Source organism: Pseudomonas sp. RL_15y_Pfl2_60 (assembly GCF_963970595.1).
In the GTDB taxonomy this organism is placed as follows: domain Bacteria; phylum Pseudomonadota; class Gammaproteobacteria; order Pseudomonadales; family Pseudomonadaceae; genus Aquipseudomonas.
The window spans coordinates 110,278-165,804 of the sequence record NZ_CAXAOE010000004.1 but is presented as its reverse complement, the minus strand read 5'-3'; the positions used below and the strand labels follow the sequence as shown (position 1 = coordinate 165,804).

Annotated in this window: 56 protein-coding genes, 3 tRNA genes and 2 pseudogenes (1 of these 61 only partly in view); 32 read left to right on the top strand and 29 right to left on the bottom strand. The window is 53.4% G+C overall.

Annotated features, from left to right (window positions below):
* The 3 genes from AACY26_RS12420 to AACY26_RS12410 all read left to right on the top strand — a co-directional run.
* On the top strand, positions 1-428 hold the 3' portion of the coding sequence (locus tag AACY26_RS12420) for a DUF2971 domain-containing protein (RefSeq protein WP_339514431.1). 337 nt of this gene lie to the left of the window's left edge; only the last 428 of its 765 coding nucleotides appear in the window; its start codon lies beyond the left edge, outside the window; the stop codon is at positions 426-428.
* A 62-nt stretch (positions 429-490) separates the two neighbouring features.
* A complete protein-coding gene (locus AACY26_RS12415) occupies positions 491-1,042 on the top strand; it encodes a glycoside hydrolase family 19 protein (RefSeq protein WP_339514429.1) in 552 nt (183 codons plus the stop codon).
* Positions 1,039-1,539: a DUF2514 family protein gene (locus AACY26_RS12410; protein WP_339514427.1), complete on the top strand. Its 501-nt coding sequence runs from the start codon at positions 1,039-1,041 to the stop codon at positions 1,537-1,539. The genes AACY26_RS12415 and AACY26_RS12410 overlap by 4 nt, the downstream gene beginning before the upstream one ends.
* On the opposite strand, the gene AACY26_RS12405 is transcribed toward AACY26_RS12410, so the two are convergent.
* Positions 1,533-1,907 (bottom strand): SLOG family protein, encoded by a 375-nt coding sequence (locus AACY26_RS12405; protein ID WP_339514425.1) that lies wholly within the window; start codon positions 1,905-1,907, stop codon positions 1,533-1,535. The two genes, AACY26_RS12410 and AACY26_RS12405, sit on opposite strands and share 7 nt — an antisense overlap.
* Positions 1,908-2,088: 181 nt before the next feature.
* Here AACY26_RS12405 and AACY26_RS12400 point away from each other — a divergent pair, with 181 nt between their 5' ends.
* Positions 2,089-2,892: a DNA adenine methylase gene (locus tag AACY26_RS12400; protein WP_339514423.1), complete on the top strand. Its 804-nt coding sequence runs from the start codon at positions 2,089-2,091 to the stop codon at positions 2,890-2,892.
* A gap of 66 nt (positions 2,893-2,958) precedes the next feature.
* Complete coding sequence (locus AACY26_RS12395) at positions 2,959-3,135, top strand: hypothetical protein (RefSeq protein WP_339514421.1); 177 nt, start codon at positions 2,959-2,961, stop codon at positions 3,133-3,135.
* A 109-nt stretch (positions 3,136-3,244) separates the two neighbouring features.
* Here the strand turns inward: AACY26_RS12395 and AACY26_RS12390 are convergent, their stop codons facing one another.
* On the bottom strand, positions 3,245-4,054 hold the full coding sequence (locus AACY26_RS12390; protein WP_339514419.1) for an RES domain-containing protein: 810 nt from the start codon (positions 4,052-4,054) through the stop codon (positions 3,245-3,247).
* 278 nt (positions 4,055-4,332) lie between these two features.
* Between AACY26_RS12390 and AACY26_RS12385 the strand changes: the two genes are divergently transcribed.
* Complete coding sequence (locus tag AACY26_RS12385; protein ID WP_339514417.1) at positions 4,333-5,661, top strand: hypothetical protein; 1,329 nt, start codon at positions 4,333-4,335, stop codon at positions 5,659-5,661.
* Positions 5,662-5,769: 108 nt separating this feature from the next.
* Positions 5,770-5,844 (top strand): annotated as a pseudogene (locus AACY26_RS21380) (transcriptional regulator); the annotation flags it as partial.
* A 22-nt stretch (positions 5,845-5,866) separates the two neighbouring features.
* On the opposite strand, the gene AACY26_RS12380 reads toward AACY26_RS21380, so the two are convergent.
* The 5 genes from AACY26_RS12380 to wrbA (AACY26_RS12360) all read right to left on the bottom strand — a co-directional run bounded on the left by AACY26_RS12380 (position 5,867) and on the right by wrbA (AACY26_RS12360) (position 12,153).
* The gene (locus AACY26_RS12380) at positions 5,867-7,096 is read right to left on the bottom strand and encodes a hypothetical protein (protein ID WP_339514415.1); all 1,230 of its coding nucleotides are present in this window, start codon (positions 7,094-7,096) and stop codon (positions 5,867-5,869) included.
* A gap of 12 nt (positions 7,097-7,108) precedes the next feature.
* Positions 7,109-8,080 carry a DNA-processing protein DprA gene (locus tag AACY26_RS12375; RefSeq protein WP_339514413.1) on the bottom strand — a complete coding sequence of 324 codons (972 nt, stop codon included), beginning with the start codon at positions 8,078-8,080 and terminating at the stop codon, positions 7,109-7,111.
* Between the two features lie 302 nt (positions 8,081-8,382).
* Positions 8,383-9,423 carry a S1 family peptidase gene (locus tag AACY26_RS12370; RefSeq protein ID WP_339514411.1) on the bottom strand — a complete coding sequence of 347 codons (1,041 nt, stop codon included), beginning with the start codon at positions 9,421-9,423 and terminating at the stop codon, positions 8,383-8,385.
* 931 nt (positions 9,424-10,354) lie between these two features.
* Positions 10,355-11,527 carry an MFS transporter gene (locus AACY26_RS12365; RefSeq protein WP_339514409.1) on the bottom strand — a complete coding sequence of 391 codons (1,173 nt, stop codon included), beginning with the start codon at positions 11,525-11,527 and terminating at the stop codon, positions 10,355-10,357.
* Positions 11,527-12,153 (bottom strand): NAD(P)H:quinone oxidoreductase, encoded by a 627-nt coding sequence (wrbA, locus tag AACY26_RS12360; protein WP_339514407.1) that lies wholly within the window; start codon positions 12,151-12,153, stop codon positions 11,527-11,529. Before wrbA (AACY26_RS12360) ends, AACY26_RS12365 begins: the two co-directional genes overlap by 1 nt.
* 101 nt (positions 12,154-12,254) lie before the next feature.
* Between wrbA (AACY26_RS12360) and AACY26_RS12355 the strand changes: the two genes are divergently transcribed.
* Together AACY26_RS12355 and AACY26_RS12350 are read left to right on the top strand one after the other, a co-directional pair.
* Positions 12,255-13,184, top strand: a complete 930-nt coding sequence (locus AACY26_RS12355) for a LysR family transcriptional regulator (RefSeq protein WP_339514405.1) — start codon at positions 12,255-12,257, stop codon at positions 13,182-13,184.
* A gap of 256 nt (positions 13,185-13,440) precedes the next feature.
* Positions 13,441-13,923 (top strand): VOC family protein, encoded by a 483-nt coding sequence (locus AACY26_RS12350; RefSeq protein ID WP_339514403.1) that lies wholly within the window; start codon positions 13,441-13,443, stop codon positions 13,921-13,923.
* 66 nt (positions 13,924-13,989) lie between these two features.
* Here AACY26_RS12350 and AACY26_RS12345 read toward each other — a convergent pair whose 3' ends face one another.
* Positions 13,990-14,544, bottom strand: coding sequence for a cytochrome b (locus AACY26_RS12345; protein WP_339514401.1), 555 nt, complete (start codon positions 14,542-14,544; stop codon positions 13,990-13,992).
* Between the two features lie 394 nt (positions 14,545-14,938).
* Here AACY26_RS12345 and moaA point away from each other — a divergent pair, with 394 nt between their 5' ends.
* Positions 14,939-15,931 (top strand): GTP 3',8-cyclase MoaA, encoded by a 993-nt coding sequence (gene moaA, locus AACY26_RS12340; protein WP_339514399.1) that lies wholly within the window; start codon positions 14,939-14,941, stop codon positions 15,929-15,931.
* 171 nt (positions 15,932-16,102) lie between these two features.
* Here the strand turns inward: moaA and AACY26_RS12335 are convergent.
* The 4 genes from AACY26_RS12335 to AACY26_RS12320 all read right to left on the bottom strand — a co-directional run bounded on the left by AACY26_RS12335 (position 16,103) and on the right by AACY26_RS12320 (position 17,887).
* A tRNA-Met gene (locus AACY26_RS12335) sits at positions 16,103-16,179 on the bottom strand.
* Between the two features lie 225 nt (positions 16,180-16,404).
* Positions 16,405-16,481: transfer RNA gene (locus AACY26_RS12330), tRNA-Met, on the bottom strand.
* A gap of 120 nt (positions 16,482-16,601) precedes the next feature.
* Positions 16,602-16,678: transfer RNA gene (locus AACY26_RS12325), tRNA-Met, on the bottom strand.
* 471 nt (positions 16,679-17,149) lie between these two features.
* Positions 17,150-17,887, bottom strand: a complete 738-nt coding sequence (locus AACY26_RS12320; RefSeq protein WP_339514397.1) for a GntR family transcriptional regulator — start codon at positions 17,885-17,887, stop codon at positions 17,150-17,152.
* A 177-nt stretch (positions 17,888-18,064) separates the two neighbouring features.
* Between AACY26_RS12320 and AACY26_RS12315 the strand changes: the two genes are divergently transcribed.
* The 4 genes from AACY26_RS12315 (at position 18,065) to dinB (ending at position 21,986) form a co-directional block, all read left to right on the top strand.
* Positions 18,065-18,889 carry an amidohydrolase family protein gene (locus AACY26_RS12315; protein WP_339514395.1) on the top strand — a complete coding sequence of 275 codons (825 nt, stop codon included), beginning with the start codon at positions 18,065-18,067 and terminating at the stop codon, positions 18,887-18,889.
* A gap of 31 nt (positions 18,890-18,920) precedes the next feature.
* Complete coding sequence (locus AACY26_RS12310; RefSeq protein ID WP_339514393.1) at positions 18,921-20,222, top strand: SLC13 family permease; 1,302 nt, start codon at positions 18,921-18,923, stop codon at positions 20,220-20,222.
* A gap of 78 nt (positions 20,223-20,300) precedes the next feature.
* Positions 20,301-20,864, top strand: coding sequence for a DUF3087 domain-containing protein (locus AACY26_RS12305; RefSeq protein ID WP_339514391.1), 564 nt, complete (start codon positions 20,301-20,303; stop codon positions 20,862-20,864).
* Between the two features lie 57 nt (positions 20,865-20,921).
* Positions 20,922-21,986: a DNA polymerase IV gene (gene dinB / locus AACY26_RS12300; RefSeq protein WP_339514389.1), complete on the top strand. Its 1,065-nt coding sequence runs from the start codon at positions 20,922-20,924 to the stop codon at positions 21,984-21,986.
* 31 nt (positions 21,987-22,017) lie between these two features.
* Here dinB and AACY26_RS12295 read toward each other — a convergent pair whose 3' ends face one another.
* From AACY26_RS12295 to AACY26_RS12285, 3 genes are all read right to left on the bottom strand, one after another.
* Entirely contained in the window at positions 22,018-22,422 is a 405-nt protein-coding gene (locus tag AACY26_RS12295) for an META domain-containing protein (protein ID WP_339514387.1), read from the bottom strand.
* Positions 22,423-22,424: 2 nt separating this feature from the next.
* Complete coding sequence (locus tag AACY26_RS12290) at positions 22,425-22,856, bottom strand: hypothetical protein (RefSeq protein ID WP_339514386.1); 432 nt, start codon at positions 22,854-22,856, stop codon at positions 22,425-22,427.
* Positions 22,857-22,993: 137 nt separating this feature from the next.
* Positions 22,994-25,765 carry an ATP-binding protein gene (locus AACY26_RS12285; RefSeq protein WP_339514385.1) on the bottom strand — a complete coding sequence of 924 codons (2,772 nt, stop codon included), beginning with the start codon at positions 25,763-25,765 and terminating at the stop codon, positions 22,994-22,996.
* A 267-nt stretch (positions 25,766-26,032) separates the two neighbouring features.
* Here AACY26_RS12285 and cysM point away from each other — a divergent pair, with 267 nt between their 5' ends.
* The 5 genes from cysM to AACY26_RS12260 all read left to right on the top strand — a co-directional run bounded on the left by cysM (position 26,033) and on the right by AACY26_RS12260 (position 32,335).
* Entirely contained in the window at positions 26,033-26,938 is a 906-nt protein-coding gene (cysM, locus tag AACY26_RS12280) for a cysteine synthase CysM (RefSeq protein ID WP_339514384.1), read from the top strand.
* Positions 26,938-28,296 carry a 23S rRNA (uracil(1939)-C(5))-methyltransferase RlmD gene (gene rlmD / locus AACY26_RS12275; protein WP_339514383.1) on the top strand — a complete coding sequence of 453 codons (1,359 nt, stop codon included), beginning with the start codon at positions 26,938-26,940 and terminating at the stop codon, positions 28,294-28,296. Before cysM ends, rlmD begins: the two co-directional genes overlap by 1 nt.
* A gap of 231 nt (positions 28,297-28,527) precedes the next feature.
* The gene (gene relA, locus AACY26_RS12270; RefSeq protein ID WP_339514381.1) at positions 28,528-30,774 is read left to right on the top strand and encodes a GTP diphosphokinase; all 2,247 of its coding nucleotides are present in this window, start codon (positions 28,528-28,530) and stop codon (positions 30,772-30,774) included.
* Between the two features lie 6 nt (positions 30,775-30,780).
* Entirely contained in the window at positions 30,781-31,611 is an 831-nt protein-coding gene (gene mazG, locus AACY26_RS12265) for a nucleoside triphosphate pyrophosphohydrolase (RefSeq protein WP_339514379.1), read from the top strand.
* Between the two features lie 184 nt (positions 31,612-31,795).
* Complete coding sequence (locus AACY26_RS12260; protein WP_339514377.1) at positions 31,796-32,335, top strand: DUF2058 domain-containing protein; 540 nt, start codon at positions 31,796-31,798, stop codon at positions 32,333-32,335.
* A gap of 70 nt (positions 32,336-32,405) precedes the next feature.
* On the opposite strand, the gene AACY26_RS12255 is transcribed toward AACY26_RS12260, so the two are convergent.
* The gene (locus AACY26_RS12255; RefSeq protein WP_339514375.1) at positions 32,406-32,690 is read right to left on the bottom strand and encodes a Rho-binding antiterminator; all 285 of its coding nucleotides are present in this window, start codon (positions 32,688-32,690) and stop codon (positions 32,406-32,408) included.
* Between the two features lie 196 nt (positions 32,691-32,886).
* On the opposite strand from AACY26_RS12255, the gene AACY26_RS12250 reads away from it, so the two are divergent.
* Positions 32,887-34,221, top strand: coding sequence for a Wzz/FepE/Etk N-terminal domain-containing protein (locus AACY26_RS12250; RefSeq protein WP_339514373.1), 1,335 nt, complete (start codon positions 32,887-32,889; stop codon positions 34,219-34,221).
* 64 nt (positions 34,222-34,285) lie between these two features.
* Here AACY26_RS12250 and AACY26_RS12245 read toward each other — a convergent pair whose 3' ends face one another.
* Genes AACY26_RS12245 through purM form a run of 3 tightly spaced genes read right to left on the bottom strand, consistent with a single transcriptional unit; the run spans position 34,286 to position 36,707 of the window.
* Positions 34,286-34,996 (bottom strand): DUF3108 domain-containing protein, encoded by a 711-nt coding sequence (locus AACY26_RS12245; RefSeq protein ID WP_339514371.1) that lies wholly within the window; start codon positions 34,994-34,996, stop codon positions 34,286-34,288.
* 8 nt (positions 34,997-35,004) lie between these two features.
* Positions 35,005-35,649, bottom strand: a complete 645-nt coding sequence (gene purN / locus AACY26_RS12240) for a phosphoribosylglycinamide formyltransferase (protein ID WP_339514369.1) — start codon at positions 35,647-35,649, stop codon at positions 35,005-35,007.
* Complete coding sequence (gene purM, locus AACY26_RS12235; RefSeq protein WP_339514367.1) at positions 35,649-36,707, bottom strand: phosphoribosylformylglycinamidine cyclo-ligase; 1,059 nt, start codon at positions 36,705-36,707, stop codon at positions 35,649-35,651. Before purM ends, purN begins: the two co-directional genes overlap by 1 nt.
* A gap of 199 nt (positions 36,708-36,906) precedes the next feature.
* Between purM and AACY26_RS12230 the strand changes: the two genes are divergently transcribed.
* The 6 genes from AACY26_RS12230 to hda all read left to right on the top strand — a co-directional run bounded on the left by AACY26_RS12230 (position 36,907) and on the right by hda (position 42,399).
* Complete coding sequence (locus tag AACY26_RS12230) at positions 36,907-38,007, top strand: DUF2066 domain-containing protein (RefSeq protein WP_339514365.1); 1,101 nt, start codon at positions 36,907-36,909, stop codon at positions 38,005-38,007.
* A 338-nt stretch (positions 38,008-38,345) separates the two neighbouring features.
* Positions 38,346-39,416, top strand: a complete 1,071-nt coding sequence (locus AACY26_RS12225) for an AI-2E family transporter (protein ID WP_339514363.1) — start codon at positions 38,346-38,348, stop codon at positions 39,414-39,416.
* A 474-nt stretch (positions 39,417-39,890) separates the two neighbouring features.
* Positions 39,891-40,292, top strand: a complete 402-nt coding sequence (locus AACY26_RS12220; protein WP_339514361.1) for a hypothetical protein — start codon at positions 39,891-39,893, stop codon at positions 40,290-40,292.
* The gene (locus AACY26_RS12215; protein ID WP_339514360.1) at positions 40,292-40,864 is read left to right on the top strand and encodes a type VI secretion system amidase effector protein Tae4; all 573 of its coding nucleotides are present in this window, start codon (positions 40,292-40,294) and stop codon (positions 40,862-40,864) included. The genes AACY26_RS12220 and AACY26_RS12215 overlap by 1 nt, the downstream gene beginning before the upstream one ends.
* A complete protein-coding gene (locus AACY26_RS12210) occupies positions 40,861-41,286 on the top strand; it encodes a hypothetical protein (protein ID WP_339514359.1) in 426 nt (141 codons plus the stop codon). The genes AACY26_RS12215 and AACY26_RS12210 overlap by 4 nt, the downstream gene beginning before the upstream one ends.
* 408 nt (positions 41,287-41,694) lie before the next feature.
* Positions 41,695-42,399 carry a DnaA regulatory inactivator Hda gene (gene hda, locus AACY26_RS12205; protein ID WP_339514358.1) on the top strand — a complete coding sequence of 235 codons (705 nt, stop codon included), beginning with the start codon at positions 41,695-41,697 and terminating at the stop codon, positions 42,397-42,399.
* Positions 42,400-42,692: 293 nt separating this feature from the next.
* On the opposite strand, the gene AACY26_RS12200 is transcribed toward hda, so the two are convergent.
* The 3 genes from AACY26_RS12200 to arsC are packed head-to-tail and all read right to left on the bottom strand — an operon-like array spanning position 42,693 to position 44,051.
* Positions 42,693-43,103, bottom strand: coding sequence for a DUF2069 domain-containing protein (locus AACY26_RS12200; RefSeq protein ID WP_339514356.1), 411 nt, complete (start codon positions 43,101-43,103; stop codon positions 42,693-42,695).
* Positions 43,096-43,701 (bottom strand): NAD(P)H:quinone oxidoreductase, encoded by a 606-nt coding sequence (gene wrbA / locus AACY26_RS12195; protein ID WP_339514354.1) that lies wholly within the window; start codon positions 43,699-43,701, stop codon positions 43,096-43,098. The genes AACY26_RS12200 and wrbA (AACY26_RS12195) overlap by 8 nt, the downstream gene beginning before the upstream one ends.
* Positions 43,698-44,051: an arsenate reductase (glutaredoxin) gene (gene arsC / locus AACY26_RS12190; protein WP_339514352.1), complete on the bottom strand. Its 354-nt coding sequence runs from the start codon at positions 44,049-44,051 to the stop codon at positions 43,698-43,700. The genes wrbA (AACY26_RS12195) and arsC overlap by 4 nt, the downstream gene beginning before the upstream one ends.
* A gap of 168 nt (positions 44,052-44,219) precedes the next feature.
* Here arsC and AACY26_RS12185 point away from each other — a divergent pair, with 168 nt between their 5' ends.
* Complete coding sequence (locus tag AACY26_RS12185; protein WP_339514350.1) at positions 44,220-45,446, top strand: virulence factor BrkB family protein; 1,227 nt, start codon at positions 44,220-44,222, stop codon at positions 45,444-45,446.
* Positions 45,447-45,869: 423 nt separating this feature from the next.
* Here the strand turns inward: AACY26_RS12185 and AACY26_RS12180 are convergent, their stop codons facing one another.
* Positions 45,870-46,262, bottom strand: a complete 393-nt coding sequence (locus AACY26_RS12180) for a hypothetical protein (RefSeq protein WP_339514348.1) — start codon at positions 46,260-46,262, stop codon at positions 45,870-45,872.
* A 180-nt stretch (positions 46,263-46,442) separates the two neighbouring features.
* Positions 46,443-47,852 carry a PilZ domain-containing protein gene (locus AACY26_RS12175; protein ID WP_339514346.1) on the bottom strand — a complete coding sequence of 470 codons (1,410 nt, stop codon included), beginning with the start codon at positions 47,850-47,852 and terminating at the stop codon, positions 46,443-46,445.
* 30 nt (positions 47,853-47,882) lie between these two features.
* Here AACY26_RS12175 and AACY26_RS12170 point away from each other — a divergent pair, with 30 nt between their 5' ends.
* Complete coding sequence (locus AACY26_RS12170) at positions 47,883-48,362, top strand: TlpA disulfide reductase family protein (protein ID WP_339514344.1); 480 nt, start codon at positions 47,883-47,885, stop codon at positions 48,360-48,362.
* A 6-nt stretch (positions 48,363-48,368) separates the two neighbouring features.
* Positions 48,369-48,656 carry an acylphosphatase gene (locus AACY26_RS12165; RefSeq protein WP_339514342.1) on the top strand — a complete coding sequence of 96 codons (288 nt, stop codon included), beginning with the start codon at positions 48,369-48,371 and terminating at the stop codon, positions 48,654-48,656.
* A gap of 60 nt (positions 48,657-48,716) precedes the next feature.
* Here the strand turns inward: AACY26_RS12165 and AACY26_RS12160 are convergent, their stop codons facing one another.
* Both AACY26_RS12160 and AACY26_RS12155 read right to left on the bottom strand, forming a co-directional pair.
* Entirely contained in the window at positions 48,717-49,670 is a 954-nt protein-coding gene (locus tag AACY26_RS12160; protein ID WP_339514340.1) for a hypothetical protein, read from the bottom strand.
* A gap of 24 nt (positions 49,671-49,694) precedes the next feature.
* Complete coding sequence (locus AACY26_RS12155; protein ID WP_339514338.1) at positions 49,695-51,410, bottom strand: proline--tRNA ligase; 1,716 nt, start codon at positions 51,408-51,410, stop codon at positions 49,695-49,697.
* A 104-nt stretch (positions 51,411-51,514) separates the two neighbouring features.
* Here AACY26_RS12155 and AACY26_RS12150 point away from each other — a divergent pair, with 104 nt between their 5' ends.
* A complete protein-coding gene (locus AACY26_RS12150; RefSeq protein WP_339514336.1) occupies positions 51,515-51,931 on the top strand; it encodes a PaaI family thioesterase in 417 nt (138 codons plus the stop codon).
* Between the two features lie 100 nt (positions 51,932-52,031).
* On the opposite strand, the gene AACY26_RS12145 is transcribed toward AACY26_RS12150, so the two are convergent.
* Positions 52,032-53,300, bottom strand: coding sequence for an OprD family porin (locus tag AACY26_RS12145; protein WP_339514334.1), 1,269 nt, complete (start codon positions 53,298-53,300; stop codon positions 52,032-52,034).
* Between the two features lie 730 nt (positions 53,301-54,030).
* Between AACY26_RS12145 and AACY26_RS12140 the strand changes: the two genes are divergently transcribed.
* Both AACY26_RS12140 and AACY26_RS12135 read left to right on the top strand, forming a co-directional pair.
* Positions 54,031-54,456 carry an HIT family protein gene (locus tag AACY26_RS12140; RefSeq protein WP_339514332.1) on the top strand — a complete coding sequence of 142 codons (426 nt, stop codon included), beginning with the start codon at positions 54,031-54,033 and terminating at the stop codon, positions 54,454-54,456.
* Positions 54,457-54,458: 2 nt separating this feature from the next.
* A complete protein-coding gene (locus tag AACY26_RS12135) occupies positions 54,459-54,665 on the top strand; it encodes a SlyX family protein (protein WP_339514330.1) in 207 nt (68 codons plus the stop codon).
* Between the two features lie 58 nt (positions 54,666-54,723).
* On the opposite strand, the gene AACY26_RS12130 is transcribed toward AACY26_RS12135, so the two are convergent.
* Together AACY26_RS12130 and AACY26_RS12125 are read right to left on the bottom strand one after the other, a co-directional pair.
* Complete coding sequence (locus AACY26_RS12130) at positions 54,724-54,963, bottom strand: cold-shock protein (RefSeq protein ID WP_339515138.1); 240 nt, start codon at positions 54,961-54,963, stop codon at positions 54,724-54,726.
* A gap of 45 nt (positions 54,964-55,008) precedes the next feature.
* Positions 55,009-55,329: pseudogene (locus AACY26_RS12125) on the bottom strand (cold shock domain-containing protein membrane protein); the annotation flags it as partial.
* Positions 55,330-55,527 lie beyond the last annotated feature (198 nt).

Below are 55,527 nucleotides of genomic sequence, written 5' to 3'. Positions count from 1 at the left end.
CTCACTATGCGGATCATCACCGAGGATTTGTGGTAGAACTGAGGTTGTCCCTAGATGCTCCGAGTGAGTTGCTTGACCCAATGTTGCCGTTTCCTGTTGATTATGCTGAAAAAAGACCTTCAGTGCCATGGGGGGAAAAGGCTGATTCGAAACAGTACCTACTGACGAAATCTGTAGAATGGAAGTATGAAGAAGAAGAGCGGGTTCTTGTAAGTGGTGCTGGAATATACGATTACTCAAGAGAGCATTTTTTATCTAGTGTCATAGCCGGTTCGCGCATGTCAGACTCTGATTTTAGTGAGCTAAGTAAAATTGTTGAGCAGGTTTCAAACGCTATAGGTAAGACAGTGCCAATTTACAGGGCCTCTGTCTCGAGTAAGGATTTTGCAGTAAATATATTGGGTCACCCGAACAGTCGACTTAATTAATATTAGGTATTTAATATTCTAAAGACCCGCAATATGCGGGTTTTTTTACGCCTGGAGGAAACATGGAAATAACCGAGCAGCAACTGCTGCACATCATGCCAAACGCCCGCAAACACGCGGGCGTTTTTGTTCCTGCCATCAACGCTGCCGCCAAGCGTTGGCAGTTCGACCGACCCAAGCGCATGGCCATGTTTCTGGCTCAGGTTGGTCATGAGTCTGGCCAGCTGCAATTTACCCGTGAGCTGGGCGGTAATGCGTACCTGGCCAAGTACGACACGGGCCGATTGGCTGAGCGGCTGGGCAATACGCCCGAAGCTGATGGTGATGGCCAGCTCTACCGGGGGCGCGGGCTGATCCAGATCACGGGCCGTTTCAATTACCTCAAGTGCAGCGCCGCGCTGTTCGGTGATGACCGCCTGCTGCGCACACCTGAATTGCTCGAGCAACCAGAATGGGCCGTCCAGTCTGCAGGCTGGTACTGGTGGACGAAAGAGCTGAACACCTTGGCCGACCAAGGGCTATTCACCAAGGTCACTCGCAAGATCAACGGCGGCGTGAATGGCTTAAAAGATCGTCTGCAGCTTTGGGCGCGGGCGCGGGAGGTGCTGCAGTGAGCGGCTTATCAGTTGAACGCCTAATCGTTTATGCCGTGATAGCCCTGGCGCTGGTTAGCGTCGGGGTCTGGGTGTCATGGGCCATCACAGATAACAGCTGGCAGGCCAAGCACAGCGAATACGTCGCCCAGGTTGAAAAGGCAGCAAGGGCAGCAGGTGATCAGGCGCGTAGTGAAGAGCAACGCCGCCAAGCGGCAATAGAGGGGATTCGCCAAGATGCACAATCAAAGATCGATGCTGCAGCGGTTGACGCTACTGTTGCCGGTGCTACTGCTGACAGCTTGCGCGCAGAACTTGCCCGGCTCAAGCGCAGCCCCGCCAGCTGTCCCGGTGTTACCAACCGAGGCGAGGCAGGGGCCGATTCAACCACTGTGCTTGCCGACCTGCTTGAAGAAGTGGAACGAGCAGGCCGAGCAATGGCTGAAGAAGCTCAAAGGCGCGGGGATGCAGGGAGCGCCTGTGAAAAGTCTTACGACTCACTCTGGCCCGATCAATAACCAGCCGTATCAGTTCCAAACTGGTCAACCCAGTGAATAGGCACGCCAGCCACCTCTGCTGCTTTTCTCAGAGTGTAGGTATCGTGGGTGCTGGGAAAGGCAACCATGCCATCAGGCTGTAGGTCGAGCATGGCCTTGTTGCGAACATCATCAGCTTTATCACCCAAGGCTGCGCGCTGAGCTTCGACAACAGTGCAGGGGACGCCCCGGCTCTTTGCCCACGCCGCCGTAAATTGATCCGTGCCACGGTCGTTGCTGCGAATTATCTCAGCGATGACCCGCGTGCGGTGGATGTAATCGAGCAACTCGTAGACGAATGCACCATCTTTGTACTTGTGGCCACCGCAGACAATGATTTTTACAGGCATCACTACCTCCAGCGACTAATTAAACCATCAAAAAGAAGCGACCGGCCCAGGTGTTCGAGCACCCAAACCGGCCACTTAACCTGCAGCCATACCTGCAAGCCAAGCCAAGGCTTCTCACTCCGTGCACGAAGCGGGGGAGATCCTAGCACCTGTTTATTTATACAGTAAAGGTTTGCTATCTATGACTAATCCCATCGTTCCATGGCTGGGCGGCAAACGCCGTCTGGCAGACCGCCTGATCCCGCTGTTTCCACCGCATGAATGCTACGTCGAGGTCTTTGCTGGTGGCGCTGCGTTGTTCTTCCTGCGGCCACAGCCAGCTAAAACTGAGGTGCTGAATGATCTCAATGGCGACCTGGTGTGTTTGTACCGCGTGGTGCAGAACCATCTGGAGGAGTTCGTGCGCCAGTTTAAGTGGGCGCTATCGAGTCGGCAGATTTTCGAGTGGCAGAAAATCACCCGGCCAGAGACGCTGACCGATATCCAGCGAGCCGCCCGGTTCTTTTATCTGCAGCAGCATGCGTTCGGCGGCAAGGTCAGCGGGCAGACATTCGGTACCGCCACCACTGGCCCTTCGATCAACTTGCTGCGCATAGAGGAAAACCTCTCAGCTGCCTGGCAGCGTCTGGCCGGAACCTACGTTGAGAACCTATCGTGGCTGGATTGCGCTGAGCGATACGACCGCCCGCATACTTTCCATTACATGGACCCGCCGTACTGGGAAACCGAAGGCTATGGCGTGGACTTCCCCTACGACCAGTACCTGCAGATGGCTGACTTCATGCGGCGCTGCAAAGGCAAGGTGATGGTCAGCATTAACGATCACCCGGACATCCGCAAAGCGTTTGAAGGCTTCCACATGGAAAGCCTGGATATCCGTTACAGCTGCACAAACCAGCGTCAAGGCGCGGCCGAAACCACGGGTGAGCTAGTGATCACGAACTGGAAACCGGCTGAGCTGGGCGGGCTATTCGATGGCATCTGATTCGCTTGCTATGTGTTCGCGCCAGAGCGTTACTGATGTCAGCCAAATCAAACAAGGACAAGCCCCATGAGCCTCAATGAACATTTACAACCGCTACCAACTGAATTGCTACTAGCCATGGCAAAAGGCGAAGTTGATGCCCAAGCCATCGCCGCAAAACTTGTTGCTGAGCGGGGGCTGAATGCTGAGGGGAAGTGGGTAGGATTTGAGAAGGCTGCTGATGTTTGGTCGGTGAAAAATTAATTGTTTTATTGATCATGGGCCATGGTCCGCTATGGCTCAGGTGGTAATGAATAACATCGGCTCTGAGTCGCCCCTAGTTTCGCAGGCACTTCAACACCAGCACTTGGCATTACCAGATGATGCGGCCGTCGGATTCAACCCCTGAAGCATTGCGGATCACTTCAAAATCGTACATTCCAAACTTGTATTTTTGAATGATTTTGATAACGAAGCTCGCCGAGATCTGCAACGTTCTCTCAGCCGCCCTCGGCTTGATCGCAAAGTTCCTTGATGCTTCGGAGGCCACGCCGCTGTAGACAATTGCATCAATTCCCGGATTACGCTCGAAGAGAAGCCGGGCAAGCGTTCTTGAATGAAGATACTGAGTGTGCTGGGCTGAGATGTCCTTGAGGATTGAGGAAAGAAATGCGTCAGTGAAGACGAAGCTCTTTCCGAAATCATGGGGCATCTGATTCAGATGCTTGTTAATTAATTGTCCGATTATCTCTGAGGTCAAGCCTGAGCCCCAGCGGTGAACATGAGTGATTTCGCCGATCATTGCACATCTCAGCATTTCGTTAGGATCTTGCTTAAACGCTGCCACATGCAAGAAGTCACCCTTCGAAGCGCCTATTTCTTCGAAGGTAGACATCAGGTTCGCTGACAAATAGAGGACTGGGGCATTTTCTTCATTCAACCGTCCAGCGACAGTGTGTTCCGAAGGAGGATGGTTCAGTTCACCGACGCACTGAAAGCCGGAGTCGGTCGGGCATTTTCGTGCCCGCCAAAATTCTCGGTCATATGTCATCTCATAATTTATAACCTCGTAAAAATTGAGCAGGAAACTCAACTTCTCACTTACGAGTGTGATGTCCGTACTCGCCAAGATCGCCGTAGAAAGCTCGTCGAGATAGGACAGCTGAAGTGCTTTGAATTCCACGGATAGTCATCCCTTAATGGATCGCACTGGTGCATAGGAACGCGCGAAACCAGATTCTACTGAAGGCTGTTCAAGACGGTATCTACATCGTCCCAAGTCCGCACCTAGTGGGAAACCTCGAAGCGTTTCCCTCCAGAGAACATCTAGGCTACCTTGCTACCTGTTGCGACTGGCAATAGCCGGTAAAAAAATGATATATACCCAAAGCGCGCCCTAACGGAAGACTACAAGCAGATTGGGTAAGAGCCAGACATTTCCTATCCAGAGTATTTTCCTGTATGTCTAAAAAAAAATCAAAACCGAAATACGACCCCTTCAAAATATTAAGCCCTCAATATATTAATCGAGATCTAGAGGATTTGGCGAAAAGACTCTTTGAACTATCCGCTAAGGGCTCAAAACCTATATGGGATGAGCTTAAAGTCGGAAATATCAAAGAAGATCTTGATTTAAGAAAAAGATTTCTTGCTTCGTCGCACGCAGGAATGAATGAGGCTCAGCAATCAATTGTCGAAATAATCCAGTCCAATCAGAATCTAACTAACTCACAAACAGTTTTGATTCAAGGGGTGGCCGACAGTATGGCGTGGCAATTGATAGGAAACCAACTTTGCTATGCTCGTTGTTTTTACAAAGGGCACAAGCCAGTAAACCTGAAGCAATCAAATTTCGATTCGGTTGTATTGGCTGCAAATCAAATGGCCAGTATAGATCCTGGTAGCTTTGCGTTGATTTCCGATTTAACTTCTTTTGTCCAAGTTGGAGATTTGCTAACCATGGGGTCACTTGGCGGACTTACCATTAGCGAAGTGAAAGAAGGACGAAAAAATCATGAAATCTTAGAGTTCATGAACTTCATGACGCAAAGCGACTGCCCTCGGGCGTTCCAATATTTCGCTCAGGAACATGGAGAGTCCGGGATCAAACAGCTACAACGGATGTTTCGTCAAGCGGACAGAATGGGGTATGTGAAAGAGGTCATGTTGAAAGGACGCTCTCTCGACCCAGATACAAATCATAAAATAAGTATTCCTGAGGAGTTTATATATATTCAAGACTGGGATAGTGAACTGAATTCAATATTAGAAGGCTCTGACTCCAAGGGTTGGGATTTAAATGTTATCGACGACTGTCTTTTTATAGCCTCATACTCAGAGGATGCCATGCTTAATCATGGTCACGGAATGTTCAATATTTGGTTTGACCAGTTTGGGGGTACAGCTAGCTGTCCGCGAATTCGACTAATAGACTCCATGACCCATCCTTTAGCTATGCCGATTTTCAATTTTAATATTTCAGATGAGCATAAGTTTGATATCCTTTTTGGCAGGAAAAATGTTTGCATTGGCCTCAACATAAACGCCTTGCTTAAAAAACTTATAAGCGTAGGGCTCAAGGTCCGAGAAGCAACTAATAAAGAAGCTAGCAAAATGGATCAGCAGGGATTTCCTCCCTACAGGCATAATGGAAAGGCTATATTCATTGGCAATGAACAGCAAGAAATGCCGCTCATGGACGGTATATTTTTGAGGATCCTATTCCACAGTCAACGTCCAGTTGAAACAATCCAAGCCATACTGAATAATTCACCAAAACTAACTCCATGAATTGTTCAGAATTCCATATTTGAATCGGCTAAAAAAATGGCCATGGTGCTTCTAGGGATTGAGGGGTGGTTCATTAATCCTCAAACAAAATAGAGTGTTGAGGCGGCGGGTAAAAATCACAAAGTACTGAAATTCTGGAAAGATGAATTTGGGGCTGAAGCTATGAGTTTCTGGGTGCATTGACAAAAGTCCTACTTATGAGGTGTTATTTCCACTCCCAGTTTGTATAGCTTTTAAATATCTCTGTCAGTTCTTCAGGAGCCAAGGAGTCAACGATATTTTTGCGATATGTATGCACTTTTTGAATGCGCGCATCTTTGAAGTGGGCTGGCTTATATGGATCAAATTTTCCATACGGCGCCAACTCCTCTATATCTGTATTGATAGTTTTAAGCCAAGATACCATTATCACAGTAGAACCTGTCATCTCTATAAACGTTCTGGCGGATTCTAGGGAATACCCTTTAGTACAAATATCATCAATGACAAGAACAGTTTTCCCCTTCCCAAGGGGTGGTTTTTTGTACATTTCAGTAGATGACCGCATTGGTATCTTGTTCAGCACTATGGTGTTCAGTTGATTTAGATGATCGAGCGCCTTGCCGCTGTTTCTTGCTGTTTGAGACTTTTGAGAAGCTGTGTGCCTGATTATCAAGTCGGGCAGATAGTTCTTACGAAAGCACTTGCCAAAAATCGCCATGGCATCATTCATCACAACGTTCCCGGAGCCCGCTTTATGCCCTGGGTATACAGTAATATAATTAATTCGCTTGTGAATACCTGTAAAGTACAAACTTGAAACTATGGCCCCGATCCAAAAATCTGGATGCCCTAGAGCATGCTTTGCTGCTGCACGGGCGTCCTCCGAGTACAAGGTATACTCAGGCTTCATTGTACTGAAAGGAGCCAGAGCGTAGTATTCGAAGCTGCCCTCATGAATTTCATGGCACCAAAGATGATCACGAAAACAAAATGTATCTATGAACCTAGCAATATCTTTTGGTGTGGCAAACTCAAAACCATAGTCGGTTTTATTTGCGTACCACGTAGCTCTCAGAAACAGAAGGCCACCATTGACTGCTGTCTGCATATCACTCTCCGAGGCACCAACATAAACAACCTCAGTGCTCTCCCAGCCCATGGTCTTCAGTACATATGCAGTCGCATCCGCCCTAGGTTTAGGCGGCATTTTTGGATCTTTTGCGCGACAGAAATATGGGAAATCTCCCCACATTTCTTTCAGTGCATCCTCCAAAGGCTTTTTCCCGTCACTCACTGTCCACGCGCGATTAGTGAAGACAACAAATTGAGTGCCCGTCGCTTTAAAGTAAGTTATAAGCTTTTTAACTTCGGCAAACACCGCCAAATCTGTTTTGCCTTGCTGCAATAAAACATCCTCGATACTTAGTATCACGCCCTTCAACTTAGAAGCCATAAAATATCCTTATCAAATATCTAGATTAAACTGAGAGCCTAAGTCATCGCGTATGCTTTTCGGTGGAAGTTTATCCTCTTTAATAAACTCAAGAAATTCTGCAATTGAGCGCGGCAATTCATATGAAATAGCCCCGTACTGCTCTTCAGAAAAAGTCAATTCTGGCCTTGAGTTGTATGTGCCAGGAAGATAAACGTTAGCAATCTTTTTTTCATACTTTGATGAAAACCCAACTGTATGTGCTGTGCCGCTTTTTATATTCCATTCAACAGGAATCAATGTGTCGCATAGAGCGGCTTGTATTCTATTTCTTCGCACAAAATTTTCTGAACTGTAAGATTGATGCGGCAAATACTCCGTCACAATACTTCCGCCGCTATCTAGTATCTGAGCACGCAAAGTCTCAGAGCCGCGAGGATAGTTCTCTTTAATACCAGTGCCAAGCACGGCGATCGTAGGTAAGTGGTATCGAAGTGAATCAATATGTGCAAGTTGGTCTATCCCTAAGGCTAGCCCGCTAACTGTAATGTAGTTAGCTCCTGATAGACACGAGAGAACCAGTCTCGTTAGAAACATACCGTCTTCAGTCGGCTTTCGAGTTCCGACAATGGCAATAGACTTGGCGTTGAGGTTTTCCACCGCCCCTTGAATAAATATCCACTCCGGCGCATCCGGAATGCGTTTTAGCTTGTCTGGAAATCCTTCCTCCTCCTTAAAGATAAGCTTTATATTTTCTTTTTGTAATTCCCGAGCAAGTAAAAGCCCTTTCCCCCAAATCTCTTCTTGTACATCAGGAAGAGCATTATTGCGCTCATCATGGCTTATGATTTTCTCATAATACTTGGTGTCTGGAGATTTCAGAATTTCTTTAAATCCAAATCCAGACTGTGCAATCTTATGTAGCGTCCAGAAGCCGACTCCTCTTAGTGTTGTCATTGCAAGAAAAGCAATTTTCTCGTTCTTCCAAAATTCTCGCTGCTCCATAGACACTGCTCTGCGCCTTCTCTTATGTTCACCCTAAATTACTAGACATACATTATCATGCGGGGGCTCACATTGGCCCTTATGCTGGCTATGAGCAGCTCTCTGTCCGCCCCCTTTCTGCGCCCGAGGCTCCTTCCTGACAACGCCCAGCCGATCCAAACTTAATCTCACCGAAACGCTCTGATTCTCTATACGCATCTTACTAGCTGCTTTTGGCCGTGATCAGCCTACAGTATCGACCTGAAGCGGTCAGTAGCGCCTAATCAGCCGACCCGTTAAGAGAGTTGGGCTTGAATGAATTGTTAGGCATTGCTCCAACCTCTGGAGAACCTTTCTGATACGACGCGAAATCCGACAGCTGTCAGGGCGTCGCGCGCAGCAATTGCAGCCCTTTCGAGCTCACTAGAACAAGGGTTATTCTTTGGAATCCAAATTAGCTCATTTCCTACGAGCTGGTGACAATGTAATGGACAGATCGATATGAACGCGGATTCAGCTATGCCAACGGCCTTCGGGTCATGAGATAAGAAGCTGACGTATACATCCCTGTCATCATCGTAGACATAGATGCTTACATCATGCGTATGTGGATTTAACTTGACTGTATTGGGTAGTGCCAACTTTACCCACGCTAAGGAGTCTATATCCTTATAGAAAATAGAGTCATCGGGTGACCAACCCGACTGAAGAGCTAAGCTGGCAGCAGCCGAAATGCTCAGACAGGTGAAAAATCCAATTTCGGCGGGCTGGTTGTTTTTAACGAGCGACGCTGTCACAACGCCAATGACAAGTCCCGATTCGTCGATCAGTGGCCCGCCACTGAATCCCCCCCTAGAGGTGGCCGATATAACGTAGGTCAGGTACTTGCTTCCTCGAACGTGAACTAAGGCATTAATCTTTCCCTCGACTGCAACCTGAAAAGGGTGTGTGGTCAGAGGTATTGGCGGATAACCGACACAAACTACGGGTGATAGCAGGGTGATGTCTTCTGATAGATAAATGTCATCGGTTGAGCTGAGTTTTATTGCTGGAATATTCGCCGCTTCATCGACACGAATAATCGCAACATCCACGTCGCCATCAGCAAGTATTGGATCTCCAACAACCTTGAGTGAGCGGGGGCGGATCTCATCGAACAAGTGGTTGTTGTGATAGTCGGTGTTGGTACTTAGTGGTTGGGTGATGCTGATCTCTTGGAGTCGATTGCCCTCTAGTACGTGCTTGGCTGTAACAAAATAGCCGTCACCAATATGAAATGCGGTTCCAATCGACTCGTCGCCATCCTTTGTTTCAACGATGACATGCGCGATAGCGCCACTCGCTTTCAGATAAACCTCTCGCATACTCTCTCCAATGCCTAGCGCGTGAGCTCAGGGCCGTAGCGCGTACAGCGAATTGTTGGGCCAAACCGCGACCATTTATATTTTGGTTGTCCAAGCGCCAGCTCGATAGGCAACAATTGATTGATAACATTCTCTTGTAGGCAGCCCTGACACCTCTAAGTTGTATTTCCTACACAGGCAGTAGAAATCATGCAACAACCTGACCAGTCCTTTTGCCATCATGCTGTCCGGATTGCCATTAGCTTGCAGGCTGGGTGCTAGGCAAGGGTACGGCTTCCGTGCCGGAATAACTGTCACGGATTTCCATGCACTGGGTGGGAGGGGATTTTCCTAGCTTTCTTAGATGCCTTGAATGGCTACTTTTGGCCGTTAACTACCTGACGCGAAAGTTGCTCGGCCCTGATGACGTGGCCATGTAAAAGGATCTCCGTGGTACAAGAATGGTACGCACGAAATCAATTCTGGTCGAAGTCCTTTGTTTTAGCAGTTCTGAGTTTTAGTCCTTCCAATCCATCATCTGAGTCTCGCCCAGGCTCTGAATCTTTCAAAGCAAAACGCCCGATTTTAAAGTATATTTTAAGTGGCTTTTGGGCAACCCAGTGAAACGAATCCGACTTTAGGAGCGGTGGTGGACATGCGGCAAACCTCTGGCTACGAGCGGCGGACACGAAGCATGTCCGTTGATCAAAAAGTGCGCAATTCTAGCGGCGCTTTGTACAGTTTTCCAGTGTATTCGCTGGCAATTATCGGTGCTGAGCCGGTGACGGGCGGTTGCTGTTGCCAAAACTAGCTGCTGCAATTAGAGGGCGGCGACGATTATGAAGAAACTGACCATCCGTTATTCGCCGCTTCCGACGAGCAAACAATCACTGTGGCCGTGGTCTCTAATGATGAAGACGGTCTTGCTGGCGAACATCTCAGCTAAGTGCGTCTAAGCGTTACGGCCAAGCGTCATGGCGACAGTGGCGGCAATAAGTGCCGCGAAGGCAACACTGTATGCGGCCGAGCCCCAGCCATATGCCTGTATCGCGCTGCCGATGGCGATGGGGGCAATGATCTGGCCAAGATTGTTGCCTTGGATAATCAGCCCCAGAACGATCGGTACCAGGCCTGCCGCCGGTGCGGCAGTTGGCGCGGCGGATAGCAGCGTGGCAGGAATAAGCCCGCCTACAGCCGAGAAGACCACACAGAGCATGAATGTGACAGCGTCGGAAAACAGCGGCTGGAAGATGCCGAGGCTGGCTGCACCCATGGTAAGGCTCGCGCTGATGAGCAGAGTGGCGCGTTTAGTTCCTCGCGACAGGAGAGCGCCTGCGGCAAGATTACCGAGGATATTCGCCGCCGTCGCGAGTGCGCTCAACAAGCCGGCGCTGCTGTGTGTCACTTCCATGCGCTGCATCAGCAGCACGGGTAAAAAGCTGAAGAGCGCGAAGAACATCAGGCTGTAGAGTGCGAACATGGCGGCGAGCAGCACTGGTTCTCGAGTTGTGCAGATATGCATTGCCTGCATTTTCAGGCGCCGCCATGACCAGGTCTGCCGTTCACCTGTGTCCGGTATGATCAATTGCACCAGAATGAAAACGGCCAAGGTCAGCCCGCAGCTCGACCACCAAATTGTGCGCCAGGTCTCGAACAGCGGGCCAGCGAGCATGGCGACGGCCATGCCCACCGGCATAAAGCAGCTCCATAAAGCGAAGGCGAAATCCTGATCACTGCGTTCGCTTACCTGCGCCAGGATTGACGGCGCTGCAACTGTAATCAGCAGGAAACCTGCGCCCTCGACGATTCGTGCCAGCAGAAGCACAGGCAAACCGGTGCCCAGGGCACCGCATGCTGAACCAAGGACTGTTATAAACAAGCCGATAAGCAAAATACGCCGACTGCCAACACTGGCGATAAAAGCCCCGGCCGGTATACCGCCAATCAGTCCCAGTACTGCGAAAACGCCAGTCAGCCAGCCAATGTCGACAAGACTAATGGCCAGATCCGCTTGCAGCATGGGCGCGGCGATGACCGCCTTACCCAACTGCAGTGCCGCCACGATACCCGCACTGACCAGCAGAAATACGCTTGCCCACCGGGTCGTCGAGGGTTTGTTTGTCATCACGCCGCCTCTTGCTTGCGTCCGGTCGCGAGGGCGAGGGCTATCTGTGCGACATGCCGGCCTTGAAAGTGCGCGCCAGCCAGCTCATTGGCGCTCGGTTGGCGGTCGCCACCATTGCCGTCGTCCGCCAGTGTCGAGGCGCCATAGGGCGTGCCACCGGTAATCTCGTCCATCCTCAGCTGGCCTTTGAAGCTGTAAGGCAAGCCGACCACCAGCATGCCGAGGTGAAACAACACGGTGTGGGTTGATTGCAGGGTGGTTTCCTGACCACCATGCTGGCTGCCGGTCGAGGTGAAGACGCTGCCCACTTTGCCGACGAGTTTGTCTTCGGCCCAGAGCCTGCCGGTCTGATCGAGAAAGTTCTTCATCTGCGAGGCCATGTTCCCGTAGCGGGTTGGGGTGCCGATGATGATGGCGTCGTAGTCAGCAAGCTCGGTGGGCGTGGCGATCGGAGCCTTTTGTTCGGCCTTGTACCCCGACTTTCTTGCTGCAGCTTCTGGCACCAGTTCGGGTACGCGCTTGACCTCTACCGTCGCCCCCGCGAGTCGCGCGCCTTCTGCAACCGCAGTCGCCATGGTTTCAATGTGGCCATAGGATGAGTAATAGAGCACCAGTAACTTGATCATTTTTGCCTCACGAGGTGTTTGTTGTGAGGGTTTAGCGTGCGCCCTTTAATTGCTCTGTATAAGTGATATAAATTAGATCAGATCGATCATCTGGAGTGATCATGTTAGACGCGCTTACCCTGGACCAAATGCGCACGTTCGTCACCGTCGTCGACAGCGGCAGCTTCCGCGCGGCCGCAAGCAAGCTTTACCGCGTACAGTCGGGAGTCAGTGCGGCAATCGCTAATCTGGAGGCTCAGCTCGGCGTCAGGCTGTTCGACCGCTCCGGACATCGGCCTGTGTTAACGCCAGAAGGCAAAGTGCTGCTCGGCAATGCACGAGATATTCTGTTGCGTGTGGATGCGCTGCGGGCCAAGGCACGCGGGCTGGGTGAGGGTGTAGAGCTGGAACTGCCGATTGCCGTCGACACGCTATTTCCCATACAGCAGATGGGTACAGCAATAGTTCGGATGCGTGAAATCTATCCGTCGGTCACGCTTCGGCTTGTGGTGGAGCCCCTTGGTGGGCCGCTGCTGGCGCTCAAAGAAAAGCGCTGCACCCTCGCTATCATGGTTGGCGAAGACTTCCGCGACCCGCGCATCAGTTTCGAGGCCTTGTCAGCCGTTGCCCAGGTCGCGGTGGTTGCCGCCGGGCATCCGCTGGCCAACCAGGCGACCAGTTGTAGTATTGGTATTTCGCAACTTGCCGATTATCTGCAGATTGTTCTTTACGACTCTTCTCAAGTTTCCCAGGGACGTGATTTCGGTGTGCTTTCACCACAAAGCTGTCGAGTGAATACCCAGGATGCCAAGCATGCTCTGATTCTGGCAGGCGTCGGTTGGGGGCGGTTGCCGCTTTGGTTGGTGAGGCGCGATTTGACCGAAGGCCGACTTGTACGACTAGGCACTCATTCGTTGGGCCGTAATGGGGAAGCTGTGTCGCAGGCCTACGTCGCTCACAGGCTTGACGAGCCCATGGGGCCGGCCGCTCGCAAATTTGTCGAAGTCCTGGCAGAACTCAACGCCGGTAGCTCCCCCGCACCAGTGGCCTAGGCCCTATATCAAGGGGCACTCACATCAGTTTTTCGCTCAAGCCAAAGGCCTCATTCGGATTAGACGTTCGCATCACTACGAGTGACGGGATCAAAGCCTGATGCTGAGCAAGTGGTTGACTGCTTCTGTTGCCGAGTGTCGTCAAAACTAGCGGCTGAAGCTGATCGCGCCAGTTATCGCATTGCCTGCAATTAGCGCAGGTGGCTTGCTGGCATTGGCTAGAATATCTGTCTCAGGTATCAGCTGGAGAGCCAGGATGATTAGCAAAAATACCGTTTGCATTTGGTATAACGGCGATGCTTTGGATGCCGCGAACTTCTACGCTGAGACGTTTCCGGACAGTGCAGTCGGCACCGTTTATCGTGCCCCGATGGATTACCCGGCAGGTAAAGAAGGTGATGTTTTGACTGTGGAGTTCACGGTGATGGGCGTTGCCTGTCTCGGACTTAATGGTGGCGGGGGCGTGAAGCATAGTGAAGCGTTTTCGTTTCAGGTCGCCACCGACGATCAAGAGGAAACGGACCGCCTGTGGCATGCAATTGTTGAGAATGGCGGTCAGGAAAACGTTTGTGGCTGGTGCCAGGATAAGTGGGGGCTTTCATGGCAAATCACCCCGCGTGCCTTGTCCGCCGCGATAGCCCATCCTGATCCAGCTGCGGCCAAGCGTGCATTTGAAGCCATGATGCATATGACCAAGATCGATATTGCCAAGATCGACGCAGCCCTAAGGGGCGATTAGCTGGGTGTCGTCCTTCGCAAATAGCCCGGCCCAGAGCAAGTCCAGCCGGGCACTATTGAGCAGGAATCAGTTCGAGTTGCGCTGTGGCAGCATGCGGGTCAAGGTGTTGTCGCGCACGATGTAATGGTGAGCAATACCGGCTGCAGCATGCAGGCCGATCAACCAGTAGCCAGTGGTGCCAGCCAGTTCATGCCAGTATTTGATCTGCTTGGCCAGGTCCGGGTTTTTAGCCAGCAAGGCAGGCAGTTCCATGCCGAAGAAGGGGATTGGTTTACCCGCGGCACTGAGAAGCAGCCAGCCGGCAAAGGGCGTACCAATCATCAGGGCGTAAAGTGCTAAGTGCATAAGGTGGGCGGGAATCGCCTGCCATTGCGGAATCGCCGGTACGATTTTCGGCGTCGGCGCGATCAGGCGTGCCAACAGGCGCAGCCATACCAGGGCAAACACCGACAAACCCAGCATAAAGTGCCATTGCTTAAGCAGTTCACGGGTGTCGCTGCCTTTAGGGAAATTGCCTTTCAGCTCGATGCAGCTATATACCCCAATCAGCAGAATGACCATCAACCAGTGCAGGCTGATGGACAGGCTTCCGTAGCGGTGTTCGGTGTTTTTCCAAGTCATTGTTCAGGCTCATCAGGTTAATCGGGGTACGAATAGTAAGAGTTTAAACTTAAGCATTACTGAACAAAGATAGAGTTGCTGGCGATGCGCAGGTATTTCAGCCCAAGCCTTGACTTAGGTCATTTAACGATTCGATAAAACTGCCCAATAAAGCAGGCGCGAGCTCTCTAGCATAGGCTTTGCTGAGGGCTAGTATAGCTTGGGAGCTGTCTCGGGCCGGGATGCAGATTTTTAGCAGGGGCGCTGACTGCTTTCGAGTTTGTCGGTATAACTGATCGATAGACACTATAGTTATCAGGTAATCTGGGATAATCCGCTGCGCCGGATGGCTGACAAAAGCCGCTTGTGCATCCTGTGGATGAATCAAGGTATTTGCTGAGTAAAGGAGTCAGGCATGCACAGTAACTTGCAGGACGGATTCGGTCGTAGAATCGATTACCTGCGTATGTCGGTGACCGATCGCTGCGACTTTCGCTGCGTGTACTGCATGGCCGAAGAAATGACTTTCCTGCCGCGCCAGCAAATTCTCTCACTCGAAGAGCTTTACCGGCTGGCGGCGTTGTTTGTCGGCCAGGGCGTGAAGAAAATCCGTCTCACTGGCGGCGAGCCGTTGGTGCGCAAGGGTATTGTCGGCTTGTGCGAGCAAATCGCTGCGCTGCCTGGTCTGCGTGAACTGGTGATGACCACAAACGGCTCGCAATTGGTCAAGTTGGCCAAGCCGCTTGCTGAGGCGGGGGTCAAGCGCCTGAATATCAGCCTTGATAGTTTGCAGGCAGACAAGTTCCGCGCCATTACCCGCACCGGTGAATTAAACCAGGTGCTCGATGGCATCGAGGCAGCGCGTGATGCTGGCTTTGAGAGCATCAAGCTCAATACCGTGGCAATGGCCGGGCGCAATGCCGATGAGGTGCTGGATCTGGTCGAATACGCCATGGCGCGCGGGCTGGATATTACCTTTATCGAAGAAATGCCACTGGGTGACGTGGGCCGCTCCCGTGGCGAGAGTTTTTTCTCCAGCGATCAGGTGCGCGCGCTGATTGCCCAGCGCTATTCAATTATCGACAGTGCCGAACAAAGCGGTGGTCCGGCCCGGTATATTCGTCTGGAAGGCCATGCGAACAGCCGCGTTGGCTTTATCTCACCGCATTCGCATAACTTTTGCGCCACCTGTAACCGCGTGCGGCTGACTGTGGAAGGGCGCTTATTGCTTTGTCTGGGTCATGAAAACTCGGTGGATATGCGCGCATTGTTGCGCCGCTACCCTGAGACCGATCAACCCTTATTGGATGCTGTTGGCGCAGGCCTGCAGCGCAAACCTGAGCGCCATGAGTTCAGCCACGATGATCAGATTCAAGTGGTGCGCTTTATGAATGCTACTGGCGGCTAAAGCCAGATTTGCTTAGCACAAAGGCCGCAAATGCGGCCTTTGTGGTTTTTGCAGGCCCAGCAAAGACGCTCAGCAATCTAGAAAAATTCTGGCGCTTTGAGTCGGTGATAAAGGGGTTGGCCAACAAACAGGCACAAAAAAGGCCACTCAATTGAGTGACCTTTATATGTTTGGTTGCGGGAGCCGGATTTGAACCGACGACCTTCGGGTTATGAGCCCGACGAGCTACCAGACTGCTCCATCCCGCGGCCGCCATTCTATCTATCTGAGGCTCAGTGTCAAACCTAATCTGAAATAAAATTGTTTTCCGTTCAGTTGCTTAGAGTAAATCAGCGGTTCGGCAGGCAAATGCGGAGCACGGCTAAGCAAATACAGAAGAGAGCTAGAGGAGGGCGCGACAGCGTTTGGCAATAAATAAGGCACACAGCAAAAGGCCCCGACAGTTTTCACTGTCGAGGCCTTATGCATGAATCTGGTTGCGGGAGCCGGATTTGAACCGACGACCTTCGGGTTATGAGCCCGACGAGCTACCAGACTGCTCCATCCCGCGCCGGCCATTCTATAGAGATGAAAGATTCTGTCAATCTATTTCTGCTTTTTAATCAATTAGTTAAATCGTAAAGGGGGCAGAAACAAAAAAGGCCACTCAATTGAGTGACCTTTAAATGTTTGGTTGCGGGAGCCGGATTTGAACCGACGACCTTCGGGTTATGAGCCCGACGAGCTACCAGACTGCTCCATCCCGCGGCGGCTATTCTATCGTCTGAAACGCTGCGGTCAACCACCAACTTCAGAAAAAACTGTTGTTTGTTCAAATGCTTAGCGATTTTGCTGACTTGGCTCGGGCCTCAGCCCTTGTATGCAGCAGCTTTGCGCGATTTTGTGGCAGTTCATCGGACTGTCATGAAAATAGATAGTTATCGACTTATTGCAATGACCTGGCTCTTCAACTGGGTGTTGCGCTAGAGTCCGTCACATTTTCAGCGAGGTAGTCATGGCTCATACATGTAAAAGCTGCGGTGCAACCGTTGCGGCAACAGATAAAAAATGTTCGGCATGCGGCGCAGAGTTGGCAGCAAAACCCAAGTTATTGCCCATCGCCGCTTTTATGCTGATTGTGATTTTAGTGATCCAAGCCTATATGGATAAGCCAGAAGACAAAGAACCCGCTCCGACTGAGCCGGCCAAAGCAGCGAGCCAATAGCCGCTGCATCTGGCTTATGAAATCTCGATCTGATAACGAAAGGTGTCAGCCGCGCCCCTGGATATGCGGTATTCAAGCGGTGTGTTGTCGTAGCTCAGAGCTGTTCGCTCAATGACCACGACCGGTTTGCCGGTGTCTATGCCGAGGGCCACGCTGGTTTGCGCATCGGCCAACTCGACGGTCAGGGTTTCCTTGGCTGATGCCACCAACTGCCCACATCGCTCCTCATAAAAGGGGTAGAGCAGGTTGCCAAAATCTTGCGGCTCTACCTCAAGCAGTTGGGCGAAGCGCGAGGCCGGCAGCCAGATCACCTCAGTGAAAATCGGGCGCTCACCGCTCATCCTGACACGCTGCATACGGATTACTGCATCTTCTGCACTGAGTTTTAGGGCGCTAATCACTGCTTGTGGGGCTGGTTCGAGGCCGAGTGAGACAATCCGGCTTTGCGGAACCTGATGCTCTCCAGAACTGTTGATCTGGCGGAAAAAGCGAAAGAACGATGAATTGAAATCAGGCCGGCGCACATAGGTGCCCCGGCCTTGGCTGCGTTGCAGCAAACCATCAACAACCAGCGTGTCGACGGCTTTTCTGACCGTTCCGATCGCCACGCTATAGGTTTTGGTCAGTTCTGCTTCGGTCGGGATTGGCTCTCCCGGACGCCATTCACCTGACGAAATCTTTGCCAGGATCTCGTCGCGCAGCCTTTGGTAGAGCGGTAAGCGCTGATCTGAGCCAAGGGTTAACCCATTCATACATACATCCAGACGATTTTTCCTCGCCTACTTTAGCACTGACCAGCGGCATCTGAGCTGTGTTGACAGTTGTCTTTGCTGAATATATGGTCATGTAGTCATATATATGAATATGTGACATAAATAAAAATGTGCCTGCTATGGCGCGCCAAGAACAATCGGCCAAGGTAACGACCTATGACCTCTTCGCAACTGTCTGGCATCGACACCCACGCGCATATCTTCAATCGCGACCTGCCACTGGCTTCCGGCCGGCGTTATAACCCGGACTACGACGCGCTGGTTGAGCAATATCTGGGCTTGCTCGACAGTTGCGGCCTGGCCCATGGCGTGCTGGTGCAGCCCAGCTTTCTCGGTACGGACAACAGTTTCATGCTCGCCGCGCTAGATAAGCATCCTGAGCGCCTGCGCGGTATTGCCGTGGTCTTGCCGAACATCAGTGCTGATGAGTTGGACCGCTTGGCGGCATTTGGCGTGGTTGGGGTTCGTTTGAACCTGGTTGGTCAGCAGTTAGAAGACTATTCAGATGATGGCTGGCAGGCGTTTTTCCAGCAGATCGCCGCACGGGGCTGGTCGGTTGAGATACAGCGCAGCATTGAAGACTTGGCGCAGATCCTGCCAGCAATACTGCAAACTGGGGTCAATGTGGTGATTGATCACTTTGGCTTGCCCCGTGGTGGAATCAACCCGCAGCAGGCAAACCACAAGGCCTTTCTCGAGTTACTCGCCAACCAGCAGGTTTGGCTCAAGCTTTCAGCGCCTTATCGCAGCAATTTAACCGCGGAGCAGGTTGCAGGTATGTTCGGGTTGCTACGTGCCGCCAGTGGAGGGCTGGAGCGCATGCTTTGGGGCAGTGACTGGCCGCACACCCAGTTCGAGGACTCGACCAGTTACGGCGAGCAGTTCCAGAGGATTCAGGCGCTGCTTGGCGATCCGCTTGAGTGGCAAAAAGTCATGTGCACAAACCCTTCACGGCTTTTTAAGTTCGTAAACACTCTTTAACCCATTACAAGAATAATTGGCGGGTCTGAAAATGATGAGTTTGATTGTAATCGCGGCAATCGTGATCTCCATAGCCTTGGGTTACAAAACCAAGATCAATATTGGCTTGTTTGCAATTGCCTTTTCCTACTTGATTGGTTGCTTTGTGATGGGCCTGAGCCCGTCAGATGTGATCAAGATGTGGCCGTTGAAGATGTTTTTCATCATTTTCTCTGTGTGCCTGTTCTACAGCTTTGCGATTGTTAACGGCACTCTGGAAAAGCTGGCTGAGCACCTGCTTTACAGCTGTCGCAAATTCCCGCATTTGCTGCCCTATGCGGTGTTTCTGACTTCCGCGCTGATTGCCGGTTTAGGTGCAGGCTATTACACGGTGCTGGCGTTTATGGCTCCGCTGACCCTGATGCTGTGCGAGCGCACGCGCATGAGCCTGATTCTCGGGGCTATGGCGGTCAATTATGGTGCTCTGGGCGGTGCCAACTTTGTTTCGAGCCAAAGCGGGATAATCTTCCGTAGCCTGATGACAAACGCCGGTATTGCCGAGAACACGGCGTTTATAAACAGTTTCGCAATTTTTCTAAGCACCTTTGTCATTCCACTGATCGTGATCAGCGGCTTTGTGCTTTTTACCGGGCACAAGAAGCTGATGCAAAGCTCTACCTACACCATCAGCCAGCCCAGTGCGTTGAACAAGCAACAGAAAACCACCTTGTTACTGACTGTCGTGATGATGGTGCTGGTGTTGATTGCGCCTATCGCACAGATTGTGCTGCCTGATAATCAAACAGTCGGTTTCATTAACTCGAAAATGGACATTGGCCTGATTGCCAGTGTGTTCGCGGTTATTGCGCTGTTGCTCAAGCTCGGTGATGAGCGCAAGGCAATGGCGACAGTGCCTTGGGCAACGCTGGTGATGATCTGTGGCGTTGGTATGCTGATCGCGATTGCAATCAAGGTCGGCACCATTGATTTGCTGGCGTCATGGATTGGCACTTCGATTCCGCCTGTCATGGTGCCGGTGGCATTTGGCGTCGTTGCGGCGTTGATGTCGTTGTTCGCCAGCACCTTGGGAGTTGTGACCCCAGCCTTGTTCCCGATTGTGCCGCCGATCGCCGCAGCGCTGGGCATTGATCCGCTGGTGATCTTTGTGTGCATCGTGGTCGGCGCGCAAGCCACTTCAATCTCACCGTTTTCTTCTGGCGGTAGCCTGTTATTGGGCTCGTGCCCGACCGAACAAAGCCGCTCCGAGTTTTTCCCAAAACTGTTGCTACGTGCGGCGCCCCTGGGTTTTGCCGCTGCATTGCTATTCAACATTGTCCTGACGCTGGTCTATTAAGCTGCTGCAGGGCTTTGTTACTTATTCGATTGGCTGGCCACTCATCTAAGCGTGCTGATATTGGCTTTGCGGGTGATAATGACGGCCAATCGAATTTCAGTAAGGAGCCCGCGCGTGGCGTTCGTAATCAAACCGCTTGATCCCGAGCACTATCGGCAGCAAACCCGACGCAGTACGTTGCTGGTCGCGGGGAGTTTCGTGCTGCTGACGCTGGTTTGCTCAACGCTTGCGGTGCAGCTGTTTGGGCAGCCCGGCGGTGATAACTTCCGCTTGAATCTGGCAGGGGTGATCGTCGCGCTGGCGTTGACTATTGCGCTGGTGCGCGGGGTGTTCTGGTCGCAGCCGTGGATGGCTGCTGCAGTGTATGGCTGGCAGCTCAAGCGTAACCTGATGCGTGTCACCAATGTCATGCATCAGGTGACTGCCGGGGTTAAGGTCGAAGACCCGCTGAGCATGAAGATACTGCGTTTCTATCACCTGGGTGTCAGCCAGATGCACCAGTTGGATGGCAATTCCGGCGAGCATGTGCAAATGCTCGCCGAAATCAATCAGCACCAAGAAAAGATGCAGGCGCTGAATATTTCGCTTGAGCAAACTACATTCGATCCTGAGTGGATCAAGCAGCTTGAACGCCGTGCTTGATGCGTGACTAAATAGCGGATTCCTTTGCTAGCTGTGCTCAGCGGGTGCATGACTTAATTGGCCACGAATCGCAAAATCATCCACGTTGACTGTGACTGCTTCTATGCAGCCATTGAGATGCGTGATGACCCCAGCTTGGCGGGCAGGCCGCTGGCAGTTGGCGGCACAGCTGATCGACGCGGCGTGATTGCGACCTGTAATTACGAGGCGCGCGCCTATGGTGTGCGTTCAGCCATGGCTTCCGGGCACGCGCAAAAGCTGTGTCCGGACTTGCTGATCGTCAGGCCGCGCATGGATGCCTACAAAGCCGTTTCTCGTGAAATACACGCTATTTTTCGCGACTATACCGACCAGATTGAGCCTTTATCGCTGGATGAGGCTTTTCTTGATGTAACCGATAGCCAGCACTTTTCCGGTAGTGCGACGCGTATCGCTCAGGACATTCGCAGGCGGGTCTCCTCAGAACTGCATATCACCGTTTCCGCGGGTGTGGCGCCAAACAAGTTTTTGGCCAAGATCGCCAGCGACTGGAAGAAACCCAACGGTTTGTTTGTGATTACCCCGGATCAAGTCGATGATTTCGTGGCTGATCTGGCGGTCGCCAAGCTGCACGGGGTTGGCAAGGTGACTGCTGCAAAGCTGGCCCGCCTGGGCATTCAAACCTGCAGTGAGTTGCGTGAGTGGGACAAGCTTGGGCTGATACGTGAGTTCGGCAGCTTTGGTGAGCGCTTATGGGGCTTGGCGCGTGGAATTGATGAGCGCGCCGTGCAGACTGACAGCCGACGCCAGTCGGTCAGTGTCGAGAATACCTACAATCAGGATTTGCCGGATTTAGCCGCTTGCCTGGAGCAACTGCCGGATTTGCTGCAAGAACTTGAGCGGCGCATGGCGCGGCTGGATAACAGCTACAGGCCGGATAAACCCTTCGTGAAAATCAAGTTTCATGATTTTACCCAAACTACCCTTGAGCAAGCAGGCGCGCGCCGTGACCTGGATAGCTACAAGCTACTGATGAGTGCGGCATTTGCTCGCGGGAACAAGGCTGTACGCTTATTAGGGGTCGGGGTGCGCTTGCATGATCTGCGTGGGCGCCATGAGCAGCTTGAGTTATTTGAACGCTAGCGCTCGCACCCCCCAAGCCACTTGAGTGCGGTCAGTCTGTGACCGGCCACAACCGCAGGGGTTTACCTTCCTTGGGCCATAGGCGCAGCTGATTGGTAGGCGAGAAGTCCCAGCGCGTGATACTTGGCAGGCTCTGCAGGAAACGGGCCTCTTGCTCCATGAGGGCGGGGGCGCACATTTTGCGGGTACTGCCGGCTTGTTCGAAGCTGATGTTGTCGCCATCGAGCTTATAGGCAGCAAACCAGTGGTTGCAGCCAGCATTGCCATAAGCGCGACCGTCACTGCCAAGGGTGATGGTCAAGTGGCTGTTGTCGATCAACGGGCGTTCGCCGATCCATTCAACCTGGTAGGTTTGATCCGTTTCAACTTTCATCGTGTCGCTCGCACAACCCAAGAGGGTGGCACTGATTAGGCTGATGCCAATTAATGCTTTCATCGTCATTCCTTCTGACATTGCGGGCAAATGTGGCGGTCGTTCTCACTCGACCAACCTAACTCATTGACCCGCTGCTGAGCTGCAAGTGCCTGAGCTTTTTTGCCCAGCGCGCTATCAACGGCGAATTCGACGTCGATTTGCTTGGCACAGCTGTCACAAGTGACCTGCCAATTATGAATCGCCAGTTCTTTGAAAACGGGGCCAAGGGCCACTGCAACCCACTGGCCTGGCGGGTTGATCAGATGGCGCACCTTTTCGACTTGCAGGCGCATGCTCAGGTCGCGGCTGCCTTTGAGCGTGACGATCAGGCTGTCGCCGCTCTTGATTGAGCCGCCGTTGCCAGTGACCTGATAGCGCCCAGGCGCCATCGCTCGGCATTCAATCAAGGTGTGTTCGGGGTTGAGTAAGCTGTAGCGAAAGTCGTGTTCGGCCATGGTTCCTCCAAATTGGCGCGAATGCTATCACGCAGCGGCCTAAACCTGATCGATGTGTATGCCTGAAACTGACTGTTTTAGCATAGACACAGGGCTCAGCCCGCGCAGGTTGGATGCCTTGCGCGAACCTGGAGTTGTTAAGCCTTGGCTTGGGTCTCGGACATCAGGCGTTTTATGGCCACTTCAAGTTGATCGAGTGCATTTCTTGCCGCTGGATCATCCTGCTTCAACAGTGTTTCACTGCGCAGACAGGTGGCTCGCAACTGCGGCACTCCGCAGTATCGGGTGGCGCCGTGCAGGCGATGTACCCGTTCAATCAGAAGCTGGCTGTTTCCGGCCTGGCGGGCCTGACGTATGGCTTGCAAGTCTGTTGGTAAACCCGCCAGCAGCATATTGAGCATGTCGGCGGCCAGATCGGCCTTTCCGGCAGCCAGGCGCAAGCCTTCTTCGATGTCCAGGGTGCTGATCTGGTTGAGGTCTATGTCCAGTCGAGAGTTGTCATCCGCAGGCTCGGGTATAAGTGCGCGCAGCGATAATCCGGTCCATTTCAGCACCACCTGAGCCAGTTGCCGCTCACTGATCGGCTTGGTCAGGTAATCATCCATGCCACTTTGCAGCAGGGTACGTTTTTCATTGGACAGGGCATGGGCGGTGAGGGCAATGATCGGCACTGCGCTCTTGATCTGCTCCGTTTCCCAGAGGCGAATCGCTTCTGTGGTTTCCCGCCCATCCATGCCTGGCATCTGCACATCCATGAGTATCATGTCAAAACGGATACTCTTGGCTATATCCAGGGCTTCGTGACCATCTTTAGCGACGCTGACACTGGCGCCCATGTCTTCTAGCAGGGTCTGCACCAAGAGCAAGTTGGCCGGGTTGTCGTCAACGCAGAGAATACTCGGCGTTCGGGTGGACTCTGGCGTTTCGGCGACCAAGCGTTGGTGACGCGGGCTGACCATTTCGCTCAAGGCGCGTTGCAGCTTGCGTGTGCACGCTGGTTTGGCATGCAGTTGGGTATAGGCGTCCGGCAAGCTGCTGTGATACAGCACTTGCTCGGTGGTCGGGCAGAGCACGATGCATTTGCAGGCCATCTGCTCAAGTTGGTGGATGTACCGCTCAAGCTTTTCGGGTGGTAGCTCACGGGATGTTACGCCCAGGACCGCAATGCCAATTGGATTTTGGTCTTGTTGTGAGGCGCTAATCGCTTCGATCAGCGAGCCTGGTTCATTGAATGCGCTGACATTGAGCCCGCAATCTTCGAGTTGATGCTGTAAGGCCTGGCGCGCCAGTTCATGGGTTTCCAGGATCGCAATGTTGCGACCAAGCAGTGGTGGGCGTGGAAGGTCTTCAATGTCTGCGCGCGCTTTGGGTAGGCTCAGGCATATCCAGAATTCCGAACCTTGGCCCGGCGAGCTGTCGACGCCAATTTCACCACCCATCTGCTCAACAAGGCGCTTCGAAATTGCCAGGCCCAAGCCAGTGCCGCCCGCTTGCCGTGAAAGCGAGTTGTCAGCCTGGCTGAAGGCTTGGAAGAGCAGGCGCAGGTCGTCATCGGACAGGCCAATTCCACTGTCTTGCACGCTAATGCGTATCTGTGCGCGACTGTCGCTTTCGTCTTCGAGCATCACGCGCACGGCAATGCTGCCTTCACGGGTGAATTTGATGGCGTTATTGACCAGGTTGGTCAGGATCTGCCTAAGACGCAGGGGGTCCCCGAGCAGGGCGCGCGGTGTGTCGCGGTAGACCAGGCTCAGCAGCTCAAGGTGCTTTTCGTGGGCTGTTGGCGCCAGAATTGTCAGGGTGTCTTGAATCAGTTCGCGCAGGTTGAATGGGATGCTCTCAAGCACCAGTTTGCCGGCTTCGATCTTCGAGAAATCAAGGATTTCATTAATGATGCCGAGCAGGTTATCTGCCGACTTTTCGATGGTGCTCAGGTAATCCTGCTGGCGAGGGGTCAAGTCGCTCTTTTGTAGCAGGTTGGTGAAGCCAAGGATGCCGTTAAGGGGTGTGCGAATTTCATGGCTCATGTTGGCCAGGAACTCGGATTTGATTCGACTGGCCTCAAGCGCTTCTTTGCGGGCGAAATCCAGCTCGATGTTCTGGATCTCAATGGTTTCGAGGTTCTGGCGAACGTCCTCGGTTGCCTGGTCAATACTGTGCTGCAGTTCTTCCTGCGCATTTTGCAGGGCTTCGGCCATGCGATTGATGCCTGATGCCAGTTCGTCCAGCTCCTGGCTGCCAAGCAGTGGCAGGCGGGTTTCGAGTTTGCCTTCCTTAAGTTGTGCAACGCTCTCTTTGACCCGGCGCAACGGGTCGTTGATCGAGTGGCTCATGCGCAATGCAAGCAACGCCGTGAGCACCAATCCAGCAGCTACCAGCAATAGACTGGTGAGCAAGCTGTGGTAACCACTGAGCAGGGTGGCGTGATGCGACAATTCAAGCTCGACCCAGCCGACCAGCTTATCGCTGCCTAGGTGGGGAGGCTCGCCGGTCAGACTCAGGTGGTGTTCAAACACTGGAAGTAAAAAGCGTGTGGCGTCGTCGCCGGTGTGCTTGGCTGCGAGTTTGTCAGTGCCGCTGCCGACGGTGGGCATTGGATTAAGCATGCTCGGCCCGGCATGGGCAAGCAGCACTTTATCTTTGTCGAGTAGGCTCACTGCGCGAACGTCAGGCTGCTCAAGAGATTGGGTGGCGATGCGCTGAAGCACCTCGACATCACCGCGCAGAAACGCCGGAGCGGTAAGTGGAGCCAGCTGTTCAGCAATCATCTCGCCACGTTGCAGTAACTGGCCCTCAAGGCTCGAGAGTTGTGCCCAGATAAAGTACCCACCAAGCAGGAACGCCAGCAGACTGGTTGGCAATAGCGTCAGTATTAAAACGCGGCCTTTTATGCCTAGGTCCTTGAACACGCACATCCCTCTCTGATTGTTACTGCGCAGTGTACCGTTTGCGTACCATCCAACAAGAGGTTCCTCGATGCAGCGCCGCTCGCCGGGCGCTACAGGCCAGTGGGTCCAACACTAGCTGTATTGGCCGGTTGATGCCTTGTCTCGCCAATTGGCATTGAGCCTGTATTGAATAAAGCAGACCGGCGTATGAGGTGCTTTGTTGTGGGCGCATAGTGGTTTACCGTTATCATAGGCACCCCCCCAAGTAGTTTGGACCTGATTGACGTCATGACCGTGCAATTTCCGACCATCGCCGAGTGCATCGGCAACACACCGCTGGTGCGTCTACAGCGCCTGCCCGGTAATACCTCGAATACGCTGCTGGTCAAGCTGGAAGGCAACAACCCGGCAGGTTCGGTCAAGGATCGCCCGGCGTTGTCGATGATTACCCGTGCAGAGCTGCGTGGTGATATTCAGCCAGGCGATACCCTGATCGAGGCAACTTCGGGCAATACCGGGATTGCATTGGCGATGGCTGCGGCGATCAAAGGCTACAAGATGGTTTTGATCATGCCGGACAACTCGACCGCTGAGCGCAAGGCAGCCATGACCGCCTATGGTGCCGAGCTGGTTCTGGTAACGCGTGAAGAGGGGATGGAAGGCGCGCGTGATCTGGCCGAGCGCATGCAGCGCGAAGGTCGCGGCAAGGTGCTTGATCAGTTTGGCAATGGTGATAATCCCCAGGCCCATTACGACGCCACCGGCCCTGAGATCTGGCAACAAACCCAGGGCACCATTACCCACTTCGTAAGCTCCATGGGCACCACGGGCACCATCATGGGGGTTTCGCGCTACCTCAAGGAGCAGAACGCCCAGGTGCAGATCGTTGGCTTGCAGCCGCAAGAAGGTGCCTCGATTCCCGGTATTCGCCGCTGGCCGCATGAGTACTTGCCAAAAATCTTTGATGCCGAGCGCGTTGATCAAGTGGTCGACATGGGGCAGGACGAGGCCGAGCAGGTCATGCGCCGGTTGGCGCGTGAGGAAGGAATCTTTTGTGGCGTCTCTTCAGGCGGCGCTGTCGCCGCTATGTTGCGCCTGTCACAACAGGTTGAAAACGCAGTAATGGTGGCGATCATCTGTGATCGTGGCGATCGTTATCTGTCGACCGGCATCTACGACGCGCCACAGCATTAATGGCCAAGAAAAGCGGCGGTTTACGCTTTCAACCCAGCGGTGGAACACGAGCGCCACAGGTGCCCGTGGGCAAAAAGCAGAAGTTGATCATAGAACGTTTGGCCAACGATGGCCGCGGTATTGCTTTCAGTGAGGGGCGCACCTGGTTTGTATCCGGAGCGCTGCCGGGCGAGCATGTTGAGGCACGCGTGCAGTCAGCCCGTAGCCAAGTGGTCGAAGCGCGCAGTGAGCGCATTATGCTTGCCAGCTCCGAGCGTCGCCCTGAACCCTGTGCACATGCTCGCACCTGCGGGGGATGTAGTGTGCAGCACATGGCGCATGCGGATCAGCTTGCACTCAAGCAGGCAATGCTCGCAGAACAGTTAAGCCGTCTGGCCCAGGTGCAGCCTGAGCAGTGGGTCGCACCCTTGACGGGTCCCGAGTTCGGTTATCGGCGCCGGGCCCGCGTGGCTGTGCGCTGGGATCCCAAGCGCAAGCACCTGGCGGTAGGTTTTCGCGCAGCGGCAAGTCAGGAAATTATTGCGATAGATGACTGCCCGGTTCTGGTACAGCCCTTGCAACCAATCTTGCGCGGTCTGCCAGATGTACTGGGCCAGCTTGAAAAGCCACAGGCGATCGGTCACGTTGAGCTATTTAATGGCACTGCCAGTGCGGTATTGGTGCGCCACACCGAAGCAATGCCAGAGGCGGATCTCAATCGATTACAGCAGTTTTGCGCCGAGCACGAGGCACAATTGTGGTTGCATGGCGCGGGTGAACCAGCGCCATTCATTGCCGGCCAACGTCTGGCGTATGCCTTGCCTGACTGGGAGCTGGAGCTGGCGTATCGGCCTGGGGATTTTGTGCAGGTCAATGCCTCGGTTAACCAGTCGATGATTGCCCAGGCCTTGGAGTGGCTGGCTCCGCAAGACAATGAGCGGGTTCTTGATCTATTTTGTGGCCTGGGTAATTTTGCCTTGCCATTGGCTCGTCTAGCCCAAGAAGTTGTTGCGGTTGAAGGCGTGCAGGCGATGGTTGAACGGGCCGCTGCAAATGCGCTGGAAAATTCACTGGGCAATGCGCACTTTTATCACGCGGACTTGTCCGAGTCGCTGACTGACAAAACTTGGACCAAAGGTGGGTTTTCCGCAGTTTTACTTGACCCGCCGCGCGATGGTGCCTATCAAGTGGTGAAGCAACTTGCTGCACTGGGTGCGGGCCGGGTGGTATATGTTTCCTGTAATCCGGCAACGCTTGCACGGGATGCCGAGCAGCTAATTGCACAGGGTTACCGTTTGAAAAAAGCTGGCATTCTCGACATGTTTCCGCAGACGGCGCATGTTGAGGCCATGGTTTTATTTGAGCTGGCAAACAGTTAATTGGCCAGTTAACAGGATTTGACTCTTGCGGGTCGCGAGGCATGAAAATGCCTCATGCAGTTCGAAGGTCGCAGTTCGGGGCAGCTTGCATCGCTGTTATGTGCAGTGTCCCGGTTGCGCATGCAGGGGTGTGAAGGATTTGCGCCTTACAGCAGTTAGACCGGCCCTCTTGATTAGGCGGTCGGCGTCGATTCGTAGCGCAATGTGCGCTTCGTAGGGAAGGTAAGCAAAATGGTTCAGGTTAGAGCGCATCAGCCGATCAACGATGACGGCAGCATCAACCTTGAGGCATGGCTGGATCACGTGCTTGGCGTTGATCCCGCATTGGATCGTGACGCTCTGCGCAGCGCATGTGAGTTCGCCCGTGAGGCTGAGCAGCAAGCCAACGCAGCACAAAACCTGTGGAGTGAAGGCGCTTCCAGTTTTCGCGTTGGTCTTGAAATCGCCGAGATTCTCGCCGATCTCAAACTTGACCAGGATTCCTTGGTCGCGGCAGTGCTCTATCGCGGTGTTCGCGAAGGCACCGTTGAACTGGCGGCCGTGCATCAGCGCTTTGGTCCGGTGGTCGCCAAGCTGATCGAAGGTGTACTGCGCATGGCAGCCATCAGCGCAAGCATGAACCCGCGCGACTCCATGGTGTTGGGCTCGCAGGCCCAGGTCGATAACCTGCGTAAAATGCTTGTCGCCATGGTCGATGACGTGCGCGTTGCGCTGATCAAGCTGGCCGAGCGCACCTGCGCGATTCGTGCAGTGAAGCTGGCTGACGATGAAAAGCGCCAGCGGGTTGCACGCGAAGTCTTTGATATCTACGCGCCATTGGCTCACCGCTTGGGCATCGGTCATATCAAGTGGGAGCTTGAGGATTTATCCTTTCGCTACCTTGAGCCCGAACAGTACAAGCAGATCGCCACCTTGCTGCATGAGCGTCGCCTTGATCGAGAGCACTACATCAATGAAGTGATGGATCAGCTGCGCTCAGAGCTTGAGGCCACTGGCATTGAGGCTGATATCAGTGGGCGGGCCAAGCATATTTACTCCATCTGGCGAAAAATGCAGCGCAAGGGCCTGCAGTTCAGTCAGATTTATGACGTGCGTGCTGTGCGAGTTCTGGTCCCGCAAATGCGCGACTGCTACACCGCGCTGGGTATTGTCCATACCTTGTGGCGGCACATTCCCAAGGAGTTTGACGACTACATCGCCAACCCCAAGGAAAACGGCTATCGCTCGCTGCACACCGCTGTTCTAGGCCCTGAGGGCAAAGTGCTTGAGGTGCAGATTCGCACTGCTGCGATGCACGAAGAGGCTGAGCTGGGCGTCTGTGCTCACTGGCGCTATAAGGGCACTGACGTCAAGTCGGGTTCGAACCACTACGAAGAGAAAATCTCGTGGTTGCGCCAGGTGCTCGAATGGCATGAAGAGCTGGGCGACATTGGCGGCCTGGCCGAACAGCTGCGGGTCGATATCGAGCCAGATCGGGTGTATGTATTCACGCCTGATGGCCACGCAGTTGACTTGCCCAAGGACTCGACGCCGCTGGACTTCGCCTACCGTGTGCATACCGAAATCGGTCACAACTGCCGTGGTGCCAAGGTAAACGGGCGCATCGTGCCGCTGAGCTACAGCCTGCAAACCGGCGAGCAGGTCGAAATCATCACCAGCAAGCAAGGCACGCCGAGCCGCGATTGGCTGAACTCCAACCTGGGCTACATCACCACTTCGCGGGCGCGGGCAAAAATTGTCCACTGGTTCAAGTTGCAGGACCGGGATCAGAATGTGCTCGCTGGTAAAGGCTTGCTGGAGCGTGAGCTGGGTCGTTTGGCGCTGTCACATGTCGATTTCGAGAAGCTGGCTGAAAAGGCCAACCTGAAGTCGGCCGAGGACTTGTTTGCTGCTCTGGGCGCGGCAGATGTGCGCTTGGCCCATGTGGTGAACCTCGCGCAACAGTTGATCGAGCCTGAGCGCAATACCGAGCAGCTTGAGCTTATTCCGCGCAAAGCACTGGGCTTCAAGCCAGGCAAGCGTGGCGATATTCAAATTCAGGGTGTCGGTAACCTGCTAACGCAAATGGCCGGCTGCTGCCAGCCTTTGCCGGGCGATCCGATCGTTGGCTATATCACCTTGGGGCGGGGCGTGAGTATTCACCGTCAGGATTGTGCGGCGGTGTTGCAATTGGCAGGGCGCGAGCCGGAGCGGATGATCCAGGTCAGTTGGGGGCCGGTGCCGGTGCAGACCTACCCGGTTGACGTGGTTATTCGCGCATATGACCGTTCCGGGCTGCTCCGCGATGTGACCCAGATACTGCTCAACGAGAAACTCAATGTACTGGCGGTCAATACCCAGTCGAACAAGGAAGACAACACCGCGACGATGTCGATTACCATTGAAATCCCCGGTCTAGAAGCACTTGGACGCTTGCTGGGGCGGATTTCACAGTTGCCCAACATTATCGAAGCCCGGCGTTTGCGCAGTTCTTCCTGAGGATTTATGTACCAGCTAAATGACTTGCTCCACCTTATGGCGCGCTTGCGTGACCCAAAGCATGGCTGCCCTTGGGATCTGGAGCAAAGCTACGCGACGATAGTGCCCTATACGCTTGAAGAGGCCTACGAAGTCGCTGATGTGATTGAGCGTGGTGATTTCGATCATTTGCCTGGCGAGCTCGGTGACTTGCTGTTCCAGGTGGTTTATTACAGCCAGTTGGCAGCAGAAGAGGGGCGCTTTGGTTTTGCTGAAGTAATCGACACCATTACCCGCAAGCTGGTACGCCGCCATCCCCATGTGTTTCCAGATGGTGATTTGTACGGCTCGGTCGAGCTGCCCAAGCTTGATCCAGAAGCGGTCAAGCTGCGTTGGGAGCAGATAAAGGCTGAGGAGCGTGCCGAGAAAGCACAAGCGCCCGAACAGCTTTCGCTGCTGGACGATGTGCCTAGTACATTGCCGTCGCTGTCACGTGCAGTAAAACTGCAAAAACGTGCGGCGCAGGTAGGGTTCGACTGGCCAGAGCCGCTCGGAGTGGTTGATAAAGTCCGCGAAGAGCTGGATGAAGTGCTTGAAGCCATGAGCGAAAATGACCACTCTGCCGTTGCTGAAGAGCTTGGCGACCTGCTGTTTGTGGTGACTAACCTTGCCCGGCACTTGAAGGTTGACCCGGAGACGGCGTTACGTGCGGCGAACACTAAGTTTGAGCGGCGCTTCAGGTTTATCGAGCAAGCGCTGCGCGAGTCAGGGCGCGACATTGCAAAGTGCGACCTGGAGTCACTCGATGCCTTGTGGGGCGAGGCCAAGAAGCTTGAAAAACAGCAAACACTTGGCTGATGGCCAATAAGCAATCAATATGCGCGGCAGATGGGAATTGCGTCGATAAATCTGAGCACTGCCGGCCCTGGTTGTGACTTTGATCGTCGCGATTGGCGAGGCACTGGTTGAAAATTAGATCAAAACAAATGGCAACAAGACCTGTGTGGATCGAGGTTGCTGTCGTTGAATACTGAGGTAAGTCATGGCTTTATCACTACGCGACCAGCTACTGAAGGCAGGGTTGGTCAACGAGAAGCAGGCCAAGCAGGCTACTAAGCAAAAGCAAAAACAGCAGCGCATGGAGCACAAAGGCCAAGTCGAGAAAGACAACTCGCAACAGTTGGCAGCAGAGCAGGCAAGGGCTGAGAAGCTGGCGCGTGACCAAGAGCTGAATCGCCAACAGCAAGAAAAGGTCGAGCAAAAGGCCAGGGCGGCACAGGTCAAGCAGCTGATTGAGGCATCGCGCTTGCCCAAGCTGACGACCGAGGATTACTACAATTTTGCCGATGACAAGAAAGTTAAGCGCTTGCCGGTCAATGACCTGGTGCGCAACAAGTTAAGCAGCGGCTCGCTGGCCATTGTGCGTCACGGCGTCGGTTATGAAGTGATCCCGCGTGAGGCGGCGCTGAAGATCCAGGAGCGCGACCCGCGTCGCGTGGTGCTGCTCAATACGCCAACCGAAGCCCCAGATGCCGATGATCCGTACGCGGCCTATCAGGTGCCGGATGACCTGATGTGGTGATTGATTACTACGGGCTGTTCAAGCCGGGCTTATGCCCGGCTTTTTAATACCTGTCGTTTTGTTGTAACGCTCAGGACGAACTGTTTGGCTTGTTCAGCTCGATGCGTTTGAAGCTCGCGCCTGGGGTCACAGCAGTGATCGCCTGTAATTGGTCGAGGCGCACGCGCACTTTGTCGTCAGCAGTCCCAAGGATTAGAAATTCTTGCTTATCGGCACTTGTTTCAGTGGTTAGCGCCTGGCCTTCAAGAGTGGCGCCGTTGACCAACTCGATCACCACATAGTAACGATGCAGGCAGGCGATCTCTATTACGTCATAAAGGGCGCAGGCCAGTGGTTGATAGGGTGTTTGCTGCATGCAGGCTTTCCCGCTGATGAGTTAATTGGATTGCTGTTTTTATCAATTCTATCAATTGCTTGGCAAAATGATGGCTAATTGCTATCTTCGCCCGCCCTTCAGGGTGACCAATCCTTTGTCAGGTTCTAGGGCATATTCTAGGCATGATAGATAAGCACCGAAGAGGAATTTTCCAAGCAATTTAATGGATGCTGTAATGAATGCTCGCGTAAGCCATGATCCAGAAACCAGAAATGATGAGATTGATTTAATTGCCTTGGTCAATGGTTTGTGGCGACAGCGTTGGTTGATTGCGTCAGTCATGGCGCTGTTTGGCATCGCAGCAACTGCCTATGCAATACTCGCAACGCCGTACTATCAAACGCAAAGCATCCTCAAGCCAACGTCACTGAAAAGCTTTGACGAACTCAACCTCACTGGCGTCTACAAGGTTGATAGGGATCAGGTGCTTAAGCGCATTGGTATCTCGCTGGAGTCTTACTCAACCCGCTACGCATTCTTTCAAGAGCATCCAGCCCTTTTCCAGGCGCTTGAGCAGCCTGGGCTGGCTGTTGGCCAGGCTTTTGAACGACTCAACGAGTCCGCATTCACCGTTTTGAAGCCTGACGCCAAGAAAGCCAATTCACTGTCTAACTATGTTGGCCTGGGTTTTGTCTACCCGGAGGGCGTTGATGGGCCTGCCGTGGTGAATGGTTTGGTTGCTTATGCCATCGAGCAGGAGCGCACGCGTATTGCGGCTGAAATCAATACGCTTGTGGCTAACCGCCTGAGCAAACTGCAAAGCCAGATTGCGGCAGCTCGCATTGGTTATGAAGCAGATAAACAATCGAAAATCGCCAAGCTGTTGGAGACCGATGCCGTAAAGCGTGCCAACCTTATCGACGAGCTGGCAGGCCTGCGTCAGCAGCTTAAGTTGCGCCGCCAAAACCGCATTGTGCAACTGAGCGAAGCAATTATGATTGCCGAGCAGTTGGGGATCCACAAGCCAGCGACACCTTCCTCCATGCGCGAGACTGGTCAGCAATCATCCAGCAACCTGATTCGCACCGAAGTGAATAATCAGCAGATTCCACTTTATTTCATGGGTACTGAGGCTTTGGGGGCCGAACGAAAAGCATTGCAGGCACGTAGTTCCGATGACTTTACCGATGCGCATGTTGGCGAGATAGAAAAGCAACTGCGGATGCTGCGCCACAATCGTGAAGTTGAAGCCTTACGCAAGCGTGACAACGACGATTTGTTCCTGGCTAAGCTAGCCAAGTGGGAAGAGGAGTCATCCTATTTGCAGACATTGAAACCTGAGTTGTTGCTGCATGATTTGGTGGATGTCGACCAGCCAGCCGTTAATCCGTTTTCGCCGATCAAGCCGAAGAAGCTGTTGATCGTTGTGTTGGGCTTGGTATTGGGACTGATGTTTGGCATGATGCTGGCTTTGCTGCGTTCAGTTATGAGCGGACTAACGCCGCAGCCTTTGGCGATATTCAACCCCTTGGCAGTCGATCATGCAGGGCATAAGTTAGCCCAGCAGTAAGCTAATACCAGCAATAAAAAACCGGCCTAGAGCCGGTTTTTTATGTGTCAATCAACCCTTGGGTTTAGCGACCCTTAACGGTTTTACCGTTTACGGTGCCTTCCTCAAGCATGATTTGGTATTCCTTGCCGTCTTTCTCAATCTGGTTCAGGGCAACCAGCAAGTAATCCCAGTCTTTAGCAAACCACAAGGTTGTTTTGCGCTTGCTTTGTGTTGGATCACGTACTCGTTCTACCTTGATAGCGTCTATCTGGCCGACCTTGGTGGTGACGGCTTCTTCGCCAAGTACACGGAAGTCGTAGGTTTCAATTTCATCACCATCAACCACTTGGTAGCTCATGCTTTTTTTGCCTGCAGCTACGTCGTGTTGCAAGACAATTTGATAGGTCGATTTGTCCAGCAGACCACGGTTCAGCGGAATGCGCACCGGGGTTCCGCGGTCGTCACCGATGACTTGCTTGGCTGACCAGTCAAAGTCTTGCTCGACTGATTTGCCTTTGCCCAGGCCACCGCGCTCATATTTGTAGCTAAGGGGCGTGAACGCATTGTCTTCAATACGGAAGGTGCTGGTTTCAGTAAGGCTGGCGACTAGCATGGAGGCTTCGAAGTTCAGCTCCCAGCGGCCGTCCCCTAGGTCAGTCAGGTTGCGCTCTGCTGAACCGCTGACCGGGAGTTGTTTCCAGTCTGCGGTGTAGCTTGCGGTAAAGGGTTTGATCTCGTCTGCAAAGACCGGGGCGCTGATCAGCGCAAGTGCGAACAGTAAGGCGCGACGCATGTTCTCTCCTAAGTTCGGAAAATATAGCCAGTAGTTGCAAGTGGCTTACCGTCAAGCATTGCGCCTTGTGGCCCAAGGTGCAAGCGTTGATCAGCAAACCAGCTAACCGCCAGTGGATAGATCTGGTGTTCCAGGCGGTGAACTCGCTCAGCCAGGCTTGCGGCTGAGTCCTCTGCATTAACTGGAACTACTGCTTGTACGACCAATGGGCCGCCGTCGAGTTCCTCTGTCACAAAGTGCACGCTACAGCCGTGCTCAGCATCCTTGGCGTCCAACGCTCGTTGGTGCGTATGCAAGCCTTTGTACTTTGGCAGCAGGGAAGGGTGGATGTTCAGCAGGCGTCCGGCATAGTGGCGAACAAAGTCGGCACTGAGTATGCGCATAAAACCCGCAAGAACCACTAGCTGTGGCTTGTGGGCGTCAACTGCTTCAATCAATGCTGCATCGAACGACTCGCGACTGTCGAATTGGCGGTGATCCAACAGGTTGGTCGCGATGCCAGCGGCCTTGGCGCGCTCAAGCCCGTACGCATCTGCACGATTTGAAATCACCGCGCAGATACGAGCCGAGCTTGGGTTGAGTTTATCGATAAGGGCTTGCAAGTTGCTCCCAGAACCTGAGAGCAACACCACTACATTGCAAGGCGTCGGCATTAATGGCTTTTCAAGTTGTTGAGGACAACAGGCTCAGCGTTTTCTTCAGCATCAGCAATCTGGCCAATAACCCAAGGCTGCTCGCCTGAAGCAATCAGGTTGTTGAGGGTCGCTTCGACCTGATCCTGAGCAACGCAGATAACCATGCCTACACCGCAGTTGAGTACCCGGTGCATTTCATTTTCTTCAACATTGCCCTTCTCTTGCAGCCAGTCGAAAACGGCAGGGCGCGTCCAGCTGGCAACATCGACAATGGCTTGAGCGCCTTTTGGCAGAACCCGCGGAATGTTGTCGAGCAGGCCGCCGCCGGTGATGTGGGCCATGGCTTTGACCGCGCCAGTATCTTTGATCAGCTTGAGCAGCGGCTTGACATAGATACGGGTCGGGGCCATCAGCAGGTCGGTCAGTGGCTTGCCGTCAAGTTGAGTATTTTCGATGTCTGCGCCTGAAACTTCGATAATCTTGCGGATCAGTGAGTAGCCGTTCGAGTGCGGGCCTGAAGATGGCAGGGCGATTAATGCATCGCCAGCGCAGACTTTGCTGCCGTCGATGATTTCAGCTTTCTCGACCACGCCGACACAGAAACCGGCCAGGTCATAGTCTTCGCCTTCATACATGCCTGGCATTTCGGCGGTTTCACCACCAACCAGTGAGCAACCCGCCAGTTCACAGCCTGCACCAATGCCGGTCACCACCTGAGTGGCGACATCGACGTTGAGTTTGCCGGTGGCATAGTAATCAAGGAAGAACAGAGGCTCGGCGCCGCAGACAATCAAGTCGTTGACGCACATGGCGACCAGGTCCTGGCCAATGCTGTCATGCTTATTGAGGTTCAGCGCCAAACGCAGCTTGGTGCCGACGCCATCGGTGCCAGAAACCAGCACAGGTTGCTTGTAGCCGGCTGGTATTTCGCAAAGCGCGCCAAAGCCGCCCAAGCCACCCATGACTTCCGGACGAGCGGTGCGCTTGGCGACACCCTTGATGCGTTCAACCAGGGCTTCGCCTGCGTCGATGTCTACACCTGCGTCCTTGTAGCTGATGGAGGGTTGCTTGCTCATGGGTACAGGCCTTTAAGGAAAATTCGGATGAGTACCGGCGTTATATGGACCGGGCTGCGAGGCGCGCGATTTTATCAGGCTTGCCAGGCAGCGACCACCCACGAAGCGCTATGGTTGCCGGGGGACGAGCGGCTGTTTAAGGTATAGCCTGTTTAATGCGCTGTTTTAACCGCTCCTAAGTCTGTCGAGAACCTAATTAATGCGCCTGATCGTTCGTTTGCTCGCTCTGTCATTACCCCTGCTGTTTAGCTTGCCTAGCCTGGCAGCAACGGTTTCTGACCTGTATGAAGTACGTGAAGCGGGCGCTAGTCAGCAGCCTGATAAGCGCGATGCTGAGCTTGGTCGCGCGCTGGACACGTTGGTATTACGCCTGACCGGCAAGCCCGATGGCTCGAAAAACCCTGATTTGGCCGAGGTTTATAAGGATCCGCAACAAATTGTTACTCAGTATGGTTTCGAGGGCGACAGCATTGTTGTCAATTTTGACCCTGCAAGTGTTGATCGCGCATTGCGTCAGGCGGGCCTGCCGATCTGGAGCGCCAACCGCCCGGCGGTGATGACCTGGTGGCTGAATGAAGATCTTAACGGGACAAGTTTGGTCGGTGATGGCCTGGCCAGTGCCGAGCCATTGAATCGTGCAGCACAGCATCGCGGCTTGCCTTTGCGCTTGCCCTTGGCTGATCTCAGCGAGCAATTGGTGGGCACCGCAGAAAACCTCAGTGCCAAGTCGCCCGATGAATTGCGTAGTGCGTCTGAACGTTACTCAGCCGATGCCCTGCTAGCGGTGCAGGCACGTGAAGCTGATGGTCAGTGGAATGCCGATTGGCGGCTTTGGGTCGGCAATGACAACTTCAAAGGCAACGCGCAAGGCGCGGATCAAGCTGCAGTCGCAGATTCGGTGATGATGGCCGTGAGTGAGCTACTGGCAAAACGTTTCGTTGCCGCTGCTGGTTCTTCAACAGATTTAACCCTGGAGATCGAAGGTGCGAGCCTGGCTCGATATGCTGAAATTCAACGGATTCTTGAGCCGTTTGAGTCGAGCTTTAGCAAAGTTGATAACGGGCGGCTGGTGTTTAGGGTCAAAGCCAACGCCGAACAACTACGTTCGCAATTAGCACTGGCGCAGTTGCAGGAAATACCTGCCACGGCAGACCCGGCGCCTGCCGTCGAGAATTCCGGCACTGGCCAGGCCTCGACTGAAACTGGCACCGAGCAGAACGTGCCAGGCAGTGCGACGCCGCAACCTCCAGCGCCTCAAAGTAATGTGCCGAAGGCAAACGTGTTACGTTTTCGCTGGTAGTTACCGAGCTATATCGATTTATCAAAACAACCGCTGATAACATCAGCGGTTGTTTTTTGGCTGCACCCACAAGGGATCCTCTGAAAGAAAAAGGCAGCGAGCGACGAGAGTACAAGGCGCAACGACCAACGGGAGTAACAGCCAAAGGCTGGCCCGAAGGGCGAGCGCCAGCGAGTCAAAGATGCGAAAAAGTGACCGGGGTCGCGCTCGACTTTACGTGCTGTAAATGAGCATTTGATTCGCGTTGCTCACCCCTTCGGGGCCGCAGCAAAGGCTGCCCCAGTAATATCGAGCGCAGTAGTTTTTCAGAGGGTTCCACGATTACCTGAGGATTTAGAATGAAGGCTCTGCCACGCTGGTATTTGATCGTTGGGTTTGCACTGTTGGCGTGGTTGCTCTATCTACTTGGGCCAATGCTGTCTCCCTTTATTATTGCCATTGTGTTGGCCTATATGGGCGATCCGCTGGTTGACCGGTTGGAGCGCCTGAAGGTTTCACGCACCTGGGGTGTGATCATTGTCTTCGCTATTTTCAGTCTGGTATTGACCATCTTGCTGGTGGTATTGGTCCCGCTGCTGGGCAAGCAGCTGGTGCGCCTGTACGAGTTGGTGCCGCAGATGATTGACTGGACGCAACACATTGCACTGCCTTGGGTGCAGGCGAAGTTTGGTCTCAATGACAATTTCTGGCGCCTTGATCAACTCAAGGGCGCGCTCTCTGACAACCTGGGGAAAACCACAGACATTGTCAGCATGGTGGTTAAAAAGGTGACAGCCTCAGGCATGGCTTTGGTGGGCTGGGTGGCCAATCTGCTGCTGATTCCGGTGGTCAGCTTTTATCTGATGCGCGACTGGGACGTGATGATGGTAAAAGTCCGCTCAATGCTGCCGCGTCATCAAGAAGAAACCGTTGTTAAGCTGATGGGCGAGTGCCATGAAGTGATTGGCGCCTTTATGCGTGGGCAGTTATTGGTGATGCTGGCGCTCGGCGTGATGTACGCAACAGGCCTGATGGTGATCGGCCTTGAGCTTGGTTTGTTGATCGGGGTCTTTGCAGGTCTGGCCAGTATTGTTCCGTACCTGGGTGTATTCGTTGGTATTTCATCTGCACTGATTGCCGGGCTCTTCCAGTTTGGCCTCGATCCCTATCCGTTGCTGGCCATTGCTGCAGTCTTTGTCGTGGGGCAAATGCTCGAAGGCATGCTGTTAACACCATGGCTGGTAGGTGACCGCATTGGCCTGCATCCAGTTGCCGTGATTTTCGCGATCATGGCTGGCGGTCAACTATTCGGTTTTGCCGGTATTCTTCTGGCTCTTCCCGTTGCTGCGGTGATCATGGTCTTACTGCGTCATGCTCATGATTTTTATAAACAATCTGGTACTTATAATAATGGCGACGTAATTGATTGAGTTTAATCAGTGGCCATAAAAAGAGTGAGGACTGCTCAGAATAATACACGGCAAACCGGCAACGTCCTCATCACTGGATCATGAGGATACACTGCACCTATAATGTTTTAGCACTCAAGCATTGCCTATTAACCAAAAGGATTTGGTATGAGTCGGAAGATGATCGGCATTGGAGCACCAACCACGACTGGCGGACGAGTATTAGAAGGCAACTCTGGTATTAGTATCGATGGGTCTTTTGAAACGTCATCAATAGGGCATTTAGGGAACCTCTGAAAAAGGTAGCGAGCGACGATAGGACAAGGCAATAAACTGCGAAAAAGCGGAGTTTACCTGTTGTAAATGAGCATTTTGAGCAGTTTTTTAACGCAGTAATATCGAGTGCAGTAGTTTTTCAGAGGTTCCTTAGCGAGTTGCCCGGCCTGCAGTGCAGGCAAAGGGCCAATAGTTGCTGTCGGCCCTCGAACAGTCAACTTGCCAGCCGGCCCGGTTGCACTGGAAGGCGACTATGTTGCTTGTGGCTGTCCACCTCAATCAAACAAAGTACTATCAAGCCAATCAAGTGTCTATGGCGGCGCAGAATCTAATACTGCTCCATTCCAACCAGTAGCCCCACCCTATAATCAAACCAAGTCGATCAACAAAATCTATATGTCATACGGACAAGAGCAAGCACCGATAAGCTCTGCCTCTAGATTTTATGTCGATATAAATATTCATATTAAAACCTCTGGTTACGCAGCAGGAGAAACCGTCTCGGCGACCATAACCGAGCCTATTTCACGCACGCTGACCGGCACAGTTGGTGATGATGGAGTTGCAACAATACCGCTATTTCTTGAACAAGAAGCACTCGACATGGAGGGTAGTATCTAATGACTTCTTTAGTCGTACACGCTGGACAGGAATCCACGTCTATCGAGATTCGTAGACCTCGCTTCAGCAGCCTTTGGAGTGCTTACGCTGCGGTAGGAAATAAAAATTCATTAGATGTGTACACGCTCATTGGTGGGGGTGTAGAAGCGGCAAGAGCTGAGAATCCTGCGGCATATGCCAACGCGTGTGCTTTACGAATGAGCTGGGGACTTAATCATGGCGGATTCAGAATACCCAAAGGAACTATTATTCAGAATAAGCCTATTTACAGGCTGGCTGGAAAAGACGGGCTTCCATATATATTAAAAGTTTCAGATATAATCGAATTTTTGAAATTCAACTGGGGAGAGCCAGACCAAACGTTCAAGCCACAAGAAAGCGCATTACTTAGTGGCAAAAAAGGTGTCATTGTCATGACCGTTTCAGGGTGGTCTGATGCAACGGGGCATGTAACTCTTTGGGATGGACGCACGACCGGAGACTCAAGCGACTACCATCGTTTGGATAGCCACACCTACGAAAATCCAAACGTAAAACTCATAAAAATTGATTATTGGGAGCTCAAAGGGTGAATCGTTTAATTTGCTGTGTTTTAGTTTATATTTTAATTCCTGGGGCGCTAGCGGTTGCTGACAGTGACCTCGATGATGCCCGAACCCAACTTAAGAATTATGGGCTGGCCAACTGTATTGTTGAGCAATTCAAAGGCAAATCAGATATAAGATCCGACATCAACCTAGCTATAGGAGCATACTCGCCAATTGGGGCGGGCAAGTACATTATTAAGCAAAATGAAGACACCTTGGAAATAATATACAACCCCTACGTTGAAACAAAAAAATTTGTATTGGATGCGTATAAAAAGGCACACGCCATTTTCAAATCTTCTGGCGAGCAAAATGTTTTTCATTCGTGCCTTGAAATCTATAACTCTGATGCGTTCGACCAGTTCATAAAAGCTCAGGATAAGTATCTATCCCATGCCCCAGCCTAAGTAACTCGCCCCTTTCTTTAGGGTAAAGCCATAATGAGAGGCGGAATGATCAGGGAAGACGCAAGGGCCGCTCCTGTGGATAGGTAATTACGTTCAGCTTCTCGTGGGTAATTCACTATGGTTTCTATATGAATCAAAGGTGTTGAGGCAGGCCACGTTTTAGTTTCTCTGCCAGTAAGATCTTGGGTTAATGGCAATGTGGAAACGGGCAGAGTCAGTGGGTTGGCCTCGAGAGTCTATGTGCCGAAAACGTAGCGCCTTCATGTACAGGTTCGAGCCGCCGAGAGGGCCTAAGCTGTTGAATTAAGCTGCAAAATGCATCAATGACATCCTCTGCCGAAGACTATAAACTTCTCGCACTTTATGGAGAATCTCCAGCTAGCGCTTAGATGAGCCGCAAAACCCAGTATGAAACCGATCCAGCTGCCATTAGGTGTGCGTCTGCGTGATGACGCCACGTTTGCCAACTTCTACCCAGGCGCCAATGCCGCGGCGCTGGGTTATGTTGAGCGTCTGTGTGACGTTGATGCGGGCTGGACGGAGAGTCTTATCTATTTATGGGGCGCGCACGGCGTTGGTCGCAGTCATTTGATGCAGGCGGCTTGCCTGAAGTTTGAGCAGCGCGATGAACTGGCGGTGTATTTGCCCTTGGCCGATGTAGCCATTCACGGCATCGCTCTGCTCGACAATCTTGAGCGTTGTGAACTGGTCTGCCTTGATGATTTGGAGGCCGTTGCCGGTCAGCCGATTTGGGAAGAGGCGCTGTTCCATTTGTTCAATCGGTTGCGCGACAGTGGCCGCAAGCTGTTGCTGTCGGCCAATACCTCGCCCCGTGAACTGAAAATCAAGCTGCCTGACTTGAAGTCGCGCCTGACCCTGGCGTTGGTATTCCAACTGCAGGGGCTATCCGATGAAGATAAATTGCGCGCCCTGCAACTGCGTGCCTCGCGCCGTGGGCTGCATATGAGTGAAGAAGTCGGGCGGTTTATCCTCACGCGTGGCGAGCGCAGCATGAATGCGCTATTTGACCTGCTTGAGGAGTTGGATCAAGCGTCGCTGCAAGCCCAGCGTAAATTGACCATTCCCTTTCTCAAAGAAACTCTCGGCTGGTAAAAATCTGCTTTGAAGCGACTGCGCTTGCTGATACTGCGTTGAATAGCTACCCGAAAATGCTCACTTACAGGAGTAAGCTCCGCGTTTCAGGCAGCCATTCGCCTTGTCTGAGCTGCGCTCGTTACGCTTGAAAGCCAGATTTTAAGCTTGGATATAGAAGCGCATAGGTTCTTTGCTGGCTGGGTTGCATTCTGCTTTGAAGCGACTGCGCTTGCTGATACTGCGTTGAATGGCTACCCGAAAATGCTCACTTACAGGGGTAAGCTCCGCGTTTCAGGCAGCTATTCGCCTGATTATTGTTCGCCTGCCAGTTTGCGGTCGTACTGGAAGCGCCAGCGGGTGTAGAGCAGGGCGCTACAGAACAGGGCAAAGCTGATGACCGTCTCCAGCGCGCCGTATAGCGCTCTTGCCGGGTCGATGGCGGCCAGGATTCCCTGAATAAAATACAGGTTGATCACAAAGCATAGCCAGGCATGTGCACGGGCATTGCCGAGAACAACACCCGGTGCCAGCAGTAACAGCGGCACCAGTTGAATGCTCAGCACCACCCAGATACGTGCGCCATGCAGGTCAGCGAACGCAAGGTTCCAGAGGGTGATCAAGACCAGCAGTGCGATGTAGTTAAACAGGCTTAGCGCGCGACTGAGCTTCACGCGGGGTTCCAGCCACGACAATTCTGGCAGTGGCTTCTTTTGTTTAGCCACGTGGCTTCTCCAATTTCTGAGCTGTTTCAGCCAAGCGCTGACCAAGTGCTCTGCACAGGCTTTTCTCGTGCTCGTCCAATGCGCGCTTGCCGTCTGCGCCTGCGTGGTGGCTCGGGCCATAGGGCGTGCCGCCGCCACGGGTTTCAAGCAGGGCTGATTCGCTGTATGGCAAACCGGTGATCAGCATACCGTGGTGCAGTAGCGGCATCATCATCGACAGCAGTGTGGTTTCCTGACCGCCGTGCAGGCTGGCAGTCGAGGTAAACACGCCTGCCGGTTTGCCTGTCAGTGCACCGGTTAGCCAGAGGTTACTGGTGCCATCAAGAAAGTATTTAAGCGAGGCTGACATATTGCCAAAGCGCGTTGGGCTGCCAAGGGCCAGGCCGCTGCAGTTCTTCAGGTCGTCCAGGGTTGCATACCGGGCGCCTTGTTCCGGAATCTCAGGGGCTGTGGCTTCGCACTCAGTTGAAACGTTTGGCACGGTGCGCAGGCGTGCTTCCAGCCCGGTGCTTTCGATGCCTCGGGCAATTTGCTTGGCCATTTCGCTGGTTGCGCCGTGGCGGCTGTAATACAAGACCAGAATATAAGCTGCGCTCACGGCAATATCTCCAGGACGCGCTCGGGTGGGCGACCAACCACGGCTCGGTTACCTGCGATCAGAATCGGTCGTTCGATCAGTTTTGGGTGAGCAACCATTGCTGCAATCAGCTCAGCTTCGCTGAGATCCTGTGCGGCGAGGTTCAGCGTTTTGTATGCGTCTTCGCCGGTGCGCAGCAGGTCGCGGGCACTGATTTCGAGTTTGCCCAGTACTTCATTGAGCTGCTCGGCAGTTGGCGGCGTGTCGAGATACAGGAGGATTTCGGGTGTTAGGCCGCGCTCCTGCAAAAGCTGCAATGCAGCGCGTGATTTTGAACAGCGCGGGTTGTGGTATAGCGTTAAATCGGTCATGTGCGGGTTCGTATCTTGCGTCAGGTGGCGACTATTCTAACCGTGTCGAGCGTTGATGTGCGTAGCCCTGTGTGCAGTAAAGCCTTGCTTTGGGTTGTCGATTAAGGGCACAACTGACTCATATCAAGGAAAATGCGTGGCTATACTGCGGTCAGCTAAGGAGAAGGCATGCGCCAACAGTTAAGAGAATGGCTCGAGTTCTGGCGATTTCTGTTCCAGCGGTTTTTTGCCGATCAGGGGACTAGCAATGCGGCTGCTCTGACCTACACCACGCTGTTTGCTGTGGTGCCGATGATGACCGTCACCTTTACCATGCTCTCGGCGATTCCAGCTTTTCAGGGCACGGATGAGCAAATCCAGAACTTCGTGTTTCGCAATTTCGTGCCTTCGGCGGGCGAGACTGTCCAGGAGTATTTGCGCAACTTCACGGTCCAGGCACGTCAGCTAACCTGGATTGGGGTGATTATCCTGGCGGTTACTGCATTTTTAATGCTGGTGACCATCGAGAAAACCTTCAACACCATTTGGCGCGTGCGCCAAGCGCGGCGTGGCGTCTCGAGCTTCTTGCTGTATTGGGCGATCCTCAGCCTGGGGCCGATCCTGCTCGGCGCAGGGTTTGCTATCAGCACCTATGTTGCATCCTTGTCGTTGATGTCTGGCCCGGATGCATTGATCGGGGCGAAGACCCTGCTGCGTTTTATGCCGCTTATCTTTAGCGTGGCGGCTTTTACCTTGCTTTACGCGACTGTTCCCAATGCACAGGTGCCACTCAAACATGCGCTGATTGGCGGTCTGTTTACGGCGGTGTTGTTTGAGGTTGCCAAGACGATATTTGGTTTGTATGTGCGTTTCTTTCCGGGCTACCAGCTTATTTATGGGGCGTTCGCCACTGTGCCGCTGTTTTTGCTCTGGATTTATTTGTCTTGGTTGATTGTGCTATTTGGCGCTGAACTGGTGTGCAATCTCTCATCGTCCTACCAGTGGCGGCGCTTGGACATTCCGAAGATTTTGTTGGTAATGGCGGTTTTGCGTGTTTTCTATGAGCGGCAACAGTCGGGTTTGAAAGTTCGCTATCGCGATGTTCGCCGTAAAGGTTGGCGCTTACCTGAGCATGAATGGGAAGAGGTGCTGGGGTTTCTTGAAAATCAGCGGCTGGTCACGACCAGTGGGGCCAGTGCCTGGGTGTTGATTCGCGATCTCAATAGTTTTTCTTTGCAGCGGCTGATCAGTCAAAGCCCGTGGCCGATGCCGCAAATTGAGCAACTGCCTGAGTCATTGGATGAGCCTTGGTATCCGGCACTGCGCGATGTGCTTGAGCGCTTCCATGAACAGCAGGCGCAGTTATTTGAGGGTAGCCTGGCGCAGTGGTTAAAGCCTGCAACGACTGACAAATAGTGTCAGTTTACGGCGAACTGCCGCTCGCCCGGGCCACAGCTATTGCCAGTATGCGGCATGCGCCGGGTAAGCCAAGGCTGGCATGCTTCTGGCAATGCTTCTGACAATGAATTGGATAAATGCCTCGGTCGCATTGCGGCCTGGGTTGTCGGGCTGGTGGTTTTAGCTGGGCGAGATCAGGCAAGTATTCGATCTGTGATAAAGCAGACAATCAGGGGGCTTAACGCTGGGTATGAGTAAAAAACAGGGCAAGGTTGTACCACTGTGTGCCTATGATTCGGATGCAGCGCTTGAGCGGCTGAACCGACTGACTGGGCTGCGCTTTGCCCATTGGCCTGAATCACTTGTCGCACATGCTCACACGTATACCGAGGCTGTTGAGTCGGGCACTGCAGAGTCTGGGGTTGTTCTCGAATTAGGCCGTCAAGCCAGCGCTTGATGGCTTGCGCTTGCTTCGAGTTCGGCAGCTTGTACAAAGAGTTCTTCAACCGTCAAGGCTTGGAAGCTCACTGCGCTGCGCAGTTGCAGCTGCATGTCTTCGATCTGCTGCTTGAAAGGTAGCCGCGCAACACCGGACAGCATGATCTTGTTATGGGCGTTGACCTGGCCATGATCAATCGCAATTTCACGCCGCTTGCCAGCGTCTGTATAGGTCACAAACAGCGATGCAGGCAAGTTGGCCAGCCCTGGAACATGCAGCCAGACTGCCACGTTGTATTCAGCGATGCGCCCCTCGAAAGCACTCACTTGTTGGCGTGCGCTTTTGACTATTTGAGAGGGAACGGGGCCGATCAACGTGTCGTGTGGCTGAGGCATTTTGGCATCCGGGCTGAGAGCTGATTTCTACATCACCATTGCAGCAAATTATAAACCTCGCCGTGCGCTACAAACTGTGCGCTCAAGCGAGGTCCGGCGTGATCAGTCTCGCAGATTTAAGGATTTGCCAAGACGCCTAGGGAGCCTCTGGAAGGTAGCGCAGTCGTTCTCAGAGATGTCTTAGTTCAGGCCCATTGGATGGCGACTCACCAAGGGTGTGCTGAGGTTGGAGGCGGGCAGCGGCAGGATCTTCTGGCTATTAGAGTTGGCGAGCTGCAGCCATAGGCTTTCGCCCTCAACAAACTGGCCAAGCGGCAGCCATAAACCGTGATGCCAGCCGCTACCAATGGCCGGTGTACTTTGCAGCAGCCCCGGGTGGGTTTGAGCAACCGGTGCCCTGCGCAGCCAGACCGGACGAGGTAGACCTTTGAGGTAGCGCAGGCCGATATGCAAGCCCGCCGGGTTCAGGTGACGCCAACGTACCAATGCCAACGTGGGTGTCTCGCTGCTGTTGACAATAAGTACGAGCTGACCGACTTGCAGCGCTTTGGCTCGATCCGGGTTGCAGAGGATGCGGGCACCGCCTGGGCTGGCGTCAACTACCTTGACCTCGGTGCGAGGCGGACGCTGCCCCAGCAGTTGTGCATGGATCGTATTGAGTCCAACCAGTAAATCACAGTTCGATGGCGTCTCAGCACGCTCATGGCGCCGTTGCTGACGCCCCATCCAGTGTTGTTGGACATGGTTGAGGACGTTGCTCTCGGCAGCCGTTCGCAGCGGGGCAGGTTCGTGCAATGCAACCAATAGGGCGCCAAGCTCGAAACGGCGCAAGTACTGGGGATCGCCCGCCACAGGCTGATCAAAACTCAAGCAGGGTTGTGACTCGCTGAGGTCAACGACCGGCCCTTCGCTGTCGTCGTCTTCTTCCCAGGGCAAAAGCCGCGCTAGCCCTGTAATCGGCGCCAGGGCGCTAAATAGCAGCAGGCACTCGCCTTCGTGCAGGTGAAACGGGTTACTCAGAGCCATTAGCAGCATTTGCTGGTAAACGCCGCGCAGCGTTGGAGAGGGCGCAGGTTTGAAGGCGGCGGCCACAGGCTCATCCAGGCAGGCTTGATATTCGCCGATCCAATAGAGCAGGTGGCTGTCACGCCACAGGCTTGGCGGCGGCTCTTGATAGACCTGGTAATGGCGCAGTTGGGTCTGTGCCAGGAAATGCTGCGCCATATACAGGCACCACGCCAAGTGTGGGCGCGACGGGTTACGGCCTTGCAGGATTTGCAGTAATAAGCGTTTAAAGCCAATTGCCAGTTCGCTGCACAGGTGTATGTACATCAGCGGCGGCGGTATGTGGCTTTGTTGGGAAAGCGAGTAGTGGCGATATTCATCGCTGAAGTTTTGCAGCGCACGCTGTCTTTCGAGTAAGGTCATCGTGCTGCGATTGAGCCGAAACAAAAGGCTGACGACCTGCTCCAGGGCAGCGTCAAGCGGCTCTGTGCGAGCCTTGCTGAAGCATTTTGCGAGCTCAGACTGTGGCACGCCTTGTTCATCAATGATGTCCGGCACCTCCAGGCGCAAGGCATCGAGTGTCATATCAACCCTGCCAGCACGAGGATCGAATACATGGCTGCACAACTCCAATGGGTCATTCGTATAGTTCTAGGCGCATTTGCAGTGGTCGTCCTGACAGCATGCTCAGACGCGACTGGTGTTGACCAGTATGGACGCAAGGTACCTGCTGAACGGATTGAAGGCCAGTGGTTAGTTATCAATTATTGGGCCGAGTGGTGCGCACCTTGTCGAACTGAGATTCCGCAGCTCAATGCCCTGGATAAAGAGTTGGCTGGTAAGGGCGTCAGTGTCCTTGGCGTGAACTTCGATAATTTGCAGGGCGCCGAGCTTGAAAAGGTCAGTGAGGCGTTGGGCATCACCTTTACAGTGTTGGCCAACGATCCCGCCGAGCGTTACAAATTACCGCGCAGTGAAGCCTTGCCGGTGACTTATATCATTGATGATAGTGGACGTACGCGTGAGCGCTTGCTGGGTGAGCAGACTGCAGAAGGCATCAAGACCAAACTCGCAGAGCTAAAGGCTGAAGGCTAAAACGATATGAGCAATGAACTCGAAACTAGAGCCAGTTTGCACGGTTACATCAGTGGTCGGGTGCAAGGCGTGGGTTTCCGCCAGGCGACGGCAGAACAAGCCGAGCAGCTGGGTATTGATGGCTGGGTGAGGAACTTGCCGGACGGCCGGGTCGAGGTGATGTGCGAGGCTGAAGGGCAAGCTTTAGAGGCGATGCGCAAATGGCTTGAGCACGGCCCGAAAAAGGCCAGAGTCGAGGCTGTTGAGCTGACCGAGCAAGGCGTTCAGGGGATCGCCGGTTTTATCATTCGCTGAAGTGGCGACCCCTGTTTCACTTGAGTATCGGCTGCCCGTATAAGCGAGCCGCTTTAGCGTCTAGTCGCTACCGGGATCGGCGACCAAGCGACCAGCATCCTTGGTCAGTGAGCGCAAGAATGCTTCTTGCAGCTCGGGGTCGTTGCGCGTCAGTTCGATCAGGCTTTGTTCAAGCTCGCTGGCTTCCTCTTCGAGGCCCAGTTCGGAAAGCCGTTTGACGCGATGCACCCACTGGCGAGTGTCATCGCCTTCCAGGTCATCATAAATAAGCCCGTGTGCCTCGTTGAGCTTGCCGCGCAGCGTGCGGCTGACCATCAGGCTGGCATCTGCTCGAACATCGCTGTCCGGGTCCTCGACACTGATCAGCAATGAGCTGACGCGGCTGATATCCTGTTCGGCAAATGGGCTGTCGAGCAGGTTGATACGCAGCACGCCGCCGCGATCAGTCGAAAGCTCATGCTGTTCATCGCCAGCCTTGACCAGCACCGGGCGTTCAGACCAAGGCAGGCTCGAATACTCGAGCCGGGCATCCTGGCGCTGCTCGTCGATACTGGCCAGGTTTTGCTGGGAGCGGCCGTTGGATTGCACATTCATAAATGGGTTCAGGCCGGCAAAGCCGTAGCTGATCCAGTCTTTGGTGGCGGTGTCTGGCAAGCTGCCCAGCAAAACCACATTCAATACATTGGCACCCACGCCAGCCACTACGGCTAGAGCGCCGAGCGGAATTTCGTACAACTCGCGCCAAGGCTGATAGGGCGTGTAGCGGTCGTATTTACGCGTGACTTCAAAGGCGGTGACTTCAAAGGTCTTTTGCTCATTTATCCGAACGCGGCGCTGCGGCAGTTCAAGCACGCCGGGTTGCCCCGCGTCTATCAGCAGGCTGTGGTCGAGTAGTTTGCGCTCGATACGTTCCTCATGCTCACTGCGTTGAGGAAGTTGGTTGGCGCAGCCGCTCAGAAAAACGGCGCCGCAGAGTGCGGCGCCGCCAAGGCGTAAGGTGTTTCTATTGAACATGATTGCTCTTGCTATTGGCTGAAATCAGCGGCTGATACGTGCTTTGATAAACGACAGGATGTCAGCGGCTGGAACGGCTTGAGCCTCAGTGTCGAGCCGGCTCTTGTATTCCAGGTTGCCTTCAGCAAGACCGCGGTCACTGACCACGATGCGGTGCGGGATGCCTATCAGTTCCATGTCTGCGAATTTGATGCCCGGACTGGTCTTTTTGTCACGGTCATCAAGCAATACTTCGTAACCGGCAGCGGTCAGTTCGGCGTAAAGCTTGTCAGTTGCTTCGCGAACAACCTCGGTTTCGTAGCGCAATGGCACCAGGGCGATCTGGAAGGGCGCCAGGGCGTCATTCCAGATAATCCCGCGCTCGTCTGAGTTCTGCTCGATTGCAGCGGCGACAACGCGCGACACGCCGATACCGTAGCAGCCCATGCTCAGGGTGACTGGCTTGCCATTTTCACCCAGAACTTGGCAGTTCATCGCTTCACTGTACTTGGTGCCGAGCTGGAAGATATGACCCACCTCGATGCCGCGCTTGATCACCAGCGTGCCTTTGCCGTCTGGGCTTGGATCGCCTTCGACGACATTGCGCAGATCTGCAACCTCTGGCAACGGCAAATCGCGCTCCCAGTTAACGCCAAAGTAGTGCTTCTCTTCGATATTGGCGCCAGCGGCAAAGTCGCTCATCATCGCCACCGAGCGGTCGATGATGCAGGTGATTGGCATATTAACCGGGCCAAGTGAGCCTGGGCCTGCGCCAACAGCGCTGCGAATTTCGTCTTCTGTGGCGAAAACCAGCGGGTTTGCAACCTGTTCAAGATTGGCTGCCTTGATTTCGTTGAGCTCATGGTCGCCACGGATAATCAGGGCAACCAGGGTGCCTTCTTCGGTGCCGTGGGCAATCAACGTTTTGATGGTTTTTTCGATTGGCAGGTTAAAGCCAGTGATCAAATCGTTGATGGTCTTGGTGTTTGGCGTATCGACCAGGCGCAGTTCTTCGCTGGCTGCGCCGCGCTCGGTTTCACGCGGTACAGCTTCGGCTTTTTCGATATTGGCGGCGTAATCGGATGCATCGCTGAACGCGATATCATCTTCTCCAGACTCCGCCAGCACATGGAACTCATGGGAGCCAGTGCCGCCAATCGAGCCGGTGTCAGCCTGCACTGGACGGAAATCAAGACCCAGGCGGCTGAATACATTGCAGTACGCCTGATGCATGCGGTCGTAGGTTTCTTGCAGGGACTCTGGGCTCGCATGGAAGGAGTAGGCGTCCTTCATGATGAACTCACGGCCGCGCATCAAGCCAAAGCGTGGACGGATCTCGTCACGGAACTTGGTCTGGATCTGGTACATGTTGATTGGCAGCTGCTTGTAGCTGTTGAGCTCATTGCGCGCCATATCGGTGATGACTTCTTCGTGGGTCGGGCCTGCACAAAAGTCACGGCCATGGCGGTCCTTCATGCGCAGCAGTTCTGGGCCGTACTGTTCCCAGCGGCCAGATTCTTGCCACAGTTCGGCGGGCTGGATACCTGGCATCAGCACTTCGAGTGCGCCTGCGGCGTCCATTTCCTCGCGGACTACGCGTTCAACCTTGCGCAAGGTGCGCAGGCCCATCGGCAGCCAGGTGTAGAGGCCAGAAGCTAGTTTGCGGATCATTCCGGCGCGCAGCATCAGCTGATGGCTGACGACGACGGCATCGGATGGGGTTTCTTTTTGTGTGGCGAGCAGGAACTGACTAGTACGCATGGTTGACCGTTCTGTCTGTTGCAAGGGCAATTAATTGACCGGCATTGTACGGTGCCTGCACTGAGACGTATAGGATGCAGCTACGCACAATAAGGAGGATTAGGATGTCGGAACTAACGGCTGAGCAAGTACAAGCACTTATCTGGTCCGGATTGCCGCAAGCTGAAGAGATGCAGCTGACCATCGACCGGCTTGATTCTGAAGGCGCCTTGGCGCGCGTACCCTTCTGCGCAAGATTGGTGCGCCCCGGCGGCACTATTTCGGGGCCGACTATCATGGCCCTGGCGGATGCGGCGATGTATGCGGTGGTGTTGGGTCGATTGGGCCGCGTTGAAATGGCGGTGACTTCTAACTTGAATATCAACTTCCTGGTCAAACCAAAAGCGGTCGATTTATTAGCGCAGGCAAAAATATTGCGTTTAAGTCGGCGCCAGGCGGTGTGTGAAGTCGCATTGTATTCGGCGGGCAATGAAGATGAGCTGGTCGCCCATGTGACGGGAACTTATGCGCTGCCTATTTAAGACCATAGTGCTGTTTATATATCGCCAGGCGATACAGTATTAAATAATAAAAAACCCGGCCGAGGCCGGGTTTTTATAACGCTTACAAACTAACCGAGGATTACAGCACGTCCAGCGGGTAGTCCATGATCAGACGGAAATCGTTGATATCGCCGCCGTATGCATTGCTAGAACGGTAGAAGGCGTTACGTACACGGAAAGACAGGTCTTTCGCAGCGCCATCTTGAATTACATACTTGGCTTCGATGTCGATTTCGCGCTCTTGAGCGTCGGTGCCAGTGCCAACATCAATGTTGTCACCAACGATGTAACGGGTCATGAAGCTCAGACCTGGTACGCCATAGCTGGCCATATTGATGTCGTAACGTCCCTGCCAAGAGGTCTCGTCTTTGCCGTTGAAGTCGGAGTATTGAACCGAGTTCGCCAGGTAGATGGTGCCGCCGCCGTCTACACCGTAGACGTAGCCAGCATCACCAGTAGAGCGCTGGTGAGCAACAGTGAAGGTGTGCGCGCCGATATTGTAAGCAGCTGCCAAGCTCCAGATATTGTTGTCAACTTCGCCATAGATTTCGTCGCCATCACCCTTGGTGTGGTAACCATTGAGGTCGAAGTTGATGCTCTGCTCTTCAGTGATAGGCAGGTTGTAGTTGACGTTCAGGTAGGTCTTTTTGAAGTAGTCTTCAACGTCGGAGTAGTGCACGCCAGCACTGAGGTTATCAGTGAAGCTGTAGTTTGCACCGTAGATGTTGGCTGACTTCAAGCCAGTACCGTCAATCGTGTCGCGACCGGTAGCAACCTGGCTGCTCATTGCAGTGAAGCGACCAGCGCTCAGTTCCAGGCCTTCAATTTCGTTGCTGACCAGGTAAGTACCGGTAGCAGATTCAGGCAGGATACGGCTGTCGTCTGTGCTGAATACTGGGCTGGCAACAAACATGTCACCGTATTTCAGGCCGGTATTGGATACGCGGAATTTGATCGCGCCGCCAGCTTGGGATTGGGTTTTCTCGTAGTTGCTTTCGCTATCTGCCGAGAACAGGCCGCTGCCGCCGTGACCGCTACCGCCATCCAGCTTCAGGCTGCTCAGGGTGAAAGCGTCAAAACCAACACCGATGGTGCCTTGGGTGAAGCCCGATTCAAACAGGGTACGCAAGCCCCAGCCAGTTTCCTCGCGGTAACCGCTGTCACCTTTAGGAGCTGATGGGTTAGGCCCATTGCGGAAATCACGGTTCATGTACAGAACACGGTTGAAGATGTCGAAGCTGCTATCTTCAAGAAAGCCGTTAGATTCGGATTGGCTAGAGGCGAAAGCCATTTGAGTGCTACCCGCGGCTACTGCCAGGGCCATTACGCTCCACTTCATCACTTGCATCGTGACTGCTCCTTTGGTTTTTTAGAAGAGTTGTGCTGCCCAATTAATTATTGTATGGGCGGCTCTTTCTTTTTGTGTCGGCGCTAACTTATAACACGCAGCCATTATTGGCGATAGTTGCCACCTGCTCGTTGCTAGTTCTTTTCAGTGATGTCGCAAATACTGATGAAGCATGTCGCAATTTTGTAGGTTTCACTTGTGTTCTAAAATAACGCCAACGGATCTTGTAATTGTTCACTTATAAAGCCCTGATTGCGGCCTTGCTACGCCGCATTCCGAGCGTTGTCGCAGAACCAAGCAAAAGTCGTGCTCAAAATGCAATCTTTGCCAAATTCCTTGATCATCATTTCCGCTCTTGCTGGCGGCTGGCTGATCTGGGGCCATGTTATAGCTAGTCTTTGCGGGCCTCACAAGCATTTTTTCTTGAAATTTCAATGCTTGAGACGCTGTTTCAATTTTGTATCTGCAGTTTGCCCCGGTGTCTGTCTGGGGTTTGTCCCAGCCTAGATTTAACAGGCTATTTATTACCGAAGGGAACAAAATGGTGCATCCAGATGCCTGCCAGAAATTGTCCGTGCAACCTCTTGGTGCGCGCCATGGCTGGTTATTTTTTGAGCGATTTCGCGGCTTTTGCGCTTGAATTCGTCTCAGCGCGTATCCTTACGCCTCGGCTATAGGGTACAGGCTGTTTGATTACAATTTTGTTACTACCATTTTTACGAGGTTATTTATGTTCACGTTGGATTCACGCCTGCACAGCGATACCAAGGTTGTCGGCGATTTCCCGCTGTGTCGTTTGCTGTTAATGAATGATGCCAACTACCCATGGTTTATCCTGGTGCCACGGCGTGAGGCAGTGACTGAAGTGTTTGATCTGGATGCGGCGGATCAGCTTTTGCTCTGGCAGGAAACCTCGCAGCTTGCGGCGTTCTTAAAGCAAGCGTTTGCGGCAGATAAAATGAATATCGCGACCTTGGGCAATATGGTTTCCCAGTTGCATATGCATGTGGTGGTCCGGCGCACAACCGATGCTGCCTGGCCAGCACCTGTCTGGGGGAAGGCGCCTGCGCAGGCCTATACTGAGGCCGAGATCGCCGACCTTCGCCAGCGCCTGAGTGCAGCAAATTTTGCAGGTTTTAGCAGTGTCGGAGTATGAGCATGGATATTGAAAGCCGCGTAGTCGAGCTCGAGACGCGTTTGGCGTTCCAGGATGACACCATCCAGTCACTCAACGATGTGCTGGTGGAGCAACAAAGGCGTATCGATCACCTGCAGTTACAGGTAGCAGGGTTGGCCAAGCGTCAGGAAGAGTTGACCGGGCAAATTGAGATTTCAGAGGATGAGGCGCCGCCGCCTCACTATTGATGACTGATCGATACCTACAAAAAAACCCGCAAAGTGCGGGTTTTTTTGTATTTGCCGGTTAGCGCCGTCCGGGCGGTGCGGCGATCACATCTTCAGCTTGCAGGCCTTTGTCGCGTTGCATTACCGAGAACTCAACACGCTGGCCTTCGACCAATACGCGGTGGCCTTCACCGCGGATTGCACGAAAGTGCACGAAAATATCGTCGCCTGAGTCGCGGGAGATGAAGCCAAAGCCCTTGGACGTATTGAACCACTTGACCGTGCCGTTTTCACGGTTGGCATCGGTGGGGGATGATATTGACTGGCGTGACGAGGCGAACCGCAGATTGATGCACAGGTGCAGCAAAACACCGGCGGCCAGTACCAGTAGGCTGAACAGTGTGGCTGGCAGATGGGCGATCACCGGCAGCGGTGCAACTAGAATCAGTGCTTGCAGTACGGTGGCGGTCAGTAAAAGCACGGATACCAGATTTTGCAGTGCACTGCGTGATCCGGCGTGCCAGATAGGGAGTTGAGGCGCTAGGGTGAGATTGAGGAGGCCAAACAAGGCAAGGCATAGCGCATCGGCGTGTTGCAGGAATGCCGGGGCGTGATTTGTAAGGCTGGGGACAAAGGATAGAAGCAGGGCTGCTAGACCCGTCAGTAGGTGGACGATTTTCAACATGTTTAATGAGCTCACTTGATTTAACCAATCGCTAGGAAAACTGACTGCGTATGCGTTGCCGTAGATGTGAAAGGCGTGGATAGCGTAAGCAGGCAGGCGTGCTAATAAATGCCAAAAGCGGAGTCGCTAGCACGGAGGCGTATTTAACAGTAAAGGGCGAGGGGACTCAATGCTGCTGACGCGGCTGTTCCCGGCTTT

Excerpts from the sequence above, each read along its gene's own strand:
- AACY26_RS12415 (WP_339514429.1), top strand. The coding sequence starts at position 491 with ATGGAAATAACCGAGCAGCAACTGCTGCACATCATGCCAAACGCCCGC.
- AACY26_RS12405 (WP_339514425.1), bottom strand. The coding sequence starts at position 1,907 with ATGCCTGTAAAAATCATTGTCTGCGGTGGCCACAAGTACAAAGATGGT.
- AACY26_RS12400 (WP_339514423.1), top strand. The coding sequence starts at position 2,089 with ATGACTAATCCCATCGTTCCATGGCTGGGCGGCAAACGCCGTCTGGCA.
- AACY26_RS12395 (WP_339514421.1), top strand. The coding sequence starts at position 2,959 with ATGAGCCTCAATGAACATTTACAACCGCTACCAACTGAATTGCTACTA.
- AACY26_RS12385 (WP_339514417.1), top strand. The coding sequence starts at position 4,333 with ATGTCTAAAAAAAAATCAAAACCGAAATACGACCCCTTCAAAATATTA.
- AACY26_RS12380 (WP_339514415.1), bottom strand. The coding sequence starts at position 7,096 with ATGGCTTCTAAGTTGAAGGGCGTGATACTAAGTATCGAGGATGTTTTA.
- AACY26_RS12375 (WP_339514413.1), bottom strand. The coding sequence starts at position 8,080 with ATGGAGCAGCGAGAATTTTGGAAGAACGAGAAAATTGCTTTTCTTGCA.
- AACY26_RS12370 (WP_339514411.1), bottom strand. The coding sequence starts at position 9,423 with ATGCGAGAGGTTTATCTGAAAGCGAGTGGCGCTATCGCGCATGTCATC.
- AACY26_RS12365 (WP_339514409.1), bottom strand. The coding sequence starts at position 11,527 with ATGACAAACAAACCCTCGACGACCCGGTGGGCAAGCGTATTTCTGCTG.
- wrbA (WP_339514407.1), bottom strand. The coding sequence starts at position 12,153 with ATGATCAAGTTACTGGTGCTCTATTACTCATCCTATGGCCACATTGAA.
- AACY26_RS12355 (WP_339514405.1), top strand. The coding sequence starts at position 12,255 with ATGTTAGACGCGCTTACCCTGGACCAAATGCGCACGTTCGTCACCGTC.
- AACY26_RS12350 (WP_339514403.1), top strand. The coding sequence starts at position 13,441 with ATGATTAGCAAAAATACCGTTTGCATTTGGTATAACGGCGATGCTTTG.
- AACY26_RS12345 (WP_339514401.1), bottom strand. The coding sequence starts at position 14,544 with ATGACTTGGAAAAACACCGAACACCGCTACGGAAGCCTGTCCATCAGC.
- moaA (WP_339514399.1), top strand. The coding sequence starts at position 14,939 with ATGCACAGTAACTTGCAGGACGGATTCGGTCGTAGAATCGATTACCTG.
- AACY26_RS12320 (WP_339514397.1), bottom strand. The coding sequence starts at position 17,887 with ATGAATGGGTTAACCCTTGGCTCAGATCAGCGCTTACCGCTCTACCAA.
- AACY26_RS12315 (WP_339514395.1), top strand. The coding sequence starts at position 18,065 with ATGACCTCTTCGCAACTGTCTGGCATCGACACCCACGCGCATATCTTC.
- AACY26_RS12310 (WP_339514393.1), top strand. The coding sequence starts at position 18,921 with ATGATGAGTTTGATTGTAATCGCGGCAATCGTGATCTCCATAGCCTTG.
- AACY26_RS12305 (WP_339514391.1), top strand. The coding sequence starts at position 20,301 with ATGACGGCCAATCGAATTTCAGTAAGGAGCCCGCGCGTGGCGTTCGTA.
- AACY26_RS12295 (WP_339514387.1), bottom strand. The coding sequence starts at position 22,422 with ATGAAAGCATTAATTGGCATCAGCCTAATCAGTGCCACCCTCTTGGGT.
- AACY26_RS12290 (WP_339514386.1), bottom strand. The coding sequence starts at position 22,856 with ATGGCCGAACACGACTTTCGCTACAGCTTACTCAACCCCGAACACACC.
- cysM (WP_339514384.1), top strand. The coding sequence starts at position 26,033 with ATGACCGTGCAATTTCCGACCATCGCCGAGTGCATCGGCAACACACCG.
- rlmD (WP_339514383.1), top strand. The coding sequence starts at position 26,938 with ATGGCCAAGAAAAGCGGCGGTTTACGCTTTCAACCCAGCGGTGGAACA.
- relA (WP_339514381.1), top strand. The coding sequence starts at position 28,528 with ATGGTTCAGGTTAGAGCGCATCAGCCGATCAACGATGACGGCAGCATC.
- mazG (WP_339514379.1), top strand. The coding sequence starts at position 30,781 with ATGTACCAGCTAAATGACTTGCTCCACCTTATGGCGCGCTTGCGTGAC.
- AACY26_RS12260 (WP_339514377.1), top strand. The coding sequence starts at position 31,796 with ATGGCTTTATCACTACGCGACCAGCTACTGAAGGCAGGGTTGGTCAAC.
- AACY26_RS12255 (WP_339514375.1), bottom strand. The coding sequence starts at position 32,690 with ATGCAGCAAACACCCTATCAACCACTGGCCTGCGCCCTTTATGACGTA.
- AACY26_RS12250 (WP_339514373.1), top strand. The coding sequence starts at position 32,887 with ATGAATGCTCGCGTAAGCCATGATCCAGAAACCAGAAATGATGAGATT.
- AACY26_RS12245 (WP_339514371.1), bottom strand. The coding sequence starts at position 34,996 with ATGCGTCGCGCCTTACTGTTCGCACTTGCGCTGATCAGCGCCCCGGTC.
- purN (WP_339514369.1), bottom strand. The coding sequence starts at position 35,649 with ATGCCGACGCCTTGCAATGTAGTGGTGTTGCTCTCAGGTTCTGGGAGC.
- purM (WP_339514367.1), bottom strand. The coding sequence starts at position 36,707 with ATGAGCAAGCAACCCTCCATCAGCTACAAGGACGCAGGTGTAGACATC.
- AACY26_RS12230 (WP_339514365.1), top strand. The coding sequence starts at position 36,907 with ATGCGCCTGATCGTTCGTTTGCTCGCTCTGTCATTACCCCTGCTGTTT.
- AACY26_RS12225 (WP_339514363.1), top strand. The coding sequence starts at position 38,346 with ATGAAGGCTCTGCCACGCTGGTATTTGATCGTTGGGTTTGCACTGTTG.
- AACY26_RS12215 (WP_339514360.1), top strand. The coding sequence starts at position 40,292 with ATGACTTCTTTAGTCGTACACGCTGGACAGGAATCCACGTCTATCGAG.
- hda (WP_339514358.1), top strand. The coding sequence starts at position 41,695 with ATGAAACCGATCCAGCTGCCATTAGGTGTGCGTCTGCGTGATGACGCC.
- arsC (WP_339514352.1), bottom strand. The coding sequence starts at position 44,051 with ATGACCGATTTAACGCTATACCACAACCCGCGCTGTTCAAAATCACGC.
- AACY26_RS12185 (WP_339514350.1), top strand. The coding sequence starts at position 44,220 with ATGCGCCAACAGTTAAGAGAATGGCTCGAGTTCTGGCGATTTCTGTTC.
- AACY26_RS12180 (WP_339514348.1), bottom strand. The coding sequence starts at position 46,262 with ATGCCTCAGCCACACGACACGTTGATCGGCCCCGTTCCCTCTCAAATA.
- AACY26_RS12175 (WP_339514346.1), bottom strand. The coding sequence starts at position 47,852 with ATGACACTCGATGCCTTGCGCCTGGAGGTGCCGGACATCATTGATGAA.
- AACY26_RS12170 (WP_339514344.1), top strand. The coding sequence starts at position 47,883 with ATGGCTGCACAACTCCAATGGGTCATTCGTATAGTTCTAGGCGCATTT.
- AACY26_RS12165 (WP_339514342.1), top strand. The coding sequence starts at position 48,369 with ATGAGCAATGAACTCGAAACTAGAGCCAGTTTGCACGGTTACATCAGT.
- AACY26_RS12160 (WP_339514340.1), bottom strand. The coding sequence starts at position 49,670 with ATGTTCAATAGAAACACCTTACGCCTTGGCGGCGCCGCACTCTGCGGC.
- AACY26_RS12155 (WP_339514338.1), bottom strand. The coding sequence starts at position 51,410 with ATGCGTACTAGTCAGTTCCTGCTCGCCACACAAAAAGAAACCCCATCC.
- AACY26_RS12150 (WP_339514336.1), top strand. The coding sequence starts at position 51,515 with ATGTCGGAACTAACGGCTGAGCAAGTACAAGCACTTATCTGGTCCGGA.
- AACY26_RS12145 (WP_339514334.1), bottom strand. The coding sequence starts at position 53,300 with ATGCAAGTGATGAAGTGGAGCGTAATGGCCCTGGCAGTAGCCGCGGGT.
- AACY26_RS12140 (WP_339514332.1), top strand. The coding sequence starts at position 54,031 with ATGTTCACGTTGGATTCACGCCTGCACAGCGATACCAAGGTTGTCGGC.
- AACY26_RS12135 (WP_339514330.1), top strand. The coding sequence starts at position 54,459 with ATGGATATTGAAAGCCGCGTAGTCGAGCTCGAGACGCGTTTGGCGTTC.